Annotated in this window: 51 protein-coding genes (2 of these 51 cut by a window edge); 34 read left to right on the top strand and 17 right to left on the bottom strand. The window is 66.6% G+C overall.

Annotated features, from left to right (window positions below; genetic code table 11):
* Positions 1-278, top strand: the 3' portion of a protein-coding gene (gene murD / locus AAFM92_07335; GenBank protein ID MEL7300182.1) for a UDP-N-acetylmuramoyl-L-alanine--D-glutamate ligase. Its footprint begins 1,132 nt before the window's first position; only the last 278 of its 1,410 coding nucleotides appear in the window; its start codon lies off the left edge, out of view; the stop codon is at positions 276-278.
* A gap of 180 nt (positions 279-458) precedes the next feature.
* On the opposite strand, the gene AAFM92_07330 is transcribed toward murD, so the two are convergent.
* Entirely contained in the window at positions 459-1,640 is a 1,182-nt protein-coding gene (locus AAFM92_07330; GenBank protein ID MEL7300181.1) for an NAD(P)/FAD-dependent oxidoreductase, read from the bottom strand.
* Between the two features lie 119 nt (positions 1,641-1,759).
* Between AAFM92_07330 and ftsW the strand changes: the two genes are divergently transcribed.
* The 12 genes from ftsW to recN all read left to right on the top strand — a co-directional run bounded on the left by ftsW (position 1,760) and on the right by recN (position 15,419).
* A complete protein-coding gene (ftsW, locus tag AAFM92_07325; GenBank protein ID MEL7300180.1) occupies positions 1,760-2,926 on the top strand; it encodes a putative lipid II flippase FtsW in 1,167 nt (388 codons plus the stop codon).
* Positions 2,923-4,011: an undecaprenyldiphospho-muramoylpentapeptide beta-N-acetylglucosaminyltransferase gene (murG, locus tag AAFM92_07320; protein MEL7300179.1), complete on the top strand. Its 1,089-nt coding sequence runs from the start codon at positions 2,923-2,925 to the stop codon at positions 4,009-4,011. The genes ftsW and murG overlap by 4 nt, the downstream gene beginning before the upstream one ends.
* Complete coding sequence (murC, locus tag AAFM92_07315) at positions 4,008-5,405, top strand: UDP-N-acetylmuramate--L-alanine ligase (GenBank protein MEL7300178.1); 1,398 nt, start codon at positions 4,008-4,010, stop codon at positions 5,403-5,405. Before murG ends, murC begins: the two co-directional genes overlap by 4 nt.
* Before the next feature lie 118 nt (positions 5,406-5,523).
* Entirely contained in the window at positions 5,524-5,757 is a 234-nt protein-coding gene (locus AAFM92_07310; GenBank protein MEL7300177.1) for a DUF2484 family protein, read from the top strand.
* A gap of 61 nt (positions 5,758-5,818) precedes the next feature.
* Positions 5,819-6,751 carry a UDP-N-acetylmuramate dehydrogenase gene (gene murB / locus AAFM92_07305; GenBank protein MEL7300176.1) on the top strand — a complete coding sequence of 311 codons (933 nt, stop codon included), beginning with the start codon at positions 5,819-5,821 and terminating at the stop codon, positions 6,749-6,751.
* Positions 6,752-6,838: 87 nt separating this feature from the next.
* A complete protein-coding gene (locus AAFM92_07300) occupies positions 6,839-7,729 on the top strand; it encodes a D-alanine--D-alanine ligase (GenBank protein MEL7300175.1) in 891 nt (296 codons plus the stop codon).
* Entirely contained in the window at positions 7,717-8,586 is an 870-nt protein-coding gene (locus tag AAFM92_07295) for a cell division protein FtsQ/DivIB (GenBank protein ID MEL7300174.1), read from the top strand. Before AAFM92_07300 ends, AAFM92_07295 begins: the two co-directional genes overlap by 13 nt.
* On the top strand, positions 8,579-9,913 hold the full coding sequence (gene ftsA, locus AAFM92_07290) for a cell division protein FtsA (protein ID MEL7300173.1): 1,335 nt from the start codon (positions 8,579-8,581) through the stop codon (positions 9,911-9,913). The genes AAFM92_07295 and ftsA overlap by 8 nt, the downstream gene beginning before the upstream one ends.
* Before the next feature lie 187 nt (positions 9,914-10,100).
* Positions 10,101-11,675 (top strand): cell division protein FtsZ, encoded by a 1,575-nt coding sequence (ftsZ, locus tag AAFM92_07285; GenBank protein MEL7300172.1) that lies wholly within the window; start codon positions 10,101-10,103, stop codon positions 11,673-11,675.
* Between the two features lie 206 nt (positions 11,676-11,881).
* Positions 11,882-12,805: a UDP-3-O-acyl-N-acetylglucosamine deacetylase gene (lpxC, locus tag AAFM92_07280; GenBank protein MEL7300171.1), complete on the top strand. Its 924-nt coding sequence runs from the start codon at positions 11,882-11,884 to the stop codon at positions 12,803-12,805.
* A 100-nt stretch (positions 12,806-12,905) separates the two neighbouring features.
* A complete protein-coding gene (locus AAFM92_07275) occupies positions 12,906-13,730 on the top strand; it encodes an outer membrane protein assembly factor BamD (GenBank protein ID MEL7300170.1) in 825 nt (274 codons plus the stop codon).
* A 36-nt stretch (positions 13,731-13,766) separates the two neighbouring features.
* On the top strand, positions 13,767-15,419 hold the full coding sequence (recN, locus tag AAFM92_07270; protein ID MEL7300169.1) for a DNA repair protein RecN: 1,653 nt from the start codon (positions 13,767-13,769) through the stop codon (positions 15,417-15,419).
* Between the two features lie 97 nt (positions 15,420-15,516).
* Here recN and AAFM92_07265 read toward each other — a convergent pair whose 3' ends face one another.
* Positions 15,517-16,890, bottom strand: a complete 1,374-nt coding sequence (locus AAFM92_07265; GenBank protein MEL7300168.1) for an FAD-linked oxidase C-terminal domain-containing protein — start codon at positions 16,888-16,890, stop codon at positions 15,517-15,519.
* Between the two features lie 89 nt (positions 16,891-16,979).
* Between AAFM92_07265 and AAFM92_07260 the strand changes: the two genes are divergently transcribed.
* Positions 16,980-18,638 carry a chloride channel protein gene (locus tag AAFM92_07260; GenBank protein MEL7300167.1) on the top strand — a complete coding sequence of 553 codons (1,659 nt, stop codon included), beginning with the start codon at positions 16,980-16,982 and terminating at the stop codon, positions 18,636-18,638.
* Here AAFM92_07260 and AAFM92_07255 read toward each other — a convergent pair.
* The 5 genes from AAFM92_07255 to cobS all read right to left on the bottom strand — a co-directional run bounded on the left by AAFM92_07255 (position 18,635) and on the right by cobS (position 24,149).
* Positions 18,635-18,976, bottom strand: a complete 342-nt coding sequence (locus tag AAFM92_07255) for a DUF427 domain-containing protein (protein ID MEL7300166.1) — start codon at positions 18,974-18,976, stop codon at positions 18,635-18,637. The genes AAFM92_07260 and AAFM92_07255 overlap by 4 nt on opposite strands.
* Before the next feature lie 55 nt (positions 18,977-19,031).
* A complete protein-coding gene (locus AAFM92_07250) occupies positions 19,032-20,804 on the bottom strand; it encodes an aminopeptidase P family protein (protein MEL7300165.1) in 1,773 nt (590 codons plus the stop codon).
* A gap of 87 nt (positions 20,805-20,891) precedes the next feature.
* A complete protein-coding gene (gene cobT, locus AAFM92_07245; protein ID MEL7300164.1) occupies positions 20,892-22,772 on the bottom strand; it encodes a cobaltochelatase subunit CobT in 1,881 nt (626 codons plus the stop codon).
* The gene (locus AAFM92_07240; protein MEL7300163.1) at positions 22,765-23,112 is read right to left on the bottom strand and encodes a hypothetical protein; all 348 of its coding nucleotides are present in this window, start codon (positions 23,110-23,112) and stop codon (positions 22,765-22,767) included. Before AAFM92_07240 ends, cobT begins: the two co-directional genes overlap by 8 nt.
* A gap of 53 nt (positions 23,113-23,165) precedes the next feature.
* The gene (gene cobS / locus AAFM92_07235; GenBank protein MEL7300162.1) at positions 23,166-24,149 is read right to left on the bottom strand and encodes a cobaltochelatase subunit CobS; all 984 of its coding nucleotides are present in this window, start codon (positions 24,147-24,149) and stop codon (positions 23,166-23,168) included.
* A 162-nt stretch (positions 24,150-24,311) separates the two neighbouring features.
* Here cobS and AAFM92_07230 point away from each other — a divergent pair, with 162 nt between their 5' ends.
* The 6 genes from AAFM92_07230 (at position 24,312) to AAFM92_07205 (ending at position 28,750) form a co-directional block, all read left to right on the top strand.
* Positions 24,312-25,697, top strand: a complete 1,386-nt coding sequence (locus AAFM92_07230) for a sulfatase (GenBank protein MEL7300161.1) — start codon at positions 24,312-24,314, stop codon at positions 25,695-25,697.
* A gap of 43 nt (positions 25,698-25,740) precedes the next feature.
* Positions 25,741-26,301: a sigma-70 family RNA polymerase sigma factor gene (locus AAFM92_07225; protein MEL7300160.1), complete on the top strand. Its 561-nt coding sequence runs from the start codon at positions 25,741-25,743 to the stop codon at positions 26,299-26,301.
* On the top strand, positions 26,298-26,990 hold the full coding sequence (locus AAFM92_07220) for an anti-sigma factor (protein MEL7300159.1): 693 nt from the start codon (positions 26,298-26,300) through the stop codon (positions 26,988-26,990). The genes AAFM92_07225 and AAFM92_07220 overlap by 4 nt, the downstream gene beginning before the upstream one ends.
* Before the next feature lie 104 nt (positions 26,991-27,094).
* A complete protein-coding gene (locus AAFM92_07215) occupies positions 27,095-27,664 on the top strand; it encodes a fasciclin domain-containing protein (protein ID MEL7300158.1) in 570 nt (189 codons plus the stop codon).
* 74 nt (positions 27,665-27,738) lie between these two features.
* Positions 27,739-28,197, top strand: coding sequence for a peptide-methionine (R)-S-oxide reductase MsrB (gene msrB / locus AAFM92_07210; protein ID MEL7300157.1), 459 nt, complete (start codon positions 27,739-27,741; stop codon positions 28,195-28,197).
* 115 nt (positions 28,198-28,312) lie between these two features.
* Entirely contained in the window at positions 28,313-28,750 is a 438-nt protein-coding gene (locus tag AAFM92_07205) for a hypothetical protein (protein ID MEL7300156.1), read from the top strand.
* On the opposite strand, the gene AAFM92_07200 is transcribed toward AAFM92_07205, so the two are convergent.
* Positions 28,743-29,369 (bottom strand): DnaJ domain-containing protein, encoded by a 627-nt coding sequence (locus AAFM92_07200; GenBank protein MEL7300155.1) that lies wholly within the window; start codon positions 29,367-29,369, stop codon positions 28,743-28,745. The genes AAFM92_07205 and AAFM92_07200 overlap by 8 nt on opposite strands.
* 74 nt (positions 29,370-29,443) lie before the next feature.
* Between AAFM92_07200 and AAFM92_07195 the strand changes: the two genes are divergently transcribed.
* Entirely contained in the window at positions 29,444-29,701 is a 258-nt protein-coding gene (locus AAFM92_07195) for a BolA family protein (protein MEL7300154.1), read from the top strand.
* Between the two features lie 75 nt (positions 29,702-29,776).
* Here the strand turns inward: AAFM92_07195 and gatB are convergent, their stop codons facing one another.
* A complete protein-coding gene (gene gatB / locus AAFM92_07190; protein ID MEL7300153.1) occupies positions 29,777-31,279 on the bottom strand; it encodes an Asp-tRNA(Asn)/Glu-tRNA(Gln) amidotransferase subunit GatB in 1,503 nt (500 codons plus the stop codon).
* A 221-nt stretch (positions 31,280-31,500) separates the two neighbouring features.
* On the opposite strand from gatB, the gene AAFM92_07185 reads away from it, so the two are divergent.
* Positions 31,501-32,967: a M20/M25/M40 family metallo-hydrolase gene (locus tag AAFM92_07185; protein ID MEL7300152.1), complete on the top strand. Its 1,467-nt coding sequence runs from the start codon at positions 31,501-31,503 to the stop codon at positions 32,965-32,967.
* 109 nt (positions 32,968-33,076) lie between these two features.
* On the opposite strand, the gene AAFM92_07180 is transcribed toward AAFM92_07185, so the two are convergent.
* Positions 33,077-33,907 carry a 1-acyl-sn-glycerol-3-phosphate acyltransferase gene (locus AAFM92_07180; protein ID MEL7300151.1) on the bottom strand — a complete coding sequence of 277 codons (831 nt, stop codon included), beginning with the start codon at positions 33,905-33,907 and terminating at the stop codon, positions 33,077-33,079.
* Between the two features lie 163 nt (positions 33,908-34,070).
* A complete protein-coding gene (gene pepN, locus AAFM92_07175; GenBank protein ID MEL7300150.1) occupies positions 34,071-36,668 on the bottom strand; it encodes an aminopeptidase N in 2,598 nt (865 codons plus the stop codon).
* Between the two features lie 120 nt (positions 36,669-36,788).
* On the opposite strand from pepN, the gene AAFM92_07170 reads away from it, so the two are divergent.
* From AAFM92_07170 to AAFM92_07145, 6 genes are all read left to right on the top strand, one after another.
* Complete coding sequence (locus AAFM92_07170; GenBank protein MEL7300149.1) at positions 36,789-37,157, top strand: VOC family protein; 369 nt, start codon at positions 36,789-36,791, stop codon at positions 37,155-37,157.
* Positions 37,158-37,877, top strand: coding sequence for a YafY family protein (locus AAFM92_07165; protein MEL7300148.1), 720 nt, complete (start codon positions 37,158-37,160; stop codon positions 37,875-37,877). It abuts the gene before it with no gap.
* A 29-nt stretch (positions 37,878-37,906) separates the two neighbouring features.
* Positions 37,907-39,424: an FAD-binding domain-containing protein gene (locus AAFM92_07160; GenBank protein ID MEL7300147.1), complete on the top strand. Its 1,518-nt coding sequence runs from the start codon at positions 37,907-37,909 to the stop codon at positions 39,422-39,424.
* 58 nt (positions 39,425-39,482) lie between these two features.
* Complete coding sequence (locus AAFM92_07155; protein MEL7300146.1) at positions 39,483-39,638, top strand: DUF2256 domain-containing protein; 156 nt, start codon at positions 39,483-39,485, stop codon at positions 39,636-39,638.
* Positions 39,639-39,739: 101 nt separating this feature from the next.
* On the top strand, positions 39,740-41,848 hold the full coding sequence (locus AAFM92_07150; GenBank protein MEL7300145.1) for a malate synthase G: 2,109 nt from the start codon (positions 39,740-39,742) through the stop codon (positions 41,846-41,848).
* 99 nt (positions 41,849-41,947) lie between these two features.
* A complete protein-coding gene (locus AAFM92_07145; protein MEL7300144.1) occupies positions 41,948-42,373 on the top strand; it encodes a heme-binding protein in 426 nt (141 codons plus the stop codon).
* A 4-nt stretch (positions 42,374-42,377) separates the two neighbouring features.
* Here the strand turns inward: AAFM92_07145 and AAFM92_07140 are convergent, their stop codons facing one another.
* Together AAFM92_07140 and AAFM92_07135 are read right to left on the bottom strand one after the other, a co-directional pair.
* Positions 42,378-43,304 carry an HNH endonuclease gene (locus AAFM92_07140; GenBank protein ID MEL7300143.1) on the bottom strand — a complete coding sequence of 309 codons (927 nt, stop codon included), beginning with the start codon at positions 43,302-43,304 and terminating at the stop codon, positions 42,378-42,380.
* A 120-nt stretch (positions 43,305-43,424) separates the two neighbouring features.
* A complete protein-coding gene (locus AAFM92_07135) occupies positions 43,425-43,958 on the bottom strand; it encodes a DinB family protein (protein ID MEL7300142.1) in 534 nt (177 codons plus the stop codon).
* 115 nt (positions 43,959-44,073) lie between these two features.
* Here AAFM92_07135 and AAFM92_07130 point away from each other — a divergent pair, with 115 nt between their 5' ends.
* Positions 44,074-44,853, top strand: coding sequence for a gamma-glutamyl-gamma-aminobutyrate hydrolase family protein (locus AAFM92_07130; GenBank protein MEL7300141.1), 780 nt, complete (start codon positions 44,074-44,076; stop codon positions 44,851-44,853).
* Here the strand turns inward: AAFM92_07130 and AAFM92_07125 are convergent.
* The gene (locus AAFM92_07125) at positions 44,829-46,937 is read right to left on the bottom strand and encodes a Hint domain-containing protein (protein ID MEL7300140.1); all 2,109 of its coding nucleotides are present in this window, start codon (positions 46,935-46,937) and stop codon (positions 44,829-44,831) included. The two genes, AAFM92_07130 and AAFM92_07125, sit on opposite strands and share 25 nt — an antisense overlap.
* Before the next feature lie 117 nt (positions 46,938-47,054).
* Entirely contained in the window at positions 47,055-47,870 is an 816-nt protein-coding gene (locus AAFM92_07120; GenBank protein ID MEL7300139.1) for an SDR family oxidoreductase, read from the bottom strand.
* Positions 47,871-47,987: 117 nt separating this feature from the next.
* On the opposite strand from AAFM92_07120, the gene AAFM92_07115 reads away from it, so the two are divergent.
* The 4 genes from AAFM92_07115 to AAFM92_07100 all read left to right on the top strand — a co-directional run bounded on the left by AAFM92_07115 (position 47,988) and on the right by AAFM92_07100 (position 53,461).
* On the top strand, positions 47,988-49,562 hold the full coding sequence (locus AAFM92_07115; GenBank protein MEL7300138.1) for a Re/Si-specific NAD(P)(+) transhydrogenase subunit alpha: 1,575 nt from the start codon (positions 47,988-47,990) through the stop codon (positions 49,560-49,562).
* Positions 49,563-49,575: 13 nt separating this feature from the next.
* Complete coding sequence (locus tag AAFM92_07110; GenBank protein ID MEL7300137.1) at positions 49,576-51,084, top strand: NAD(P)(+) transhydrogenase (Re/Si-specific) subunit beta; 1,509 nt, start codon at positions 49,576-49,578, stop codon at positions 51,082-51,084.
* Positions 51,085-51,210: 126 nt separating this feature from the next.
* A complete protein-coding gene (locus AAFM92_07105) occupies positions 51,211-52,026 on the top strand; it encodes an alpha/beta hydrolase (GenBank protein MEL7300136.1) in 816 nt (271 codons plus the stop codon).
* A 151-nt stretch (positions 52,027-52,177) separates the two neighbouring features.
* Positions 52,178-53,461 (top strand): DUF3422 domain-containing protein, encoded by a 1,284-nt coding sequence (locus AAFM92_07100; GenBank protein ID MEL7300135.1) that lies wholly within the window; start codon positions 52,178-52,180, stop codon positions 53,459-53,461.
* Positions 53,462-53,464: 3 nt separating this feature from the next.
* On the opposite strand, the gene AAFM92_07095 is transcribed toward AAFM92_07100, so the two are convergent.
* Positions 53,465-54,835, bottom strand: coding sequence for an MATE family efflux transporter (locus AAFM92_07095; protein MEL7300134.1), 1,371 nt, complete (start codon positions 54,833-54,835; stop codon positions 53,465-53,467).
* 99 nt (positions 54,836-54,934) lie between these two features.
* Positions 54,935-55,843: a dimethylarginine dimethylaminohydrolase family protein gene (locus AAFM92_07090; GenBank protein ID MEL7300133.1), complete on the bottom strand. Its 909-nt coding sequence runs from the start codon at positions 55,841-55,843 to the stop codon at positions 54,935-54,937.
* Positions 55,844-55,996: 153 nt separating this feature from the next.
* Here AAFM92_07090 and AAFM92_07085 point away from each other — a divergent pair, with 153 nt between their 5' ends.
* Positions 55,997-56,329, top strand: the 5' portion of a protein-coding gene (locus AAFM92_07085) for a L,D-transpeptidase (protein ID MEL7300132.1). Its footprint extends 363 nt past the window's final position; 333 of the gene's 696 nt are visible here — the first part of the coding sequence; it begins with the start codon at positions 55,997-55,999; its stop codon lies off the right edge, out of view.

Genomic DNA, 56,329 nt, shown 5'->3' with positions numbered 1-56,329 from the left:
GCCTCGACCGCCTCGAGCCGCTCTTTGGCAACGTGGTCCGCGCCTATGTCATCGGGCGGGACGCAAAGACATTTGCCCTCGGCCTCAAGGGCATCGACGCGGTCATTTGCACGACGATGGAAGAGGCTGTGGCCCGCGCCTCTGCCGACGCGACACCGGGCGATACCGTGCTTTTGGCCCCCGCGGCGGCGAGTTTTGACCAGTACGACAACTTCGAAGCGCGCGGGCAGGACTTCATCTATTGCGTGAAGGCGCAGCTTTCCGCTTCTGGTGGGTGACACGGGTTTCCGAAGAGCCTTCGCACCGTCTTCTCACGTGAGCCTCGCGTTAAGGGTGCGGCAGACGGCACGAGGCGCGCCGGTGTCCGATCAAGCGCACTTTGCTACCTGTCATGAAGACCCGACCGCGGGGCGACCGAAGTCTCTTCGACGAGCTTCCATGCCCTTCATCAGCAGTCCCTAGCTGGCGCTGATCGCTTCACCCGCTGCCCAGCCCGACGACCACGCCCACTGGAAATTGTAGCCGCCAAGCCAGCCGGTCACGTCCACGGCCTCGCCGATCGCGAAGAGCCCGGGGACGGCCGTCGCGGCCATCGTTTTCGAGGAAAGGGCATCAGTCGCGATCCCGCCCAGGGTAACCTCGGCCGTGCGGTACCCCTCGGTCCCTTGGGGCTTGAGCCGCCAATCGCTGAGCCGTGCCGCGATTTCATCGATGCGCGCGTCCGAGAGATCCCCCATGCGCGCCGTGAGCTCTTCCTTGAAGGGCCCGGCTGACAGATGATCGAGAAGCCGCGAGGGCAGGTGCGCGCCGAGCGCCGTGCGCACCTGCCGCTTGCCCTGCGCGCTGCGGGCCGCTTTGAGCTCTTCGGCGAGCGCGCGATCGGGAAAGAGGTCTATCCCGATATCCTCGCCTTCCTCCCAGTAAGACGAGAGTTGCAGCACGGCGGGCCCGGACAATCCCCGGTGGGTGAAGAGCATCCCTTCGCCGAAGCTCGCCCGATCCGTCCGGGCGGAGACGTGTGTCGACACGCCGGAGATGTCCGAGAAGCGCTTGTCGGGGAACGTGAAGGGCACGAGGGCCGGCCGCGTGTCGGTGACAGGCAGGCCAAACTGCGCCGCGATCTCGTAGGCGAGGCTCGTGGCCCCCATCTTGGGAATGGATTTGCCGCCGGTGGCGAGCACCAGCGCGTCCGACGTGATCTCACGGCGCACGCCTTCACGCTCGACCGAGATCAGGTATCGGCCATCGGCGTGGCTCACGCCCACGATCTGCGTTTGAAGCCAGAGCGCGGCATCGCGCATCTCCTGCCGAAGCATCTCGACGATCTGCGTGGACTTCCCGTCGCAGAAGAGCTGCCCCAGCGTCTTCTCGTGCCAGGCGATGCCGTGGCGATCGACCAGATCAATGAAATCCCACTGCGTGTAGCGTGCCAGCGCGGACTTGGCGAAATGGGGATTGGCCGAGATGAAACGCTCCGGCACGACGCCCAGATTGGTGAAATTGCAGCGCCCGCCGCCCGAGATGCGGATCTTCTCGCCCGGTGCTTTTGCGTGATCGATGACCAGCGCGTCCCGGCCCAGCCGCGCCGCGCACATCATGCCGGCCGCGCCAGCGCCAAGGATCACTGCTTTGACATGCATGGCCGCGATCTGCCGCAGATCGAGGGACGCGCCAAGCCCCTTTTTTCTAGCCGTCCAAAGGGTTTTTGCGTATGGTCGGGACAGATCGCGAAAAGCGGCAGACAGGCAGTAGGTCATCCATGACAGAAATGGTGCACGGCGCGGTCCCGGTCGCGTCTCTTGATCCAATTATTCCACGCTGGTGGCGGACGCTCGACAAGTGGTCGATGGCCTTCGTCTTCGGGCTCTTCGCCATCGGAATGCTTCTCGGCCTGGCCGCCTCGCCGCCCCTTGCGGCCAAGAACGGCTTTGCCGCGTTTCACTATGTCGAGCGGCAGGCGGTCTTCGGGGGCCTCGCGCTTCTGACGATGATCATCACCTCGATGATGTCGCCGAACATCGTGCGCCGTTTGGCCGTCCTCGGATTCTTTGCCTCCTTTGTGGCTCTCGCGCTGCTCCCGTTCTTCGGGACGGATTTCGGCAAGGGGGCGGTGCGTTGGTATTCGCTGGGCTTTGCCTCGTTGCAGCCTTCGGAGTTTCTCAAGCCCGGCTTCATCGTGACCGCGGCGTGGCTCCTCGCGGCGGGCCAGGAGATCAATGGCCCCTCGGGGCGGACATATTCCTTCGCGCTCGCGGTCCTCATCGCGCTCCTTTTGGCCATGCAGCCCGATTTCGGGCAGGCGGCGCTCATCCTCTTTGGCTGGGGCGTCATGTACTTCGTGGCCGGGGCGCCGATGCTGCTTCTGATCTCCATGGCCGGCTGCACGATCGCGGCGGGCGCGCTGGCCTATTCCCAGTCAGAGCATTTCGCCCGGCGCATCGACGGCTTCCTTTCCCCCGACATCGATCCCACGACGCAGCTGGGATACGCCACCAACGCGATCCGGGAAGGTGGTTTCTTTGGCGTCGGCGTGGGCGAGGGCGAGGTGAAGTGGTCATTGCCGGACGCGCATACGGATTTCATCATCGCCGTTGCGGCGGAGGAATACGGGATGGTGCTCGTCCTCGCGATCATCGCCCTCTACGCGGCGATCGTATGTCGCGCGTTCTTGCGGCTCGTGAAGGAGCGTGACCCGTTCATCCGCCTCGCGGGCACCGGGCTTGCTGCGATGTTTGGCGTGCAGGCAATGATCAACATGGGCGTGGCGGTGCGGCTTCTGCCCGCCAAGGGCATGACGCTCCCCTTCGTGAGCTACGGTGGCTCCTCCCTCATCGCGGGGGGCATCGCGCTCGGGATGCTGCTGGCCTTCACGCGCAGCAGGCCGCAGGGCGAGATCGGAGACATCCTCAAAGGCCGAGGCCGATGAAACGATTGGTCATGGCTGCCGGCGGAACGGGCGGCCACATGTTTCCGGCACAGGCACTTGCCGAAGAGATGCTGGAGCGGGGCTGGCACGTGACGCTTATCACCGATGCCCGCGGGGCTCGCTACGTTGGCAACTTCCCGGAAGCGGTGGAGATCGAGACCGTGAGTTCGGCGACCTTTGCGCGCGGCGGGATCGGCGCCAAGCTCGCAGCCCCCTTCAAGATCCTCGGCGGTGTCCTGGCGGCGGTGAGGAAATTTCGCGGTGTGCGACCCGACGCCGTGATCGGCTTCGGCGGCTATCCGACCATCCCCGCCATGGGCGCGGCCACGCTCCTGAAGCTGCCGCGCCTGATCCACGAGCAAAACGGCGTGCTGGGCCGTGTGAACCAGATCTTTGCGAGCCGCGTTGATGCCGTCGCCTGCGGCACATGGCCGACCGACCTTCCGGAGCAGGCGACGGGCCACGACATCGGCAATCCCGTGCGGGGCGCGATCCTTGCGAAGGGCGGCGCGCCCTACATCGCGCCGGGTGAATACCCCATGCAGGTCCTCGTTCTCGGCGGCAGCCAGGGCGCGCGCATCTTGTCGGACGTCGTCCCGCCGGCCATTGCCGCGCTTCCAAATGACATCCTCACTCACCTCCGGGTGAGCCATCAGGCCCGCGAGGAAGATCTGGAGAGGGTAGAGACCTACTACGCCGATCACGGCGTGACCGCGGATGTGCAGAGCTTCTTTACGGATGTGCCCGCGCGGCTGAGCGAGAGCCAGCTCCTGATTTCGCGCTCCGGTGCCTCCACGGTCGCCGATCTGAGCGTGATCGGCCGCCCGTCGATCCTGATCCCTTTCGCGGCGGCCACCGGGGATCACCAGACAGCCAATGCCCGCGCCCTCGGCGAGGCGGGCGCTGCCGTCGTCATCCAGGAGGCCGATCTCGAAGTGGCTCCCCTCACGGAAGAATTGACGGCAATCCTGAGCGCTCCTAAACGCGCGCTCGCCATGGCGCAGGCCGCTCTGAACCTCGGCAAGCCAGACGCCAGCAAGCGCCTCGCCGAACTCGTCGAAGACATCGCAGGACAGACATCATGAACGCAGCAACGAAGCTTCCCGGCGATGTGGGCCCGATTCATTTCGTGGGCATAGGCGGCATCGGGATGTCCGGCATCGCCGAGGTCCTGCTCAATCTCGGATACACCGTGCAGGGCTCTGACCTGAAAAGCTCGAAGATCACGGAGCGGCTCGCCGCCAAGGGCGCCCACATCTTCGAAGGGCAGACCGGCGAGAACCTCGATGAGGCGGAAGTCGTTGTCATTTCCTCCGCGATCAAGGCGGGAAATGCCGAACTCGATGAAGCGCGGCGCCGTGGTCTTCCCGTCGTGCGCCGGGCGGAGATGCTGGCAGAGCTCATGCGCATGAAATCGAACATCGCGGTCGCAGGCACCCACGGGAAGACGACCACGACCACGATGGTGGCCACGCTCCTCGACGCGGGCAATTTCGACCCAACCGTCGTCAACGGCGGCATCATCCATGCCTTTGGCTCGAACGCGCGGACGGGGCAGGGCGAATGGATGGTCGTGGAAGCCGATGAAAGCGACGGCACCTTCAACCGGCTGCCCGCGACGATCGCCATCGTGACGAATATCGACCCCGAGCACATGGAGCATTGGGGCGACTTCGACACGCTGCGTCAGGGGTTCCTCGACTTCGTGTCAAACATCCCGTTCTACGGCCTCGCCGTGTGCTGCATCGACCACCCGGAGGTGCAGGCGCTCGTGGGCAAGATCACCGACCGCCGCGTCCTGACCTACGGCTTCAATGCCCAGGCCGACGTGCGCGCCGTCAATCTGCGCTACGTGGCCGGCCAAGCGCATTACGATGTCGCGCTGCAGGCCGAAGAGCGGGTCATCGAAGGCCTCACGCTTCCCATGCCCGGCGATCACAACGTCTCAAACGCGCTTTCCGCCATCGCTGTCGCGCGTCACCTCGGCATGAAGCACGAGGAAATCCGCACGGCGCTGGAGAATTTCAAAGGCGTGAACCGCCGCTTCACCAAGGTTGGAGAGGTGGGTGGCGTCACCATCATCGATGATTACGGTCACCACCCCGTCGAGATCGCCGCCGTGCTCAAGGCGGCCCGGCAGGCCAGCGACGGTCGCATCATCGCGGTCCACCAGCCTCACCGCTACACCCGTTTGTCCTCGCTCTTCGAAGAGTTCTGCTCGTGTTTCAACGAGGCCGATGTCGTGGGCATCGCGGAGGTGTTCTCGGCGGGCGAGGATCCGATCCCGGGCGCATCACGCGAAGACCTCGTGAGCGGCCTCATCTCGCGCGGCCATCGCCATGCGCGCTCCATCGAGAGCGAGGCCGAGCTCGTCCGGCTCGTGAAGGAGCAGGCCAGGGAGGGCGACATGGTCGTCTGCCTCGGCGCTGGCACGATCAGCACTTGGGCCAACAATCTGCCGACGCACCTTGCCACATGAGACGACGAGCGTTGCTAGAATTCGTTTTCGCCCCCCGCAGGCGCTTTGCAGCCCATTGTGCCGGTCTTTGCGCGGGGCGCGCCTGTGTGGCCGCACTTGATGGCGGACTGGTGACCCCATGAGCCTTATTGCCGCCTGCCTCTGGCTCATCCTCGCCAATGTGCGCGCCATGTTCCCTAGCCAGGACCATCACTGGCGCTTTGCCTATGCCATGATCGCTGTCGGCATCCCGATACTCGGCTGGGTGACCTACGAGTTTGGGCCCCTCGTTGGGTTCTTGGTCATGGCGGCGGCGGCGAGCGTGCTGCGGTGGCCTGTCGTGTATCTCTGGCGTTGGGTGAAGGGGCGCTGACGTGCTCGACAATTCCCATGCAAAAGCTCAAGGAACAGGGGCAACGAAAGAGGACGCAGCCATGGAGTTCCCCTCGGTCAGAGGCCGCCTGACGCCCGGAAAATCCCTCGCCGAGCTGACGTGGCTCCGGGTTGGCGGGCCGTGTGACGCGCTCTTTCAGCCCGCTGACCTGGAGGACCTCGCGGAGTTCCTTGGCAAGTTGCCGTCTGACGTCGAGGTCTTCCCCATGGGGGTCGGATCGAACCTCATCGTGCGGGACGGCGGCATTCGCGCCGTCGTGGTCAAACTGGGGCGCGGCTTCAACGGCGTGGAGATCGACGGGACCACTGTCAGATGCGGTGCGGCCGCACTCGATGCCATGGTCGCGCGCAAGGCCGCGGATGCAGGCGTGGACCTCACGTTTCTCCGCACTATCCCGGGCTCCATCGGCGGTGCCGCGCGCATGAATGCCGGCTGTTATGGCACTTACACCGCGGACGTTTTCCAATCTGCGCAAGCGGTCACGCGGGCAGGGGAGATCGTGACGCTCTCGCCTGCTGACATGGGTTTTGCCTACCGTCAGACCGAGCTGCCGCCGGAGCTGATCCTCACGTCAGTGACACTCTCGGGCCCTGCGGGAGAGCCGGCTGACCTCCATGCGCGCATGGAGGGTCAATTGGCCAAACGGGATGCAACCCAACCCACGAAGGACCGGACCGCGGGGTCGACCTTCCGAAATCCGGCCGGGTTTTCCTCTACCGGCCGCGCGGACGATGTTCATGATCTCAAGGCCTGGAAGGTCATCGATGACGCGGGCATGCGCGGCGCCACCCGCGGCGGTGCCCAGATGAGCGAAAAGCACTCCAACTTTCTCGTCAACACCGGCCATGCGACCGCAGAAGACCTCGAAGGACTGGGCGAAGAGGTGCGAAAAAAGGTTTACGAAAACAGCGGTATAGAGCTAGACTGGGAAATCATGAGGGTGGGTGAACCCGCCCCGACCACAGGCGCGTAAATACGCAAAACCAAATGATAATTCCGCCGCTCGAACGGTGGAAACGAGAGGCAGTAGGTGGCGGTGTCGAGCAGGGCATCCCGAAAGGTGGCCGTCCTCATGGGCGGGCCGTCCGCAGAGCGCGAGGTTTCGCTCTCATCCGGCCGTGGCTGCGCCGAGGCGCTGCGCGGCGAGGGGTTTGACGTCATCGAGATCGACGCAAGTGATGCTGTCTTCGTTGATCTGGCGGAGGCTGCGCCGGACGCTGTCTTCAACGCGCTCCATGGCAGGTGGGGGGAAGACGGCGCCGTCCAGGGCATCCTCGAGTGGATGCGCATCCCCTACACTCATTCCGGCATTTTCGCCTCGGCCTTGGCCATGAACAAGGAAGAGACCAAGGCGGCCTACAGGCGCGCAGGCCTTCCCGTGGTCGAAAGCGTGATCGCGCTGGCAGACGACGTCCGGGCGCGGCACGTCTTAGCGCCGCCCTATGTCGTGAAGCCCAATAACGAAGGGTCATCGGTCGGTATCTACATCGTGCCCGAGGGGGCAAACGCGCCTCCGCAGCTTGCAGACACCATGCCGAAAGAGGTGATGGTCGAGGCCTATGCGCCGGGCCGTGAGCTGACGACGACAGTGCTCGGGGATCGTGCGCTGACGGTCACCGATATCATCACCGATGGCTGGTACGACTACGAGGCCAAGTATGCCGAGGGCGGCTCCCGCCACGTCGTTCCGGCCGATATTCCCGCCGAGATTTTTGAGGCTTGCCTCGACTATGCGCGCCGCGCCCACGACGTGCTGGGATGCCGCGGCATCAGTCGCACGGATTTCCGCTGGGACGAGGCGAGGGGGCTCGACGGTCTGGTCCTCCTCGAGACGAATACACAGCCCGGAATGACACCCACATCGCTGACCCCGGAGCAGGCCGAGGCCTGCGGGATCAGCTTCGGCGCGCTTTGTGCCGCGCTGGTGGAGGATGCCTCATGCGATCGTTGATGCCCGATCCCGCCTCCCGTTGGGGCTACAGGCTCCAGCGCATGTGGCTCACGCCCCTCTTTCGGGCGCTTTTGCGCACCGGGCTGCCCTGCATGATCATCGGTGGCGCCGTCTATGCCCATGTGTCTCAGCCCCACGTGCGCGTGGCGATCGGCGAGAGCCTCCTCGAGGCGCGGAGCTGGGTGCAGGAGCGGCCGGAATTCATGGTCCATCTCGTCGCCATCGAAGGCGTGAGCGAAGAGACGGCCGAGGTCGTGCGAAAGGCCATCCACGTGGATTTCCCGGTGTCGTCCTTCGATCTCGATCTCGAGGCGCTCCGGACAGACGTGGAGACGCTCTCACCGGTCAAGTCGGCCTCCCTCCGCGTCCGGCCGGGCGGTGTGCTCGAGGTGGGTGTGACCGAACGCGTGCCTGCGATGGTGTGGCGCTCCTGGGACGGGCTGAAGCTTATCGATGTCGACGGCGTGGTCCTGCGCCCGCTTTCTGAGCGGGGCGAGGCAGGTGTCTTGCCGCTCGCTGTGGGGGAAGGGGCCGAGCGCGCGGTGGGCGAGGCGCTCGATCTCGTTCGCGCGGCCGCGCCGATCAGGGACCGGTTGAGGGGGTTGCGTCGGATGGGAGAGCGCCGATGGGACGTGGTGCTCGACCGGGGGCAGGTGATCCAGCTCCCAGAAGAGGCGCCCGTGCGCGCGCTCGAGCGCGTCATCCTGCTGGACACCGCGCAGGACCTTCTCGCGCGTGACATCACGCACGTGGACTTGCGGAACCCGCGCCGTCCGACGTTGCGGCTGGCAGAGAGCGGCCTTGAAGAGCTGCGTGAAATCAGGGGCATAGAGCTGGGAGCTAACGTTAATGAGTGATCTTTATTCTGCACAAAGGGCCATGCGGAACATGCGAAAGGCGGCCATGCAGCGCGGGGTCATCGCGATCCTCGACGTGGGCTCGTCAAAAATCGCCTGCCTCGTTCTGCGCTTCGATGGCCCGGATCGCTTTCGCGAGCAGGATGGCATGGGCTCGCTCGCTGGGCAGAGCGCGTTTCGCGTCATCGGCGCGGCAACCACGCGGAGCCGGGGCGTGCGCTTCGGAGAGATCGACGCCATGGCCGAAACCGAGCGCGCCATTCGTACCGCCGTGCAGGCCGCGCAGAAAATGGCCAATGTCCGCGTGGATCACGTCATTGCCTGCTTCGCGGGGGCCGAGCCGCGCTCCTACGGGCTCAACGGGGAAACCGATCTCAACGAGGAGAAGGTCAGTGAGCAGGATGTGAGCCGCTGCCTCGCCGCCTGTGACGTGCCCGATTACGGCATGGGGCGCGATGTGCTCCACGCGCAGCCGGTCAATTTCGCGCTCGATCACCGCTCCGGCCTCGGCGATCCGCGCGGGCAGATGGGATCGAAGCTAACGGCGGACATGCACATGCTCACCGTCGACAGCGACGCCGTCCAGAACCTCGCCTATTGCGTGAAGCGCTGTGATCTCGAACTCGCGGGGCTCGCGTCTTCCTCCTACGTGTCCGGCATTTCGGCCCTCGTGGAGGACGAGCAGGAGCTCGGCGCGGCCTGCATCGATCTCGGCGGCGGTGCCACGGGCCTCTCCATCTTCATGAAGCGGCACATGATCTATGCCGACAGCGTTCGCATGGGCGGGGAGCATGTCACCTCTGACATCTCCATGGGGCTGCAGGTCCCCAAGCCCACGGCCGAGCGCATCAAGACATTTTACGGCGGGGTGGTCGCCACGGGCATGGACGATCGCGAGATGATCGACATCGGCGGCGACACCGGTGACTGGGAACATGACCGCCGGCAGGTCAGCCGCTCGGAGCTCATCGGGATCATGCGCCCGCGGGTGGAGGAAATCCTCGAGGAGGTGCGTGCGCGCCTCGACGTGGCGGGCTTCGATCAACTTCCCTCGCAGTCGATCGTCCTAACAGGCGGCGGCAGCCAGATCGCCGGGCTAGACGGCCTCGCGTCGCGCATTCTCGGCCATCACGTACGCCTGGGTCGGCCGCTTCGCGTGCAGGGCCTGCCGCAGGCCGCGACGGGCCCCGCATTCGCGAGTGCGGTGGGCCTCAGCCTCTTTGCGGCGCACCCGCAGGACGAATGGTGGGATTTCGAGCTGCCGACCGACACCTATCCGGCGCGTTCGCTGCGTCGCGCGGTTCGTTGGTTTCGGGAGAATTGGTGACGCTGGATGTGGTGCCGATGTGGATATGCTGTGAAATGTGGCGGAAATATGCCAATATTATGTGGCAAAATACCACTTTTCTCGTGACCATAGGCCCGCATCGGGGTACTTTCGCGATGCGAGACGACAAGAGCCCGGGACGCGTGCGCGCAGCAGAGGCCAACACAAACACAGGCGGAATGACGATATGACACTCAATCTCTCGATGCCCGGCCAGGAAGAGCTGAAGCCGCGGATCACTGTTTTCGGCGTGGGCGGCGCTGGCGGGAATGCCGTCGACAACATGATTGAAAAGGCGCTGGACGGCGTCGATTTTGTAATTGCCAACACCGATGCCCAGGCGCTGTCAGGCGCCCGGGCCCCGTCAAAGATCCAGATGGGCGTGAAGGTCACCGAGGGCCTCGGTGCCGGTGCACGTCCGTCCGTCGGCTCTGCCGCGGCAGAGGAGAGCATTGAGCAAATCGTCGATCATCTGGCCGGCGCGCATATGTGCTTCATCACCGCCGGGATGGGCGGCGGCACCGGAACAGGGGCGGCGCCGATCATCGCGCAGGCCGCGCGCGAGCTCGGCGTGCTCACGGTGGGCGTCGTGACGAAGCCGTTCCAGTTCGAGGGTGGCAAGCGCATGCGCCAGGCCGAGGAGGGCGTCGAAGCGCTCCAGAAGGTCGTGGATACCCTCATCATCATCCCGAACCAGAACCTCTTCCGTCTGGCCAATGAGCGCACGACCTTCACCGAGGCCTTCTCCATGGCGGACGATGTCCTTTATCAGGGCGTGAAGGGTGTCACGGATCTCATGGTCAAGCCCGGCCTCATCAACCTCGACTTCGCCGATGTGCGCTCCGTCATGGACGAGATGGGCAAGGCCATGATGGGCACCGGCGAGGCAGAGGGCGAGGATCGCGCGATCCAGGCCGCCGAAAAGGCCATCGCGAACCCGCTCCTCGACGAGATCAGCCTCAAGGGGGCCAACGGTGTCCTGATCAATATCACCGGCGGCTACGACCTCACGCTCTTCGAGCTCGACGAAGCGGCCAACCGTATTCGCGAGGAAGTGGACCCCGACGCCAACATCATCGTCGGCTCCACGCTCGACACGGCCATGGAAGGCATGATGCGGGTGAGCGTCGTGGCGACCGGCATCGATGCGGCCAACACCCACGGCGATATCCCGTTGCCGCGTCGCTCGCTCGCCGCACCGATCCAGGCGCCCGTGGCAGAGACCGAGACCCCGGCAGAGCCCGAGGTCGAAGTTGCCCCCGAGCTTGAGACGGCAGAGCTCGTCGAAGCCGCGGTGGAGGAAGCAGCCCAGCCCGAGGCCGAGGTCGCCGATCTCTTTGCGCCGCGCGACGACGCTGCGGACGATCTTCCGCCCCCCGCCTACCAGCCTGAGCCGCCTGCCTTCGAGCCGGCCATCGAGGAAGAAGAGGTGCCCGCGGCAGCTTTCGTCGCGCCGTCGCGCCCTGCGCCCGGCACGCCTTCTCCGGAGGCCCTTCAGCGCCTGCAATCCGCGATCTCCAAGCAGCCGCAGCCTGCGCCCGCCGCGGCCCCTGCTGGCGAGAAGCCCCGCTTCGGCATCAATTCCCTCATTGGTCGCATGACCGGCGGGCATGACGGCGAAGCTCAGGCGATGCGCAAGCAGCCTCCGGTGCAACACGCTGCTCCGCAGCCGCAAGCGCAGCCCTTCGAGGAGGAGCAAGAGGCGAATGCAGACCAGGAGCGCATCGAGATCCCGGCCTTCCTGCGACGTCAAGCGAACTGACAGACCTGTAACAGTGAGTAAGAAAGCCGCTCCGGGACATGCCCGGGGCGGCTTTTTTCGTTTCGGAACAATGCCTTGTGTCGGTGGCGGATTTTCGCCAAGGCAGAAGCGTTATTTCACACGGTTGCAAAGCGTGAGTTGAGGCCGAGGACCCCAATTTTTACTTCGGCGTTAAGAAAAGCAAACCGCACAGGCCTCACGATCTTATGCAAGCGACCCTGAAAGCTCCGGTGACATTTGACGGCGTCGGCCTGCACTCCGGCAACCCGGTGCGGCTGACTGTCCGCCCGGCCTCTGCGGAGCATGGGATTTGGTTCCGCCGCGTGGATCTGAGCTTTGGGGACGCGCTGGTGCCCGCACTCTGGAGCGCCGTGGAGCGCGCGCCGCTCTGCACGCGGATCAAGAACGCAAGTGGCGTCACCGTCTCGACCATCGAGCATCTCATGGCCGCGCTCGCAGGATGTGGCATCACCAACGCGCTGATCGATCTCGACGGTCCGGAAGTCCCGATCCTCGATGGCAGCGCGGCGCCTTTCGTCCGTGGGTTCCTGGCCCGGGGCATCTTCCGGCAGGATGCACCGATGCGCGCGATCAAGATCCTCAAGGCGGTCCAGGTCGAGCAGGGGGAGGCGGTCGCCCGCCTCGAACCGGCGGAGGGCTTCGCCATGGATTTCGACATCGATTTCGAAGACGCCGCCATCGGTCACCAGGCAAAAACGCTCGACCTCGCAAACGGTGCATTCGTGCACGAGCTGTCCGACAGCCGGACCTTCTGCAGCAATGCCGATGTGCGCGCCATGCACGCAAATGGCCTCGCCCTCGGTGGCACGCTCAAAAATGCCGTGGTCTTCGAAGGCGCCCAGATCCTCAGCCCCGGCGGGCTCCGCCACGGCGATGAGCCCGTGCGCCACAAGATGCTCGATGCCGTGGGCGACCTCGCTCTCGCGGGCGCCCCGATCATCGGCCGGTATGTCGGGCATCGGGCCGGGCATGCCCTGACCAATATCCTGCTCCACGCGGTCTTCGCGCGCCCCGAGTGCTTCCGCATGGTGGAGTGCGATGTCGACATGGTCGCGCGGCTTCCAGGCGCCGGGCTCACCCGCGCAGACGCTGTCGCGCTCCACGCCTGACGCCGAATGGGAATTTGCGTCCAAGCGCAAACATGCTAACCGGGACGGGCCGTTTCAAATGGCTGGCAAGGCGTGAAAATCGGGCGACGAGGATGCATCCATGATTGTGAGAGGGATCGTGCTGGCCATGGCGCTCGGGGCGCTTGCGAGCTGCGGTCTCGACGATCGCCCGCGCGTCCCGCTGGAGAATTTCAGCGCCAAGGAAATCTACGACCGCGGCGAATTCGAACTAAGCCGGTCGAGGCCCGACGATGCCGCTTTCTATTTCGGCGAGGTGGAGCGCCTCTATCCTTATTCCGAATGGGCCAAGCGCGCGCTCATCATGCAGGCCTTCGCCTACCATCGCGGCACGGACTATCCCAACAGCCGCGCCTCCGCGCAGCGCTACATCGATTTCTACCCGGCCGACAGCGATGCCGCCTATGCGCAATACCTGCTGGCGTTGAGCTACTACGACCAGATCGACGAGGTGGGGCGCGACCAGGGCCTGACCTTCCAGGCCTTGCAGGCCCTTCGCGTCGTGATCGAGCGCTATCCCGAAAGCGAATATGCAGAGACCTCGCTCCTGAAGTTCGATCTCGCCTTCGATCATCTCGCCGGCAAGGAGATGGAAATCGGGCGCTACTACCTGAAGCAAGGGCATTACGGCGCCGCCATCAATCGCTTCCGCGTGGTCGTCGAGGATTTCCAGACGACGACGCACACCGCCGAGGCGCTGCACCGTCTGGTGGAAGGGTACCTCGCGCTCGGGCTCGATGCAGAGGCGCAGACCGCCGGCGCGATCCTGGGCTTCAATTATCGGTCCACGGACTGGTACGAAGACAGCTTCGCGCTCCTGCGTGGGGCGGGGCTCGATGCGCGCTCCATCGGGGACAATTGGCTCAGCGCGATATACCGCCAAGTCATCCGAGGCGAATGGCTCTGACAGGGAGGGGTGGGGGCCACCACCACCCGGCAGAACATGCTGCGCGGACTTGATATCCGAGACATGCTGATCATCGATCGGTTGGAGCTTGAGTTCCAGCCCGGTCTCAACGTGCTCACGGGCGAGACCGGGGCGGGCAAATCCATATTGCTGGATGCTCTGGGCTTTGTTCTTGGCTGGCGCGGTCGGGCCGATCTCGTGCGCCAGGGGGCAGAGCAGGGCGAAGTCACGGCGTGGTTCGATCTGCCTCCCGATCACGGCGCCCATGCCGTCTTGGAAGATGCGGGATATGCCTCCGAGGACGGGGAGCTCGTGCTCCGGCGCATCAACCGCAGCGATGGCCGCAAGACCGCCTACGTCAACGATCGGCGCGCCTCCGGTGATCTCCTGCGGGCGCTGTCGGAGACGCTCGTGGAGCTCCATGGCCAGCATGACGATCGGGGCCTTCTCAATGTCAGGGGGCACCGCGCGCTCCTCGATGCCTTCGCCGGGGTGGATGCAGAGGTTGCGTCCGTCAGTGACGCGTGGCGCACCCGGCGACAGGCGGCGCAGGCGCTCACGGAGGCCAGGGAGCGTGCGGAGACTCTCGCGGCGGAAGAGGATTTCCTGCGCCACGCGGTCGACGAGTTCACGAAGATTGCGCCTGACATGGGTGAAGATGCCGCGCTCGATGCGCGGCGGCGGCTCATGCAGGCGGCCGAGCGCATCGGCGAAGACATTGCCAAGGCGGCGCAAGCGCTTGGCCCGGACGGCGCAGAAGGCCTCATCGGGGACGCGGCGCGCTGGCTCGAAGCCGCCGAAGACAAGGTGCCCGAAGAAGCCGCGGCGCCGCTCGCGGCCCTCGGGCGCGCCCTGGCCGAACTCGCGGAGGCCCAGAGCGGCGTGGAAAGCCTCCTCGACAGGCTCTCCTTCGATCCCCATGAACTCGAGGCCACCGAGGAGCGTCTCTTCGCCCTGCGTGCCCTGGCTCGAAAGCACCAGGTTCAGCCCGACGAGCTGCCCGAGCTCGGCACGACATTCGCCGCGCGCCTCGCGGCCTTCGAAGCGAGCGCCGGCGATGTCTCGGTCCTGGAAGCCGCGCTCGAAGAGGCTGACGCGGCCTATGAAAAAGCCGCCGCGGCCCTGAGCGACGCCCGCCTAAAGGCCGCCGCGCGGCTCGATGCGGCGATGGCCAGTGAACTCGCGCCTCTGAAAATGGAGCGCGCGGTCTTCCAGACGGAGATCTCGCCTGCCGAGCCCGGGCCGTCAGGCAGCGATCAGGTCGCCTTCACCGTGGCCACCAATCCCGGCGCGCCGCCGGGACCGCTCAACAAGATTGCCTCCGGTGGCGAGCTCAGCCGCTTCCTTCTCGCGCTCAAGGTCTGCCTGACCGGGGGTGATGGCGGGCAGACCATGATCTTCGACGAGATCGATCGCGGGGTGGGGGGTGCCACCGCCGACGCCGTCGGGCGCAGGCTTGCCCGGCTCTCGGAGACGAGCCAGGTCCTCGTCGTGACCCATTCTCCCCAGGTGGCGGCCCTTGGCGCCCATCATTGGCGCGTGGCCAAACGCGTGGAGAACGACATGACCTTCTCGCAGGTCGATCCTCTCGCCCCCGATGCCCGGGTGGACGAAATCGCCCGCATGCTGGCCGGTGATACGGTCACGGAAGCAGCGCGCGCTGCCGCCGCGGAGCTCCTGCGGGGTTAGCGCCGCGCGATGCGCTGGGTCTGGCGCGCGATCCCGGTTTCTTTGTGCGTCGTACCTCCGCCGGAGGCATCCCGTGGTTGCCCCGCGCGCGGGCCTCTCAATTCTGGCGCACGAGCTTCCCCGGGTTCATGATCCCCGCTGGATCGAGCGCGCGCTTGATCTCGCCCATGAGCCCCCAGGCCCCGCCATGCTCGGCCTCCATATAGCCGAGCTTCCCCATGCCCACGCCGTGCTCCCCCGTGGCCGTCCCGCCGAGGGCCTGCGCCCGCGCGACCATGCGGGTCTGCAGGTCGAGCGCCGCCTGCTTCTCTTCTGGCGCCTCGGGGTCGATGAGCAGGATCGCGTGATAGTTTCCATCGCCCACATGGCCGAGGATGGGCCCCGGGATGGGGCTCGCATCGATGTCGGCGGCTGTCGCGTCCACGGCCTCCGCGAGCTTCGAGATGGGCAGGCAGACATCCGTCACCACGGCACGGGCGCCGGGCCGGGAGGCGAGGATCGCGTAATAGGCGGCGTGGCGCGCGGCCCACAGGGCGGTGCGGTCCTCCTGCCGTTCGGACCAGCGAAACCCCGCCGCGCCGTGCGCGCCGGCAATCGCACCGAAGGCCTCGGCCTCTTCCGCTACCGCGGTGGGTGAGCCGTGAAACTCCACGAACAGGTGCGGCGTGACCGGGTCCTCCCGGTGGGAATGGGCGTTGACGGCAGCAATGGAGGCCGCGTCGAGAAGTTCGATCCGCGCCATGGGAATCCCGCTCTGGATGGTCTCGATGACGGTCGCGACCGCATCACCCACAGCAGGAAAGGCCGCCACGGCGGCCGCCGTCGTTTCTGGCTGCCCGTGCAGGCGGAGCGTGAGCTCCGTGATGAGGCCGAGCGTGCCTTCCGCGCCCACGAAGAGGGCGGTGAGATCGTAGCCCGCCGATGATTTCCGCGCTGACGTTCCGGTGCGGATGATGGCGCCTTCGGCGGTCACGACCTCGAGCGCGGCGACGTTGTCGCGCATCGTCCCGTAGCGGACGGCTGTCGTCCCAGAGGCGCGCGTGGAGGCCATCCCGCCGAGCGACGCGTTGGCACCGGGATCCACCGGGAAGAAGAGGCCCGAGGCCCGGAGGTCCTCGTTCAGGCTCTCGCGCGTCAATCCGGGCTGCACGACGGCGACCATGTCCTCGGGATCCACCCGCAGGAGGCGCGCCATGCGGCTGAAATCCACGCTGATCCCGCCCCGCGGCGCGCTGGTATGTCCCTCGAGCGCCGTCCCCGTTCCAAACCCGATGACGGGGCAGCCTTCGGCTGCGCAAATGCGTACGATTTCAGCGACTTCCGCCGTCGTCTCCGGATAGGCGACCGCGTCCGGTGGCATTTCCGCAAAATGCGACTCCGAGCGCCCGTGCAATGCCAAATCGGACTTGGAGCGCCTCAGGCGATCCCCTAACGTTCGGGACAGGGCAGCAAGGGCGGCGTCGATGGGCATGTCGTCTCCGTCAAGTCCGGAGCGCGAGCATAGGGGACGCCGCGCCGGGGCGAAAGGCACCACGCGCTGCCCAGAGGGGTAGAAGCGCCATGGACCGCGTCCTGTCCGAAATCACGGAGGCCACCCGGCGCAGCTGGGCGGTGCTGCGCGCGCAAGGGCCGAGCCAGATCCAGTTCTGGTTCATCGCGCTTATGATCGGCGTCGCAGCCGGGCTCGCCGCCGTGGGCTTCCGGCTCGCCATCATCAAGCTTCAGGGCTCCATCTACGGGACGTCCGACCTCGCCATGCTGCATTCCTGGGCGCGCGAATTGCCCTGGTACTGGGTGCTCGTGACACCGATCATCGGCGGCATGGCCGTGGGCCTGATCCTCGACCGTTTCACGAATGATGGGCGCGTGCGCTCGGTGGCCGATGTCATCGAAGGCGCCGCGCTGAAAGACGGGCGGGTGGAGGTGAAGGCTGGCCTCGCCTCCGCCGTGGCCTCCTGGATCACGCTCTCCTCCGGCGGCTCCACGGGGCGAGAGGGGCCCGTGGTGCACCTCGCCGGGGTCATTGCCACGAAGGTGTCGAACTTCATTCGCGCAGACGGGATCACTGGCCGTGATCTCCTCGGATGCGCCGTCGCGGCGGCGGTCAGCGCGTCATTCAACGCCCCCATCGCGGGGGCTCTCTTCGCCTTGGAGGTCATCCTTCGTCACTTCGCAGTCCATGCCTTTGCCCCCATCGTCATCGCGTCGGTGGCGGGGACGGTGGTCTCCAGGGCGCAATTCGGCGACATCACGGAGTTTTCTCTGCCCACGCAGAACATGCTGGCCTTTTACGTGGAGCTGCCCGCCTTCCTGATCCTCGGCCTCACCTGCGGGCTCGTAGCGGTCATTCTCATGCGCACGATCTTCTGGGTGGACGGGCTGGGAACACTTGCCCACGGGTGGACCCGGCTTCCCCGCTGGACGCGTCCGATGATGTCCGGCGCCCTCCTCGGGGCCATCGCGATCTTTTACCCGCACATCATCGGCGTGGGCTACGAGACGACGACCGCCGCGCTCTCGGGCAACCTGCTGCTCCACGAGGCCGTGGTCTTTTGCATCATCAAGATCGCGGCCGTCGCGATCACGATGGCCGGTCGCATGGGGGGCGGGGTCTTTTCCCCCTCGCTCATGGTGGGAGCTCTCACCGGGCTCGCCTTCGGGGTGATCGCCACGGGCATCTTTCCGGATGTCTCCGGCTCGGAGACGCTCTACGCGCTCGCCGGGATGGGGGCGGTGAGCGCGGCCGTGCTCGGCGCGCCGATCTCCACGACACTCATCGTTTTCGAGCTCACCGGAGACTGGCAGACCGGCCTCGCGGTCATGGTGGCGGTCTCGCTCTCCACCGCGATCTCAGCAAAGCTCGTAGACCGCTCTTTCTTCCTGAGCCAGATCGAGCGGCGCGGCGTGCACCTCGCGGCCGGACCGCAGGCCTACCTGCTCGCGACCTTCGGGGTCATGCAGATGATGCGGCGCCCCGATCATCCACGGGCCGCCTCCGAGGCGCGGTGCCTCGAGCTCATCGGGCAAAGCCTCTACGTGACAGAGACGGCCACGCTCGAGACTGCGATGCCCATCTTCGAGGCCACCAACGAGGTCTTCCTGCCCGTGGTGTCACTGAAGGACGGCAGGCCCAACCTGATCGGTGCCCTCTTCCAGGTGGACGCTCTCAAGGCCTATAACCGGGCGCTCGCGGCCACGGCCGCGGAAGAGCACTCCTAGATCTTCTCCACCGTCACGTCTTCGTGCCCGAAGGCGAGGTATCCGGCAATCTCGGCCACGCCCTCCTTCGGGCTTTCGTAGCTCCAGACCGCGTTTTCGAGCGTCGTGCTCTTCGTGACGATGTGGAAGTAGTTCGCATCGCCCTTGTGCGGGCAGTGCGTGGACTTGTCGGACGGATCGAGGAAGGCCATCGCGAAGTCGTCCCGCGGGAAATAGATCACCTCGGGATAGCTGCCTTCGGCCAGTTCGAGCGCGGCGCTCGACTCGCCCAGCACGGCGCCGCCCACGCGGACGGACCATGTTCCCGGTGCTTTGCGGATCTTGATGTGGTCGGCCATGGCTGCTCTCCCCCGGGTTGCCAGAACTGTGTCGCGCCTTTCTGACAGGTTTGTGTCAGACTGCCAATGTCGCGCCTGCGAGCCACGCCTCGGCCCGCTCCGACAGCTGGCCTGTCAACCGCTCCGCGCATTCGGCGTGATAGGCATTGAGCCAGTCCCGCTCCGCTTTCGTGAGCATCTCCTTGACGACGAGGCGGGTGTCGATGGGGACGTAGGTGAGCGTTTCGAAATCGAGCCAGGGACGCGGGTCCGCGCCTGCCAGGTCGCCCGCGTCCTGGACGACGATGAGGTTCTCGATCCGGATGCCGAAGGCGCCCTCCCGGTAATAGCCGGGCTCATTCGAGAGGATCATTCCGGGCTCGAGAGGCACCGTCGAGGCCCGGGAAATGCGTGCCGGCCCCTCGTGGACCGAGAGGTAGGAGCCCACGCCGTGCCCGGTCCCGTGGTCGAAATCCTGTCCCGCCATCCACAGCGCCGCGCGCGCCAAGGCATCGATATGGGCGCCGCCCACGCCACGCGGGAAGCGCAGCCGTGAGAGCGCGATCATGCCCTGCAACACGCGCGTGAAGGCGTCCCTTGCCTCCTTGTCGGGTGCGCCGATCGCCACGGTGCGGGTGATGTCGGTCGTCCCGTCCACGTACTGGCCGCCGCTATCGACGAGGTAGAGCTCACCCTCCGCCAGCGTCCGGTTGGTCTCGTCCGAGACGCGGTAATGGGGCAGGGCCGCGTTGGGACCCGCGCCGGAGATCGTCTCGAAACTGATGTCCTGGAGGGCATTCGTGGCCCGGCGAAATCCCTCGAGGGCTTCCACGGCGCCGATCTCGGTCACCTCCGAGGGGGGCTGCGCATCGAGCCAGGCGAGGAATTCGACCATGGCAACGGCGTCCCGCCGGTGGGCCGCCCGTGTGCCTTCGAGTTCCGCGGCGTTCTTGCGCGCCTTGGGAAGGAGGCAGGGATCGCGCCCTTCGTGCACTCTGGCCGTGACCGCCGCACGCACGGCTTCCGGGCAGCTGTCGGGATCGAGCCGGACCGTTCCCGTCAGGGCCGCGACGGCCGCCAGGAATGTGTCCGGCGCAAAGATCTCGGCGTCGATCTCCAGCCCAGCCACCTTGGAGGCCTCCACGAAGATCGACACCTGCCCATCGGCCCGGAGGATGGCGAAGCTTTGCAGGATCGGGATGCGCGGGATATCCGCGCCACGTATGTTGAGGAGCCAGCAGATCGCGTCGGGCATCGTGATGATGGCCGCGTCGTCGCCCGCTGCCGCGAGGTCCTGGCCCAGCCGCGCGCGTTTCGAGGCACTCGTTTCCCCCGCGAGTTCGAGGGGGTGGGAAAAGGCGCGCCCGTCGGGCCGGGTAGGGCGGTCCTCCCAGATCGCGTCGATGAGGTTCTCAATGGCCTGAAGCGAATGGCCCGCAGCCTCGAGGCGCGCCAGCTCATGGAGTTGCCTTGGCACGTGAAGCCAGGGATCGTAGGCGATCTTCGACCCCTCCGGCGCGTGCTCGAGGATCCACACGGCCAGCGTCGTCTCTGGCCAGTCCACAGTAGTGAAGTCCGGGGCGACCTGCGCGCGCGCCTGAACCCGGTACCGCCCGTCCACGAAGAGACCGGCCCTCTCTGCGAGCACGACACAGAAGCCAGCGGACCCGGTGAACCCGGTGAGCCAGGCGAGGCGCTCGTCGCAAGGCGCGACGTACTCGCCTTGCCACGCATCCGCCCGTGACACGATGAAGCCGTCCACGCCCATCTCCGCCATCTTCGCGCGCAAGGCCGCGAGCCGCGGCGGCCCCTGCTCCGGCGTCGTCGCGCTCTTGAATGTCTGAAACATGGCGGTGGTCCCCGTCTTCTTTGTGCCTTGTACCTCCCCCGGAGGGCCGCCGGAGGCACGAAATCCTTCGAGAGGTCGCCCGCGTGCTCAGCTCGCGCGCTTCATGCCCATCACGCGCGCCCGTGCCCGGGGATCGCTGTCAAAGAGCGAGGCGAGCTGCTCGGTCATCGCGCCTGCGAGCTGTTCGACATCCGTGATCGTCACCGCCCGGTCGTAGTAGCGGGTCACGTCATGGCCGATCCCGATGGCGATCAGTTCCACCATCTTCTTCTTCTCGACCATGGCGATCACGTCGCGCAGGTGCTTTTCGAGGTAATTGGCCGGGTTCACCGAAAGCGTGCTGTCGTCCACCGGCGCGCCATCGGAAATGACCATGAGGATCTTTCTCGCTTCCGCGCGGCCCACCATCCGCTTGTGCGCCCATTCGAGCGCTTCGCCGTCGATGTTCTCCTTGAGGAGCCCCTCTTTCATCATGAGCCCGAGGTTGGGGCGCGCGCGGCGCCAGGGCGCGTCGGCGCTCTTGTAGATGATGTGGCGCAGGTCGTTGAGGCGTCCGGGCTGCTGCGGGCGGCCTTCGGCGAGCCAGCCCTCGCGGCAAAGCCCGCCCTTCCAGGCGCGGGTGGTGAAGCCCAGGATCTCCACCTTCACCGAGCACCGTTCCAGCGTGCGCGCCAGCACGTCCGCGCAGATCGCCGCGATGGAGATCGGGCGGCCCCGCATGGAGCCCGAATTGTCGAGGAGCAGCGTCACCACCGTGTCGCGGAATTCCGTGTCCTTCTCGATCTTGAAGGAAAGCGGCGTCGTGGGGTTCGCCACGACGCGCGCGAGGCGGCCCGCATCGAGCATTCCCTCTTCACGGTCGAACTCCCAGCTCCGGTTCTGCTGGGCCTGCAGCCGCCGCTGGAGCTTGTTCGCGAGCCGGCTCACGGCACCTTTCAGCGGGTCGAGCTGCTGATCGAGGTAGGTCCGCAAGCGTTCGAGCTCGGCCGGTTCGGCGAGGTCTTCGGCGCGGATCTCCTCGTCGTTCTCGGTGTCATAGACGGTGTAATCCGGGTCCGCCTCGGAATGGGGCGGAGGGGAGGGGGGCTCGAGCGGCGCGTCGCCCTCGGGCATGTCGGCCTCTTCGGCCATCTCCGCCTCGGCCATGTCATCCATGGTGACGGAGGCCTGGGCTGCGTCCTGCTGCTGTTCCTGGCTTTGCTCGGGCGCGGCATCGACATCGTCTTCGCTGTCGCTGTCATCCTCGCCGGTGCTGTCAGGCTGGTCCTGATCCTCCGGTTCGCCCTCGGCTTCGTCTTCCTCGTTCTCGTCGAAATCGTCCGGATCGTCGCCGAGCTGGTCGCCATAGCCCAGATCGGAGATGATCTGCCGCGCGAATTTCGCGAACTGGGCCTGGTCGGCGAGCATGCCCTCGAGGCCTTCGAGCGTGCCGCCCGCCTGGCCTTCGATATAGCCGCGCCAGAGGTCCATGACGTTGGCGGCGTCCGAGGGGAGATCGCGCCCCGTGGCCAGGTGCCGGATGAGGTAGCCCGCGGCGACGGCAAGCGGCGCCTCGGCGGCCTCCTTGATGTCGCCGTAGCCCTTGCGCATGGCCTCGTTGGCGATCTTGTGGTCGATGTTGGAAGCCGTGCCCGGCATGGCCTGCGCGCCCACCGCCTCGCAGCGCGCCGTCTCCATCGCCTCGTAGAGATCGCGCGCCATGTTGCCGGGCGGCAGGTAGCGGTTGAACGTGCCCGCGTCGTGGTACTTGTGCCGGAGCGCCAGCGCGTCCGCCGTGCCGCGCGCGAGCAGCACCTCGTCCCGCGTCATTCGGCGCGAGACCTGCGGCAGGCGCAGCGTGTCGGTCGTGGCCCCCGGCGGGTCCACGGAATAGGAAACCGTCAGCTCCGCATCATCGGCGATGACCTTGGCGGCCTCGGCCACGGCCTTCTTGAACGGATCGGCGGGATTGTCGGATTGCTTACTCATCGGACCGTGAGAACCTCTCCAAACAATAGGCCTTGTCTCGTTGGTAGATGTCCAGATTGGGCACCAGAGATGAGGCCGTCACGGGCCCAAAATAGTCGAGATAGGCGGTGATGAGGCGGGCCTTTTCATCCTTGTTGGCGCCGACGCGGCTCAATTCCAGATCCTGGGCCCAGTCGAAGGCCGCGCGCTTGCTTTCATCTCGGCCATAGACCGGGTTTGCCGAAAAAATCTGAGCGTAGACCGTGACGGCGTCCTTGAGGGCGAGGCAGCGGGTTTCGGCGAACCCGGGCTCGTTCGCGCGCAGGTCGCGATCAATGGCGTCGAACGCGCCGCCGGCCATGGCCGTAGCAGCGACAAGTCCCAAAACGCCCGCGGTAAGGCCGACGTCCGTCCTCACGCCGTGATGTTGGCCGCGCTTTCGGGCAGCTCTTCGTCAAAGCATTTCTGGTAGAACTCGGCCACCGTCGCGCGCTCGAGCTCGTCGCACTTGTTGAGGAACGACAGGCGGAAGGCGTAGCCCACATTGCGGAAGATCTCCGCGTTCTGGGCCCAGGCGATGACGGTGCGCGGCGACATGACCGTGGAGAGGTCGCCGGCCATGAAGGCCGTGCGGGTCATGTCGGCCACGGTGACCATCCGCTCGATCGTCTTACGGCCCTTCTCGTTGTTGTAGTGCGGGTTCTTGGCCAGAACGATCGCGCTTTCGGCGCCGACGCTCAGGTAATTCAAAGTCGCCACCAGCGACCAGCGGTCCATCTGGCCTTGGTTGATCTGCTGCGTGCCGTGGTAGAGCCCCGTCGTGTCGCCTAGGCCCACCGTGTTCGCCGTTGCGAAAATGCGGAAATAGGGGTGGGGCGTGATCACCTTGTTCTGGTCGAGGAGCGTGAGCTTTCCGTCGGTTTCCAGCACCCGCTGGATGACGAACATCACGTCGGCGCGGCCCGCATCGTATTCGTCGAAGACGATGGCGCAGGGATTGCGCAGCGCCCAGGGCAGGATGCCCTCCTGGAAGTCGGTGACCTGCTTGCCGTCCTTCAGCTTGATCGCGTCCTTGCCGATGAGATCAATCCGGGAAATGTGGCTGTCCAGATTGACGCGCACGGCGGGCCAATTCAGCCGCGCGGCCACCTGCTCGATATGCGTGGATTTGCCCGTGCCGTGATAGCCCTGGATCATGACCCGGCGGTTGTTGTGAAAGCCCGCGAGGATCGCCAGCGTGGTATCTGGGTCGAATTTGTAGGTGGAATCCACCTCCGGCACGCGCTCGGACCCGTCCTCGAAGCCGCGCACGACCATGTCCGAGTCGATACCGAACACATCGCGCACCTGCACTTCGCGCGTGGGTGTCATGTCGAGATCGAGGGAGCCGTCGGCCATGGGGAAAATCCTTCGTGTCTTGGCGCAGTCGTGTCTGCCTGCCCCATTCCGAAACCGGGAGCAAGGGCCGCATGCCCGCTTCTGAGACGCGTCGCTTGTGTCACCGCGCCATTGGCCTTTTTATAGCTCATCATAGCAGACCGCCCAGAGAGGCCGCACCGCGTGCGCGAAATTCGCAATATTCTTCTCTTGTCGGTCGAGGACCTCAACGACTGGATAACGCCGCTGGGCGGGCACCCGGATGCCTCCACCCCGAACATGGCGCGCCTCGCCGCGCGCGGCACGTGTTTCGATCAGGCTTACGCGGCCTCGCCGGCCTGTTCCCCCTCGCGGACGGCCACGCTCTTCGGGCAGGGGCCCTGGCGCACGGGCGTCTATTCCAACGACGAAAGCTGGGCGATGGCCTTCCCGCCGGGGCAGCGGCTTTCCATCGCGGGCCGTGCGCGCGCGGCGGGCTGGCGGACGGCCATGGCGGGAAAGGTCTATCACACCGGCGCGTCGGGGCAGGACTGGGCCGACTGGGACGTGGCCCATCCCCGTCGTCCCGAGCGCTTTCCGGCCATGTCGCGCGCTGTGAAGGACGGCAATCTGAAGCCGCCCGATGATTTCGGCCCCTGCGCGCGGGCGAGGCTCGATGATGACCGGCTCGTCGATGCCATGATCGGAGAGATGACGCCCGGGGCGGACCGGCAGTTCTGGGCCCACGGCATCTACCGGCCGCACCTGCCGTTCATCGCGCCCAAACGCTTCTTCGACCGCATCCCGGAGGACCCGCGCGGTCCCCCCGGGCTCGGGAACCGAGCCTTCGACATCGAGGATGAGAGCGAGCTCGATCAACTGCCTCAGCACGCCAATGCCATGGCCCGGCGCTGGACCGGGCGCATGCTCTCCCGCACATCGGAGTACGGGGCTTTCGTGCGGGCCTACCTCGCCTGCGTGGCTTATGCGGACCATCTTGTGGGCCGGCTCCTCGATCATCTGGATGCCTCCGGGCTCAGCGAGACGACGCTGATCCTGCTCTGGTCCGACCACGGCTGGCAGTTCGGAGAGAAGCTCGCCTTCCGCAAGTTCTCGCTTTGGGAACGCGCGCTCCGCGTGCCGCTGATGATGGCCGGGCCGGGGGTGCCCGTGGGCCGGGTGACGGAGCCCGTCTCGCTCCTCGACATCTATCCCACGCTCCTTGAGCTGCTCGGAGGAGACGCGCCGCACCCGCTCGACGGCCAAAGCCTCTGGCCTCTGCTCGAGGGGGCCGAGGGCCGCGGCCACGCGCTTTCCTCGTTTCGGGTGCCGCTCAAGAAAGCCCCTGAGAAAGCGCGGGTTTCTCACTCCGTGCGCTCTGGCACGCATCGCCTGATCCGCTACTGCGACGGCACGGGAGAGCTCTATGATCACCGCGTGGATCCCCTCGAAAAGAGAACCCTCCTGAGGGGGGACGCCAAGCTCGAGGACCAGGCGCTGCCACCGGAGGCCGAGGCCCTGATTGCGCTTCTCCCCTCTGCCGCGGCACCGAGGACAGCGGCCGATCTGCCATCCTCCAGACGCGCCTAGGCTTGCGTTGCACGGGGGCGGACGCGCCGCTAGACACGGGCCCATGACCACGCGCGACGACATCGAAAGCTACCTCGCGCGCATGGCGCTCCGGGAGCGCGCGGCCTTCGACCTTCTATATAGCGCGACCTCGGCGAAACTTTTCGGCGTGTGCCTCCGTATCTTGAATGACCGCCAGCAGGCCGAGGAAGCCTTGCAGGACGCCTATCTCCGGATCTGGGAGCGGGCGGACCGCTACCGCGCCAACGGGTTGAGCCCCATGACCTGGCTCATCACCGTCACGCGCAACTTGGCCATCGACCGCCTGCGCGCGCGCAAGGCGGCGGCGGGCGGAGCGGGGGCGACCGTGGGCGAAGACGTGCTCGAGCGTATCGCCGATGGCGGCCCCACGCCGGAACAGGCGGCGCTCGCGTCGTCGGAGGGAGAGAAATTGCGGGCCTGCCTGGGAGAGCTGCCCGCCGATCGCGCCGAGGCCGTGGCGAGAGCCTACATGATAGGGGACACCTATCAGGAGCTTGCCACGCGCTTTGACGTGCCGTTGAACACCATGCGCACCTGGCTCAGGCGCGCGCTGATGAGCTTGAAGGAGTGCCTGACGCGATGAGCGACGGGACAGACCAGACACAAGGCGGAGAGCGCGACGACGATCGCGCCCTCGCGGCCGAGTACGCGCTGGGCCTCCTCGAGGCCGAGGAGGCGCGCGTGTTCGAGGAGCGCATGGCGCGCGACCCGGCGCTGCGCGCGTTCTATGCGGATTGGTGCGAGCAGTTCGTGGGCCTCGCTGAGGGCGAGGATGTGCCGCCGCCCGCGAACGTGAAGGCCGCGCTCGACGCAGAGCTCTTTGCGCAGTCCAGCACGACCACGTCGCTCATCCGCTGGGGCTTCGGCGCGCTGGTGGGTGCGGCGGCCGCGGCAGCCGTCGCGTTCGTTTCACTGAATTACGTGATCCCGGCGCTCGATCAGACGGTGCTCGAGGCCAGCCTCGAGGGCGAGGTGGGCGTGAGCGTGAGCGCGCGCTACGAGAGCGCCTCGGGGGAGCTCGTCGCGGCGCGCCTCTCTGGCAGTCCTGGCGCGGGACGTGACCACGAGCTTTGGTTGATCTTGCCCGATCAAGCGCCTGTATCGCTTGGGCTTTTCGGCGCGGATGGTCGCGCGATCGCTGATCTCAGCGGCGCGTCGCCAGACGTGCTCGTGGGCGCCGTGCTCGCCGTATCGGACGAGCCCACCGGCGGCTCCACCACCGGTGCGCCCACGGGTGACGTGCTCGCCATTGGGCCACTCACGCTCCTGTGATGCATCTGCTGACGCTTTCCTGAAACTCTTGTCTCTGCGCGCCGTGACTTCTGGCATCACGGCGTCCCGGAGCTCTTTCCATGGCGCCTCAACAGGAGACGACCATGACTTTCAGATCTTTTGCCCTCGGCGCTGCCCTTTCCCTCATCGCGGGCGGGGCCATTGCGGCTGCCCATGCCGATGCCGACGGGAACCCGATGGTGGGCGGCGCGGCGATGTTTGACACCCAAACCATCGTGGAGAACGCGGTGAACTCCGCCGATCACACCACCCTCGTCGCCGCCGTGCAGGCCGCGGGCCTTGTCGAGGCGCTGAGCGGACCCGGGCCGTTCACGGTATTCGCACCGGTGAACGAGGCGTTCGCCGCGCTTCCCGAAGGCACCGTCGAGTCGCTGCTGATGCCCGAGAACAAGGACATGCTCACCAAGGTGCTCACGGCCCATGTCGTGGCCGGGGATCTGTCGGCGGCGGAGATCGTGTCCCGCGCGCGGGCGTCCTCGGATGGTTTCTTCCACTTCAACACTTTGTCAGGTGATGCACTTTCCGCTCAGGTGAAGGGCTCGAATGTCTTTATCTTTGACGAAAGCGGTCAGGCTGGGCGCGTGACCATCGCCGACGTCAATCAATCCAATGGCGTCATTCACGTGGTGGATACGGTGCTGCTGCCGAAATAACGGTCAACGCACCGGGCGCGCGGCCCGGGCGGGAGAACCGGGCCGCGCGACTGAAAGGATGAACGATGTCGATCATGACCCGCCGCACCCTCATGGCCTCCGCCGCCGCATTCGCAGCCTTGCCTGTCCGCGCGGCCGACGGCCCCTTCGAGATCACCCGCACCGAGGCGGAATGGCGCGCGCGCCTGACGAATTTCGAATATCGCGTGCTGCGCGAGGAGGCCACGGAGCGTCCGTTCTCCTCCCCGCTCGACAAGAACTTTGCCCCCGGCACCTATCTCTGCAAGGGCTGCGAGCTCCCGATCTACGCCAGCGAGGCCAAGTACGACAGCGGCACGGGCTGGCCCAGCTTCTGGGAATCGCTGCCCAATGCAATAGGCACCAAGATCGACAGGAAGCTCTTCCGCGCCCGCACAGAGTGCCATTGTCGGCGCTGTGGAAGCCATCTCGGACACATCTTCAACGACGGCCCGGCACCCACCGGAAAACGCCATTGTCTCAATGGTGTGGCCTTACTGTTTCGGGCCGCTTAAGGCCTCAATTCGCCGAAGTTTTGACGCAAGCCGACAATAGCTCCGACGCCAACGAACGTCGGAGTATCTTTTTTCCATGCAAGTCACGCTGCCAAGCCCCGCTGAACGTCTGATTTTGGGGGCCCTCGTTGGGTGCGCCTGCGCCGGCGGCCTGCTCGGCTATGTGGCGCTGGGCGGGCTGCAGGGCATGGTGGAGATCGTCGGGCCCGAGATCGGCGGGATGATGTCGGTGGGCGCGTCGTTCTTCGGCGGGCTCGGAAGCGCGATTCTCGTGCGCGACCGCCTGGGCCGGGAGGGGACCCGCGGCGTGCTCAGCGCCATCGCGGGCGGCGTGCTTGCGACGGCGCTTCTCGGCATCATCGCGGGCACGATCGTGCTGCCGATCTTCGGGACGATGTTTGGCCCCTGGCTCGTCCTTATGACCGCGGCGACGAAGCCATGGTACGTCTTGCCATGGATCGCGTCGCTCTACGGCATGCACAAGGCGCGCCGGAGCTATCTCGCTGAACAAGAGACGCTTTTTCGCTACGTCCCCCGGATCGACGCTACTTGAAGTTCCGGCTGTCCTTGATCTGATCCCAGGCCCAGACCACCTCTGAAAGCTGCTCTTCCTGGCTGCGATCGCCGCCGTTCATGTCGGGATGGAGCACCTTGATGAGGGCCTTGTAGGCTTTGCGCACCTCGGCCTTCGTGGCGTTGTCCTTCACTTCGAGGATCTCCACCGCGCGCCGCTCGGTGGCAGGCAGGCGGCGGGAGCCGGTGGCGGATTTGCCGGGATTGCGCGTGGCGTTGGAGCCCAGCACCTGGTGGGCGTCGTCGATCCCGAGCCGGGCCCAGGCACGCTCCTCGGCGGATTGCTTGAAGGGTTTGGTCTCCCGCTCCCAGACGCGGTCCTTGTCGACCTGGTCCATGTAATCCTGCTCCGAGGAGCCGTCGAACGCGTTCCATTTCAGGTTGTACTCGCGCACGTGCTCCTTGCAGAACCACCAGTAATCATCTGGATTGTCAGGGCTTTTCGGCGCGCGGTAGAGGCCGCGCTCGTTGCAGCCGGGCTTGTCGCAGACCCGTGTGGACGTCTCGAACGCGCCCGACATCCCCCTGCGCCCGCGAGAGTTCTTCTTCTTCGCGGACGACACGGACATGTCGAAGCCAAAGGGATCGTCCTTGGACATGGGAGCTCCTTTCCGACTCGGCTTTGCGAGTTTAAGGTTTCGGCGCTGAGTTGAAAGGGCCGAGGGCGAAAAAGATGGGGATGATTGAGACGATGGACGCGAAGCTCCGCGCAGAGCTATCCCCTGAGGCCCTTGAAATCATTGATGAAAGCGAGGCGCATCGCGGGCATGCGGGATTTCAGGAAGGCGGCGAGAGCCATTTCAGATTGACGATTTCCGCCGCCGCGCTCGCGGGCAAGAGCCGCGTCCAGCAACACCGCGCCATCTACGCCGCGCTCGGCCCCGAGGTCATGGATCGCATCCACGCGCTGGCCATCGACATCCGCACCTAGGCGCGCCTTCCGAGCATCTGCTCACAGTGACTCCCGCCGTGTCTCCGCGCGAATGCCCTGTCCCGACGCGCCGACCTAGAGGCCGAGCTTGGCTTTCACGATCTGGTTCACAGCGGCCGGGTTGGCCTTGCCGCCCGTGGCCTTCATCACCTGGCCCACGAACCAGCCGGCGAGCTTCGGGTTCGACTTTGCCTTTTCCACCTGCGCGGGATTGGCGGCGATGATCTCGTCCACGGCCGTCTCAATGGCGCCGGTATCGGTGACCTGGCGCATGCCGCGCGCCTCCACGATCTCTGCGGGGTCGCCGCCCTCGGTGTAGACGATCTCGAATAGGTCCTTTGCGATCTTGCCGGAGATGTCGCCGCGCTTGATGAGGCCGATGATGCCTTTGAGCTGATCGGGGCTCACGGGGCTCTCGGAGAGGTCCTTGTCGTCCTTCTTGAGGCGACCGAAGAGATCGTTGATGACCCAGTTCGCGGCGAGTTTCCCGTCGATTTCGGCCACGTTCTCGAAGAAGGCCGCAGCGTCGGTCTCTGCCGTGAGGACGGCGGCGTCGTAATCGCTCAGCCCGAAATCGGCGATGAAGCGCGCCTTCTTGGCGTCGGGCAGCTCCGGCAGGTGGGCCGCGATATCATCGACCCAGCCCTGCTCGATCTCGAGGGGCAGGAGGTCGGGGCAGGGGAAGTAGCGGTAGTCATGGGCCTCCTCTTTCGAGCGCATGGACCGCGTCTCACCCTTCACCGTGTCGAAGAGGCGCGTCTCCTGCACCACTTCCTTGCCGTCCTCCACGAGCGCGATCTGCCGGCGCGCCTCGTACTCGATCGCCTGCTGGATGAAGCGCATGGAGTTCATGTTCTTAATCTCGCAGCGCGTGCCGAGGTGGCTGAAATCGCCGCTCTCGCGGTACTTCTCGTAGGCGCCGGGGCTGCAGATGGAGACGTTGACGTCCGCGCGCAGGTTCCCGTTTTGCATGTTGCCGTCGCAGGTGCCGAGATAGCGCATGATCTGGCGGAGCTTGGCCACGTAGGCCGCCGCTTCCTCCGGCCCGCGGATATCGGGGCGGGAGACGATCTCCATGAGCGCCACACCCGTGCGGTTGAGATCCACGTAGGACATGTGCGGGTCCATGTCGTGGATCGATTTGCCCGCGTCCTGCTCGAGATGGATGCGCTCGATCCGCACGAGGCGCGCGGTGCCGTCGCCCAGTTCCACGAGCACCTCGCCCTCGCCCACGATGGGCTCATAGAGCTGGGAGATCTGGTAGCCCTGCGGCAGGTCGGGATAGAAGTAATTCTTCCGGTCGAAGGCGCTTTTCAAATGGATGTCCGCCTTGAGCCCGAGCCCCGTGCGCACCGCCTGCGCCACGCATTCCTCGTTGATGACGGGCAGCATCCCGGGCATGCCCGCGTCGACGAAGGCCACGTTGGAATTGGGCTCCGCGCCGAATTGCGTCGAGGCGCCGGAGAAGAGCTTGGCATTCGTGGCGACCTGGGCGTGGACCTCCATCCCGATCACGAGCTCCCAGTCCTGCTTGGCGCCCTGGATGGTGCGCGGCTTGGGCGGTGTGATGTCGAGCATGGCGGTCTCCACGGCGGCTGTGACCCGCGCGGTGTAGCGCCAGCGCGGGGGACGCTCAAGCCGCCTTTGGACCCGGCCCTGGACGGGGCCATCGGCGGAACTCTTGGCGGGACCTTGGGCGGGGCAGGGCTGCACTCCTGGGCGCTGACGCAAGGTCAGCGCTTGGTCGCCAGGGCCCTGCCGCCTAACCTCCCGGGTAGCTCGAGGCGGGGAGGCATGTCATGCGGCGGATATTGATGGGATTGGGCGTGATCGGGGTGCTCATCGTGACGCTCGTCGTCGTGATGGGGGTCAACACGCTCCTCTACCGGCTCCCGCCCGCGCCGGAGGGGCTGCCCGAGGTGGCGGTGGCCGAGGTGGACGCAGATGCCATCGCCGGGCGGCTCAGCGAAGCGCTGCGCTTCCGAACGGTCTCCCGCCCCGATTATAGCGCCGTCGATTACGCGCCCTACGACGCCTTCCTCGCCTGGCTGCCGGAGGCCTATCCCGGCGTGCACGGCGCCATGGAGCTCGAATTCGTCAACCGGACGCCCATCTACCGCTGGCCGGGGGCAGACGCGTGCCTCCCGCCGGTGCTCTTCACCGGGCATTACGATGTTGTGCCCGTCCCGCCGGAGACACTGGCGAACTGGGACGTGGACCCGTGGGCCGGGGAGATCCGGGACGGCTTTGTCTGGGGCCGCGGCGCGCTCGACGACAAGCAATCTGTCATCGCGCTGCTCGAAGCCGCGGAGGCCATGATCGCGTCGGGCGCACGGCCTGCCCGCGACGTGTGGTTCATCTTCGGCGAGGACGAGGAGGTGGGCGGGCGCCTCGGCGCCGCGGCGGCGACGGAGATGCTGGCGGCGCGCGGCGTGCGCTTCGCGTGGATGCTCGACGAGGGCTCCTTCATCTTCGACGACGTCCTGCCCGGTCTGCCCGCGCCGGTGGCCTCGATCAACGTGGCCGAGAAGGGGGCCGTGACGCTCGATCTCGTGGCCACGGGCCAGAGCGGGCATTCCTCGCTGCCGCCGCCCGAGACGGCGGTGGGGATCCTCGCCCGGGCCGTGGCCGCGCTCGAGGCCGAGCCTGTGCCCGGCGGGCTCGAGGACGTCACGAAGGAGTTCTTCGATGGCTTCGCCCCGGCCTTCGGCGGCGTCAACCGGGTGCTATTCGCCAATCAGTGGCTCACGGCGGGCCTCCTCGAGGCCGAGCTTTCCAAAGCCGCCACGACGAACGCGCTCCTCCGGACGACGACAGCGCCCACGATGCTGCGCGCCTCGCCGCAGGAAAACGTGCTGGCCGGCGAGGCCGTGGCCACGGTCAATTTCCGGGTGCATCCGCGCGACACGGTGGAGAGCGTCATCGCCCACGTGGAGGCCGTGATCGATGATCCGCGGATCCGCGTCGAGCCGCGCGGCGCGGGCCGGGAAGCCTCCGCCGTCTCCTCGGCGGACACGGCCGGATACGCGGCGCTCCGGGCGGCGACGGAGGCAGTCTATGGCGAGGTGATCGTGGTTCCCGGGCTCACGATCGCGGCCACCGATGTGCGCCATTACGGGGCGATGGCCGAGGATGCCTACCGCTTCATCCCGATGCTCTTCGGCCCTTCGGATGTGCCGCGCCTCCATGGCGACAACGAGCGCGTGGGCGTGGCCGACATGGCGCGGTTGGTGCAGGCCTACCGCGCGATCATGGAAGCGCTCTAGGAGCCGAGGCCGGGCCGCGCGCTCTCGGCGCGGTCATCGGCAATGGCGGCAGGCATCTCTGCGTGGTCCGGGGCGAGGCGCGTCCTCGCGGAAACGACGAGGGCGGCGCTCAGAACAGGGCGGAGGCCGGGCGCATCTTGCGGGAGACGAGCGTGAGCCGCGGATCGCCCAGGCGCAGTGTCTCGCGCCGCAGCACATCGATCGCCTCGTCGGAGTTCTTGGGCAGCGCGGCCGCCGAGATCGGCTCCCCCACGGTGATGTGGTAGGGCTGCTGATCCTTGTTCATCATTTCGTAGAAGAGCGTGATGTCGCGGAGCGACGGATGCACGAGATCGAAGAAGTAGAAGAGCGCGGAGTTCCGCGAGCGGATGTTGACCGGGATCACCGGCAGGTCGAACTTCCGCGCGATCATCGCCGCCGAGGCCATCCATGGGCGCTCGTAGAGCCTGATGCCGCGGCGCTTGGCGAGGCGGCCCGACGGGAAGATGACCCCGAGGCGGCCCTCTTCCACGGCCTGCCGGGTGAAGGCCATGGTCTCGCGCATCTTGGCGTGGCTGCGCTTGTCCACGCGCCATTCCACGGGGGCGATCATCGTCTCGAACTGCGGCAGCACGCGCAGGATGTCGCGATTGGCGAAGTAGTAGGCATCCGCGCGGGTCTGCCCGATCAGGTGATTGAGCATGATGGCATCGGCGATGCCCGTGGGGTGATTGGCGACGATGAGCGCGGGGCCCGAGGCCGGGATATTGGCGAGCCCCTTGGCGGCGACGTTCTTGGCCAGCATCCTTTGAAGCTCGACCATCATGGCCTCGGCGCTGAGCGGGTCCATGGCCTTGCCCAATGCGATGGTCTGTTCATAGCGCAAGAGCCTGTAGAGCGCGGCCTTCGACAGGCGTGCCACGGGCCCCTCCTTGAAGAGCCACGCGGCGCGCTCTTTCATCAGCGGTTCTACTCGGTCTTCCATGCAGCGATATTCCACGAAGAAGGTCACAGCTTCGTGACCCCATGTAAGGCAGGCATCCCGCCTGGGAAAGAGGCTCCGCGTCGCCGCGGAGGATTGCGCATGAAACGGCCCAGCGGCGGGGCCGGTTCCGCAGGTGGGCTCAGCCGAGGAGGCGGGTGACCATTTCGCCCGTGTCACGGGAGAGCCCCGTGCTGCCCGCGATGCGCGTGAGCGCCTCGCGCATGAGCGCTTGACGGTCCGCATCGTAGCGGCGCCACGTGGAGAAGGCGGAGGTCATGCGCGCGGTTGTCTGAGGGTTCTTGGCGTCGAGCTTGATGAGCCAGTCCGCGAGGAGCGCGTAGCCCGCGCCGTCTGGCCGGTGGAAGCCGGCGGTGTTGGAGGCAAAGCCCCCGAGGAGCGCGCGGAAGCGGTTGGGATTGGACATCTCGAAATCCGGGTGGTCGGTGAGCGCCGCCGTGATCTCGGCGGCGTCCTTGGCGGGCGCGAGGCTTGCTTGAAGGCCAAACCACTTGTTGATGACGAGCCGCTCGTGCCGCCAGCGCGCGTAGAAAGCCGCGAGCGCTTCCTCTCCCGCGCCGGCCTTCACCAGCGCGGCGAGGGCTGCGAGGCTCTGGGTCATGTTTTCGGCGTTGTCGAATTGCCGCTGGGCAAGATCGCCGCCATCCACGCGTGTCAGCAGCCGAAGGAGCGCATTGCCGAGGTCACGCTTGCCGGCGGGCTCCGCCTCGGGGCTGTAGGGGCCGTCGATCTGCATCTGGGGATAGAGCGCGCGGGCGGTCTCTTCCAGATAGCTTGCGCGCGCGCCCATGAATGCCTCGAAGGTGGCGTGGATCTCCGTCGGGTCCGGTGTCTGGCCATCCTCGAAGAGCGTTTGCGCGATCTCGTCCTCGGAGGGGGGCAAGAGCGCCATGGCGCGGAAAGCCGGGTCGAGCCGCGCGTCCTCGAGCGTGGCGCGGAGGCCCGCAAGGTAGCTTTCGGAGGGCGGCGTGCCGTCGGCGAGCATCTGGAGCACGGCTTCCTTGGTGAGCGCGCGGCCCGCCTCCCAGCGCACGAAGGGGTCCGTGTCATGGGCCAGAAGCGTGGCGCGCTCGGCGGCGGGCGTGGGGAAATCGACGACGACAGGCGCAGAGAAGCCACGCAGGAGCGACGGGATGGGCTTCGGGGCTGGGCCCTGCGCGGCGCCGTCGCGCTGCCAACGCATGCCGTCATGGACAAAGCTCACGCGGCCCTCGTCCCCGGTGAGCTCGAAGACGAAGCTCGCGACATCCTCGTTGCCGTCCTGATCGAGGAGGCCGAGGCGGAGAGGGATGTGCTGGGGGGACTTGGTGTCCTGTCCCGGTGTGGGCGGCGTGCGCTGCCGGAAGATGAGCGTGTAGGTCCCGCCGTCATGGATCTCTTCCACCGTGATCCTTGGCGTGCCCGCCTGGCTGTACCAGCGCTTGAACTGCGTGAGGTCGCGGCTCGTGGCGTCCTCGAAGACCTGTAGCCAATCCTCGATGGTGGCCGCGTCGCCGTCATGGCGCTCGAAATAAAGGTCGAGCGCGGCCTTGTAGCCCTCGACCCCCACGAGCGTGTGCAGCATCCCGATGAGCTCCGCGCCCTTCTCGTAGACCGTGGCGGTGTAGAAGTTGTTGATCTCCACGAAGCTCTCGGGCCGCACCGGATGGGCGAGGGGGCCCGCATCCTCGCGGAACTGCGCGGCACGGAGCCCGATCACGTTCTCGATCCGGCAGACGGCCTCCGAGCGCATGTCCGCCGAGAATTGCTGGTCGCGGTAGACGGTGAGCCCCTCCTTCAGGCAGAGCTGAAACCAGTCCCGGCAGGTGATGCGGTTGCCCGTCCAGTTGTGGAAGTATTCATGGGCTATGATCGCCTCGATCCGCTCGAAATTGCTGTCGGTGGCGGTCTCCGGCGAGGCGAGCACGGCGGAGGAATTGAAGATGTTGAGGCCCTTGTTCTCCATCGCGCCCATGTTGAAGTCGTCCACGGCCACGATGTTGAAAATGTCCAAGTCATAGGGCCGACCGTAGACATCCTCGTCCCATTTCATTGATTTTTGTAAAGCCTCGAGGGCGAAATCCGTCTTGTCCTGGTCGCCGTTGCGGACCCAGATGTTGAGCGTGACGTCGCGGCCCTCCATCGTCGTGAAGCGCCCGGTGGTGGCGTGAAGCTCGCCCGCGACAAGCGCGAAGAGATAGGCCGGTTTCTTCCACGGATCGTGCCATTCCGCGAAGCCCTTGCCTGATCGGCCCGGGTTCCCGTTCGACAGAAGCACCGGCAGGTCGCTCTCGACGCGCACGTCGAAGGGCGCCATGACATCGGGCCGGTCGGGGTAATAGGTGATCTTGCGAAAGCCCTGCGCCTCGCATTGCGTGCAGTACATGCCGTTGGACATGTAGAGGCCTTCGAGCGCGGTATTGGCCTCCGGATTGATCTCCACTTCCGCCTCCCATATGAACGGCGCGTCGGGCACCGGGCAGGTGAGACTTTCGGGCCCGATCTCGAGATTGGCGGGGGTCCCGTCGATGGTGGCGGAGATGAGGGTGAGCCCCTCGCCGTCGAGCATGAAGGGCCCCGGGGCGTCCGGATTGGGCCGGAAGGCGATGCGCGACAGGACCCGCGTCCGCGTGGGATGCAGCTTGAAGGTCAGCTCCACGCTGTCGACCCAATGTGCCGGCGCCCGGTAATCCTTGAGGTAGATCGTTTCCGGGGAGTGGGTCGGGGCCGCGTCGCGCATGGGAGGTCTCCTTTGCAAGAAGCGTAGCGGGCGGCGGGGCACGTGCAAGAGCATGCTGACAGGACGCTGTCAGGAGGGGTGTGCGAAACCTTGCCCATCAGCCAAGCACAGGAGACATCCATGGCCTACCAACCCGAACACGCCACCGTCTGGGGCGAAATCCGTGTCCGCGACCTCGACGCCGCCGCGTGCTTCTATGCCGCCGTCACCGGCCTCACCATGACGCGCTGCGAGGATCCGATGCCCATGGCCTTCTTCGAGGCCGCCGAGGGCGGCGTCGCCGGTCATCTGAGCCTGGGCGAGCCTGCCGCCGAAGGGGCAGGGCCCGTCGTCCACCTCGCCGCCGAAGGCACGCTCGACGCGATCTCGGCCCGCGTCGCCGCCGCCGGCGGCCGCGTCACCTCGGACCCTATCCCGGTGCCCGACGGTCGGTTTATCTATGTCGCCGACCCCGACGGAAACACCGTGGGCCTGTTTGAGAGGGCATAGATGCGCCGGGCCGATCGCCTCTTCGAGATCGTCCAGCTCATGCGCGGGGGCCGAAAGGTCACCGCGCGGAGCCTCGCGGAGCGGCTGGAGGTCTCCGAGCGCACCATTTACCGCGACATCGCCGATCTCATGGCCACGGGCGTCCCCATCGAGGGGGAGGCGGGCTTCGGCTACGTCCTCGATGACAGCTATGACCTCCCGCCGCTGATGTTCACCCGGTCGGAAATCGCGGCCCTCGTGGCAGGCGCTCGGCTTGTGCGGGCCTGGGGCGGGCTCGAGATGGCCCGCGGCGCCGAGGAGGCCATGGCCAAGATCGACGCCGTCATCGACGACGACCTCCGCGCACGGGCCCGGCGGCTCCAGGTCCACGCCTTCGGCGTGACCATGGCGCCCGAGATCCGCGCGGCGCTCGATACCATCGAGGCGGCGGTGGATGGCTCCGAGATCCTTTCCTTCGAGTACCGCGACGGCGCCGGGACCGAGACGCGCCGCGACGTGCGCCCGCTGGGCATGTGGTTCTGGGGCCGGGTCTGGACCTTCGTGGGCTGGTGCGAGCTACGGCAGGATTTCCGCATGTTCCGGGTGGATCGCATGGAGGGGCTCGCCCGCGGGCCGCGCTACCGCCCCCGGAAAGGGCAGACGCTGCGCGATTTCTACCAGCGCGAGGATCCGCGCCGCGAGGCCGATCCGGAGCTGGCTGCGACCTTGCGGCAGCTTTGATTTCCGCACGCCCTCGCTAGCTCTGGCACATGGCGACAATCCTGTGGTTCAAGAGAGACCTGCGCGTGGAAGACCACGCGGCGCTCGCGGCGGCGGCCGAGACGGGCCCTGTCATCGCGCTCTACGTCGTGGAGCCGGGCTACTGGGCGCTGCCCGACACCTCCGCCCGGCAATGGGACTTCATCGCCGAGTGCCTCGAGAGCCTGCGCGCCGCGCTCGATATCCCGCTTCTCGTCCGCGTGGGCGATGTGCGCGATGTGCTCGAGAGCCTGTCGCGGGAGGAGCCCATCACCGGCATCATCTCCCATGAGGAGACGGGCAACGCTTGGACCTATGCCCGCGACCTCGCCGTCAAGGATTGGTGCGCCGCGCGCGGTGTGCCGTGGCGGGAGCTTCCCCAATCGGGCGTGGTACGCCGCCTCGAGGGCCGTGACGGCTGGGCCGCCCGGCGCGAGCGCTACGTCCGCGAACCGATGATCGCGCGCCGCGCGCTCCACGGGCGCGCGCTGGAGCCCGGCGGCATCCCCACATCGGCCGGGCTCGGCCTCGCGCCAGACCCTTGCCCGGGCCGCCAGCCCGGCGGGCGCGAGGCGGCGCTCAGCCTCCTCGGCGGCTTTCTCACCGAACGCGGCCGCACCTATCGCAAGGCCATGTCCTCGCCCGTGGAGGGGGAGTGGGCCTGCTCGCGGCTGTCGCCCTATCTCGCGCTCGGCGTGCTCTCGGGCCGCGAGGCCGCGCAGGCCGCCGGCGCGCGGAAGGCCGAGGTGAAAGGCACGCGGGAGGGCTGGACAGGGTCGCTGCAAAGCTTCACATCTCGCCTCGCCTGGCGCGACCACTTCATGCAGAAGCTCGAGGACGAGCCCGGCATCGAGCATCGCGCGCTTCACCCCGCCTATCGCGGCATCCGCGAGGGCTCGGACGCCGAGCGCCTCGCCGCCTGGACCGAGGGCCGCACGGGCATCCCCTTCGTCGATGCCTGCATGCGCTACGTGACCCATACCGGCTGGCTCAATTTCCGCATGCGCTCCATGCTCATGGCCGTGGGAAGCTATCACCTCTGGCTCGACTGGCGCGAAACCGGCATGGTGCTCGCCCGCCGCTTCACCGATTACGAGCCCGGCATCCACTGGTCCCAGGCGCAGATGCAATCGGGCACGACCGGCATGAACACGGTGCGTATCTACAATCCCGTCAAGCAGGGGAAGGATCAGGACCCCACGGGCGTCTTCACACGCCGCTGGGTCCCGGAGATCGCCCATCTCGATGACGCGCTTCTGCAGGAGCCCTGGCGCGCGGGCGGCGTGGCGGGCTATCCTGCGCCCATCGTCGACGTCGCCGCGGCCGCGCGGGAGGCCCGGGAGAAGATCTTCGCCGTCCGCAAGGGCTCCGCCTTCCGCGCGGAGGCCGACGCCATCGTCAAGAAGCACGCCTCCCGCAAGAAAGACCGCGGCTTCCAGCGGGACCCGATGCCCGGCGACCGTGCGCGCAAGACCGGAAGAAAGGCTGGAAAGAAGGCCGACACGACCCAGATGTCGCTCGACCTATAGCCCCGCCTTCTTTGTGCTCCGTACCTCGGGGTCTGGGGCAGAGCCCCAGGATTGCCAGATGCCCAAGCAACGCAAAAAATCCGATCTTCCTACGAAAACCTGCGCCACCTGCGGGCTCCCGTTCACGTGGCGCAAGAAGTGGGAAAAGGTCTGGGACGACGTGAAATACTGTTCCGAGCGCTGCCGCCGCGAGAAGTCGGGCAAGAAAAACTGACGCGAGGCCCAGAATTTCCCCGCGCCAGGGCGGGGAAACCGTGTTGCCGATAGGAAACCCGGGCCCTAGCTTGCGCGGCAATCAAAGACTGGAGCCCGAAAATGACCGACCGCGTCGCCCGCCACGACCTGCAGATTGCGAAGCCCTTGTTCGATTTCATCGAGGACCGGGCGCTGCCGGGGACAGGCATCTCGGGAGACACGTTCTGGGCGGGCCTCTCGCGCCTCGTTCACGAGTTCGGACCCCGAAATCGCGCGCTGCTCGAGACCCGCGCCCGCATGCAGGCGGAGATTGACGATTGGCACAAAGCCCGGAAGGGCCAGCCGCACGACGCCGCGGCCTATGAGGCCTTCCTGAAGGAGATCGGCTACCTCGTGCCCGAGGGCCCGGACTTCGAGATCGAGACAGCCAATGTGGATCCCGAGATCGCCGCCACGCCTGGGCCCCAGCTCGTGGTGCCCATCATGAACGCGCGCTTCGCGCTCAACGCCGCCAATGCCCGCTGGGGCAACCTGTATGACGCATTCTACGGAACCGACGCGCTCGGAGACCTGCCCAGCGGCAAGGGCTACGATCCCGAGCGCGGCGCGCGGGTCATCGCGCGGGCCAAGGCATTTCTTGACGAGGCGCTGCCGCTCGACGGCACGAGCTGGGCGGAGGTGACGAACGTGGCCGCCGCGCCCCTGAAGGACAAGGGCCAATTCCTCGGCACGATGCAGGATGCGGCCTGGAGCGGATATCTCTTCGAGAACAATCGCTTGAAGATCGAAATTCTCGTCAATGCTGACCACGAGATCGGCAAGGACGACCCGGGCAATATCGCCGCCGTGAACCTCGAGGCCGCCGTTTCCACCATCATGGATTGCGAAGACAGCGTGGCGGCCGTGGACGCCGAGGACAAGGTGCTGGCCTACGCGAACTGGCTGGGGCTGATGAAGGGCGATCTCGAGGAGACCTTCGAGAAGGGCGGCCAGACCGTCACGCGCAAGCTCTACGGCGACGCCACCTACCAGGCGCCCGACGGCTCGGACTTCACCGTGAAGTGCCGCTCGCTCATGCTGGTGCGCAATGTGGGGCATCTGATGACAAATCCTGCCGTGCTCGACCGGGACGGAAACGAGATCGGCGAGGGGCTCCTCGACGCGCTCTCCACGGTGCTCATCGCCATGCATGATCTCGCGCGCGCGGGCGGCAATTCCCAGACCGGCTCCGTCTACATCGTGAAGCCCAAGATGCACGGGCCCGAGGAAGTGGCATTCTCGAACGAGATCTTCGGCGCGGTGGAGGAAATCCTCGGGCTCCCGGCCAACACCGTGAAGATGGGCATCATGGACGAGGAGCGGCGCACCTCCGCCAATCTCAAGGAATGCATCCGTGCCGCGAAGTCCCGCGTGGCCTTCATCAATACGGGCTTCCTCGACCGCACCGGCGATGAGATCCACACCTCCATGGAAGCCGGGCCCATGATCGCCAAGGGCGCCATGAAGGCCACGCCCTGGATTGCCGCCTACGAGGATCGCAACGTCGATATCGGGCTCGCCTGCGGCCTCAAGGGCCGCGCGCAGATCGGCAAGGGCATGTGGGCGATGCCCGACCGCATGGGCGACATGATCGACCAGAAGATCGGCCACCCGAAATCGGGCGCCACCTGCGCGTGGGTGCCGTCGCCCACGGCGGCCACGCTGCATGCAATGCACTATCACGCCGTGGACGTGATGGCCGTCCAGGACGCGCTCCGCACTGCTGGGCCGCGCGGCAAGCTCTCCGATTTGCTCACGATCCCGGTGGCCGACCGCCCGAACTGGTCGGATGAAGAGATCGCCTCGGAGATCGAGAACAACGCGCAGGGTATCCTCGGCTACGTGGTGCGCTGGGTGGATCAGGGGGTGGGGTGCTCGAAGGTGCCCGACATCCACGATGTGGGCCTCATGGAGGACCGCGCGACCTGCCGGATCTCCTCCCAGGCGCTGGCCAACTGGCTCCACCACGGCGTGGTGAGCGAGGCGCAGGTGATGGCAGCTATGAAGAAGATGGCCGAGGTCGTGGACCGGCAGAACGCGGACGACGCATCCTACGAGGCCATGGCGCCGGGCTATGACGGGGTGGCCTTCCGTGCGGCCTGCGATCTCGTCTTCGAGGGGCGCGTGCAGCCCGCGGGGTATACGGAGCCGGTGCTGCATCGCCGGAGGCTCGAGAAGAAGGCGGCCTGAGGCGCGCTTGAAGGCGGCGGAAGCGGGGGTCTTCGCGGCCCCCCAAGGTATTCTTGGACAGATGAAGGCGGGGGCCTCGGCCCCTGATGGGAGGATAGAATGACGATTTCACTCAGCCGGGCGCGGCGCATCGTGCGGGGCGTGCTGGCCCGCGGGCAGGAGATGGAGCTGAAGCCGCTTTCGGCCATCGTGCTCGATGCCGGCGGCAACGTCGTGGCCTTCGAGCGGGCGGACGGCTCCGCGCCGGGGCGTTTCGCCATCGCCCATGGCAAGGCCTACGGCGCGGTGATGCTCGGCATGCCGGGCTCCGCGCAGATGGCGCGGGCCGAGGGGCAGGCCTACTTCATGAATGCCGTGAACGGCGTCTTCGGCGGCGCCGTGGTGCCGGTCCCCGGCGGCGTCCTCCTGAAGGACGCGCGCGGCCGCGTCGTGGGGGCCGTGGGTGTGACGGGGGACACCTCCGACAACGACGCAGCATCCGCGGTCGCGGCCATCGAGGCCGCAGGGCTAACGGCGGAGGCCTAGGCCCTTACCACGGGGTGGCTTCGCTGTCGGGGTCGAACTGACCGAAGCGGTGCTCGCGGTGCCAGGCAAGGTAGGCGGGAGGAGGGTGATCCGTTCGCGCGGAAGGCAGTTGGATTTGTCCGCTTGGTGAGATGAGGCGGGCGGCTACATCCGTCGGAACCTTGTTGCGCGAGACAAGTATGCGTCCGTCGTCCGCAACCGAAACTAGCCCACGGTCGAACATCCAATGGAGTGTCCCTGATAGGGCCAGCCCGTTCGACACAGTGTCGTTGCCGCCGTCCTCTACTGGTACGATATGGGCTGCCTGTACTTCTGGGCGGCCGCCGCCATTACGCAGGCGTAAACCTGACAAGGCACAGCGGTAGTCATATGCCTCCCGCACGCGACGGCGAAACACCACGTCGCGATAGGGACGGCGGGTAAGGCGCTCTAAGATCGGGCGTTTGAAGCTTCCAACTGGCTCGGCGAGGCCGGGCGTCAAGTTATCTAGGGCGTTGTCATATCTGCGCGCTTCCTGTTCTTCGAGAGTGTCCGGTAAACCCAGCTCCAAGATGCGAGCGAATTCTGAGGCAGGCAGGCGGCGCACTGCGAGTTGTACAGCGCCTCCCTTCTTGAACCCGCCATCGGAGGCCATGAGCGCAGATTCAATTGGAGCGCCGTCAATGACACGCGGCACAGAAGCGTCGAAAGGAAGGTAGTCGGCCATCTGCGCGAAGTAGCGTCCTGCAAGTTCAGGATGGGGCGTGATGCCCGTGATGCGCGCGCACGCGAAATAGCCGCGAGGGCCAACCTTCGCTGGTTCCTGATAGACAATCCAGTCGCCAGCGCCTTCCTCCATGGCTTTGAGATACTGTTTGGGAAAATCGTAGCGCGTCTCTGGCCGGTCGTCGTAGATGGAGGAGGCCTTGTGGAGGAGCACGAGCTTCGTCATGGTGCCATGAGGCACGGGCACCACGGGCGGCGCAAGTGAAGATGGCCCAAGCGCATGAACATGCGCCCGCGGACAGTCGCTTCCTGGCGGCTGCGAGGGCGACAGAAGAGACTCAGTTCCCTAGTCCCCGCGCTCCATGGGGCGAGCGGGCCCGCCGGGCAGCACCATCAGGTCGGTCACCGGGGGGGCGACGCCCAGCTGGCCCAGCATCGCATGGACCTGGCCGCGGTGGTGGGTCTGGTGGTTGAAGAGATGCGCGACCATGAAGCCCGCTTGCGTGGTGAGGCGCTCGGTGCCGCGGAGCCAGGGGATCTCGGCGTCGAGGTCACCCGCGCCGAGCGCGTCCATGAAATCGGTGATCTCGCCGTCGACGGCCCGGCGCGCGCGGACGAATGTCTCCCAGTCGCGGGGCGCGTCGGCATAGGGAAAGCGCGCCACGAGCGCCGCGGCGCCCGCCTCGTCCCGGCGCAGCCGCGCGAGCCATGTCTGATCGTCTCCCAGGATGTGATTGAGCGTGCGCGCGATGGAGCCGAAGAACGCGCCGCGCTCTGTCCAGCGCTCCGCGTCGCTCAAGGCCGCGCAGGCTTCGAGATGCGCCGCGTTCTGCCAGGCGTTGTAGCGCGCCATCATCCGGGCATGGGCGAGCGTAATCATTGGGCATTTTCCTCGAAATCGGGTGCCTGTGGAGCATTGCACATCCCAAGCTGCGGGCGCGCGGCTTTTTTCTGCCGCGAGATCGGGCTATTTCACTCCCTCAAGGAGATTTCGCATGCGTCGCCCGCTCATTGGCATCATCGGCAACAGCTACCTCATCAACGATGAGTACCCCGCCGTTGCGGCGGGCACGATGAACGTGGAGGCGATCCACGAGGTGGCCGGATGTCAGCCCGCCATCGTGCCGACGGACCCGGCATTCGTGGGCGCCGACGAGCTCGCCGAGACCTATGACGGCTTCGTCTTCACCGGCGGGCGCGCCAACGTGCACCCCTCCGAGTACGGCGAGTCCGAGACCGAGGCCCACGGCACCTTCGACCGCGCGCGCGACCGGGTGACACTGCCGCTCATCCGCAGCCTCGTGGCCCGGGGCCAGCCCATGCTCGCCATCTGCCGGGGCTTCCAGGAGTTCAACGTCGCCATGGGCGGCTCGCTCTACCCGGAGATCCGGGAATTGCCCGGGCGCGACAATCACCGGATGCCGCCGGACGGCACGATCGAGGAGAAGTTCGCGCTGCGCCACGACGTGACGCTCACGCCCGGCGGGCCCTTCGCGCGGCTCTTTGGCAGCGAGGTGGTGCGCACGAACACGCTCCACGGGCAGGGGATCAAGGCGCTGGCGCCCACGCTCGTGATCGACGGCACCGCGCCCGATGGCACGCCCGAGGCGATCTACGTGGCCGGTGGCGCGGGCTTTGCGCTGGGCGTCCAGTGGCATCCCGAGTACCGCGCCGCCGAGGATCCCGTCTCGCGGCCGCTTTTCGAGGCCTTTGGCGCGGCCGCGCGGGACTGGGCGGCGGGCCTCCGCCCTCAGGAGAGCAGGGCGGCCTCGTAGCGCTTGAGCGCGCGGCGCGCGGTGGGCCGTGGCCCCGCGCTCCGCAATTCCGGAAAGACCGAGAAGAGCTCCTCGCGGGCCGCGCCTTCGAGGGCGTCCATGGCGCTGTCACCGGCGAAGAAGCTCTCGGTCGCCGCGCCATTGGCGAAGACGAGCTCGTGACGGTCGAACATGATGTGGATGTAGGTGACCTCCGCGCGTGGGCTCTGGCGCACGGCATGCCCGTCGAGGAGGTGTTTGGCGGCCACGAGCACCTCGCGCTCGCCGAAAAGGAGCTCTGACTTGAAGCCCGAGAAGAGCAGCCGGTGCTGCGGCGAGACGAGGAGCGGTGCCGTGGCCCCGGAGAGGACGCTGGGCGCGACCTCGATGGGGGCGAAATCCTCCATCGCCGGGACCGTGCGCTGCCCGACCCAGCGGATCGGCTGGATGCCGTTGTCGCGCGTGAGCACGAGATCGCCCGGGCGCAGGCTCTCCACCGGGCGCGCGCCGCGGGGCGTGGCGATGGTGGTGCCGGGGGTAAAGCAGATGATGTTCTCGATATTCGAGAAGGTGACGGTCGAGCCGTCGATGAGGGTGATCGTCCCGTTCTCTGAATTGCCGGGGTCGAAGCTGACGTCGGAGAGCGAGGCCTGCCCGTTGAGATCGATGGTGTCGCCCGCGCTCTCACCGCCCTCGCCGCCATCGATGAGGATCGAGGAGCTGCCCTCGCCGAAATCCCCGAGCAGGAAAAGGTCATCGCCTTCCTCGCCATAGGCTTCGTCGGCATCGGCCACGGCGAAGGTATCGGCGCCCGCGCCGCCGAACATCGTGTCTGCGCCGAGCCCGCCATCGAGCGTGTCATCGCCGGCGGGCAGGGGGATGGTGTCGAAGTTGACGTCGGTGAGCCAGATCCGCTGCCCGGAGGAGCCGTCATTGCCGTAGCTGATCTCCACCGAGGCAATCGGCCCGGCAATCTCCACCAGCACCGAGCCCGACTGCGAGTTCGCGCTGCCGTTGGCCACGCCCGAGGTGACCTCGTTGCCGCTGACGACGTTGCCCGTGTTTTCGGCCGTGATCGACACGGTGACGGCATTGCCGTCGGCGTCGAAGGCGTTGATCTCCAGTGTGTCGATCCAGCCGGCGCTGTCCACGTCGTTGACGCGGAAGAGGACATTCTCGACCTCGTCGCTCGTGTCGCCATCCCCGGTCGCCGCGAAATCGATCGTCGTGGTTGCGGTATCCGTGCCGCCGCCCCCGGCGAGCTCGAGCGAGGAGAAGTCGCTCAGGTTGTCGGGGCCCTCGGTATACTGGTCGGTGACCGTGTCGATCTGGGCGCTTGTGAGGTTGCCGTTGTTGGTGACGGAGACGGTGACGGCCATCTGGCCGGTGAATTGTGTGAAGCCTTCGCCGAGATCGAAGCCGTCGGAGCCCGCTTCGCTCCAGCGCAGGGTCTCGGTCGTGCTTTCGTTGGGATCCTCGTCGCCGTAGAGCACGTCCGCGCCCGCGCCGCCTTCAAGGCTGTCATTGCCGGAGCCGCCTACGAGGCTGTCGGCGCCCGATCCGCCTTCGAGCAGGTCGTCGCCCGTGCCGCCGCGTAGCGTATCGGCGCCGCCATCGCCAGCGATCGTGTCGTTGCCGTCGCCGCCGACAAGGCTGTCACTGCCGCCCTGGCCCGAGATGTCATCGCCGCCCTCGCCGCCAAAGACGGTATCGGCCCCGCCGCCCGCGTCGATCGTGTCAGCACCCTCTTCGCCGAAGAGGGTCTGCGCGTTGCCGTCGCCATCGAGATCGTCGTCCGCCGCCGTGCCGCGCACGTCGTTGACGGCGGCGCTGCCGTCATAGCCCTGGGTGCTGGTGACGCTCGCGGAGGTGATGTTGTCCACCGGGCCGAAGGCCGGCACGAAGTAGACATTGCCGTTGGTCGCGAGGAAGTATTCCCCGGGCTCTTCCTCGTTGGTGAAGGTGGAGCCGTTCCACGTACCGGACCACTGCCAGTTGCCGGTACCGAGGAGGCGGTTGGTGGTGAAGGACGTGAGCGGGCCGCCGATGCTGTCGCCAACACCGAGCTGTCCATCGCCTAATGTGACCAGATAACCCTCTGGCATGCCCGTTTGCCCCTCGTGCGGTGTTCCCCGCCTCGTACCGAGAGAGCTTTAAAGAAGGGCTAAGTCTGTTTTGGGCCGAGAATGTGACACCTGTGTGTCCAAAAATACCGCTCTGGTTTAGCGCGCGCCGCCTGAAATCTCGATGGTTGTGCCGGTGATCGAGCCCGAGAGCGGATCGCAGAGGTGGCAGACGCTGGCGGCGACTTCCTCGGCGGAGATCAGACGGCCGTGGGGGTTCTGGTCGGTCATGACCTTGAGCGCGGCTGCGTCATCGAGGCCGAGGCGCGCCTTCAGGTGATCGATGTTCTCGGTGACGATGGGGGTGTCCACGTAGCCCGGGCAGATGGCGTTGAAGGTCACTTCGGTGCCGGTGAAATCGGCGGCGAGGCCGCGGATGAGGCCCACGAGGCCGTGCTTCGAGGCGGTATAGGCGTGGGCGCCCTGGAGCCCGCGGAGCCCGGCGATGGAGGCAATGGCGATGACGCGGCCATAGCGCGTGGTGTCCATGCGCCTGAGGCCTTCGCGGATCGTCCAGTAGGCGCCGTCGAGATTGGTGGCCATGATCTCGCGCCAGAGGCTCGGCCCCTTGGAGAGAATGTTCTGGCCTTTGGCTATCCCGGCATTGGCAACAATGATGTCAATTTGGCCTGATTGTTCAAATGCTTCGATGACGGAGCTCTCGTCGCTCACATCCACCACACAAGGCGTGAAGCCTTCTGTCGCGGCCTCGTCGAGCACCGCCCTGCGACGCCCGGCGATGATGACCTTGGCACCGTGGGCCTTGAGCGCGCGCGCCGTGGCCAGACCGATGCCCGTGCCGCCGCCCGTGATGAATGCCGTCTTGCCCGCGAGGTCCATGGCGGCGGTGTAGGGGAAGTGGCGCGCGGGCAGAAGACCCGGTCTGCGCACAAAAATCAGGCGCGTGCTCAGCATCGCGGCGTTCGGGCCGCAACAATCCTGCGCGGCGCTGTTGGATTCCCCCCGAGATGCCGCTAGACGCCCAGCAAACCGGCGCCCATCGCGGCGCATGCACAGCAGAAGGTGGCACACGTGAAGATCGGAACGCCGAAGGAAATTTTCGAGGGCGAGGCGCGGGTCGCGATGACGCCCGAGAGCGCCACGCAGCTCCAGAAACTGGGCCATGAGTGCCTGATCGAGACCGGCGCGGGCGCGCTTGCGGGCTTCTCGGATGCCGCCTACGAGGCCGCTGGCGTGAAGGTCGTCAAGAAGGCCACCGACCTCTTCAAGGAGGCCGATATCGTCGCCAAGGTGCGGCCCCCGAGCGATACCGAGACGAAGCGTCTCCGCGAGGGGCAGACGCTCATTTCGTTCTTCTATCCCGGCGCGAATGAGAAGCTCATGGAGCTCGCCAACAAGCAGGGCGCCACCGTCATCGCCATGGACATGGTGCCGCGGATCTCCCGCGCGCAGAAGATGGACGCGCTCTCCTCGATGGCCAACATCGCCGGCTACCGCGCTGTTATCGAAGCAGGAAACAACTTTGGCCGCTTCTTCACCGGCCAGGTCACGGCGGCGGGCAAGGTGCCGCCGGCGAAGGTCCTGATCGTGGGCGCGGGCGTCGCTGGACTTGCGGCCATCGGCACGTCGACCTCCCTCGGTGCGATCACCTACGCCTTCGATGTGCGCCCGGAAGTGGCCGAGCAGATCGAGTCCATGGGCGCCGAGTTCGTCTTCCTCGAGTTCGACGAGGAGCAGACCGACGGCGCGACGACGGGCGGCTACGCGGCCCCCTCCAGCCCCGAATTCCGCGAGGCGCAGCTCGCCAAGTTCCGCGAGATGGCTCCCGACATCGACATCGTCATCAGCACCGCGCTCATCCCCAACCGGGACGCGCCGGTGCTCTGGACGAAAGACATGGTCGAGATGATGAAGTCCGGCTCCGTCATCGTGGATCTCGCCGCCGAGCGCGGCGGCAATTGCGAGCTGACGGTGAAGGACGAGAAGATCGTCACGGATAACGGTGTGACCATCGTGGGCTACACCGATTTCCCGTCCCGCATGGCCACGCAGAGCTCCACGCTCTACGCCACCAACATCCGCCACATGATGACGGACCTGACGCCCGAGAAGGACGGCGCCGTCAACCACGACATGGAAGACGACGTGATCCGGGGCGCCACGGCCACCCATCAGGGCGAGATCACCTTCCCGCCGCCGCCGCCCAAGGTGAACGCCATCGCGGTGCAAAAGCCCAAGGAAGCGGTGAAGGAGAAAACGCCGGAAGAGAAGCGCGCCGAAGAAGTGGCCGCCTTCAAGAAGCAGACGCAGACCCAAGTTGGCCTTCTGGCCCTTGGCGGTGCGCTCATCCTCCTCGTGGGGACGGTGGCGCCCGCGAGCTTCATGCAGCATTTCATCGTCTTCGTGCTCTCGGTCTTCATCGGCTTCCAGGTGATCTGGAACGTGTCGCATTCGCTTCACACGCCGCTCATGGCCGTGACCAACGCGATCTCCTCGATCATCATCCTGGGCGCTTTGATCCAGATCGGATCGACGGGCGCGCTCATCACCATCCTCGCCGGGCTCGGCGTGCTCATGGCTGCCGTCAACATCTTCGGCGGCTTCCTCGTGACACGGCGCATGCTCGCCATGTTCCAAAAGTCGTAAAGGGACAGGCACCATGGACTTCGGATTCACCATCGCGGCCTATGTCGTCGCAGCAGTTCTCTTCATCCTTTCGCTCGGCGGCCTGAGCGGCCAGGAGAGCGCCAAGCGCGCCGTCTGGTACGGAATCGCGGGCATGGCCATTGCCGTGTTGGCGACGCTCTTTGGACCGGGGCAGGGGCTCTGGCTCGCCTCACTCGTGCTCATCGCCATCGGGGCGGCCATCGGCTACCAGCTCGCCACGCGGGTGCAGATGACGCAGATGCCCGAGCTCGTGGCCATCATGCACTCCCTCGTGGGTCTCGCGGCGGTCTTCGTGGGCTTCAACGCCGACATGATGATCAACGCGCAGGCGGCCTCGTTCGCAGCGAATGATCTCGTGCTCGGCGCGCCCGGCGCCTATGACGCGATGCCCGCGGAGATCATCGGCGGCCTTTCCGCCTTCGGCGATCTTATCGCCAAGAAGATCTTCGTGGAGATCACGATCCTCCGCGTGGAGCTCGTGCTGGGCATCTGGATCGGCGCGGTCACGTTCACCGGCTCCGTCATCGCCTATGCCAAGCTCGCGGGCGGCTCCTCCATGCTGCCCTTCAAGGTCGACACGGGCGCCAAGCAGCTTCCGGGCGGGCACATGCTCAATGCCGCGGCGGCGGTGCTCTCGGTCATCCTGATGTTCATGTATCTCGGTGGCTCGGGCTCGTGGACGCTGGTGCTGCTCACGCTGCTCGCGCTCTTCATCGGCTACCACCTGATCATGGGCATCGGCGGCGCGGACATGCCCGTCGTCGTCTCCATGCTCAACAGCTATTCGGGCTGGGCCGCGGCCGCGATCGGCTTCAGCCTCGGCAATGACCTTCTCATCGTGGTGGGCGCGCTCGTTGGCTCCTCCGGCGCGATCCTCTCCTACATCATGTGCAAGGCCATGAACCGGAGCTTCGTCTCCGTCATCCTCGGCGGCTGGGGCGGTGCCTCGGCGGGCGAGCAGATGGCCGTGGAGGGCGAGCAAGTCGCCATCGAGGCCGATGGCGTGGCCGCTTCGCTCAACGATGCCGACAGCGTCGTGATCGTGCCGGGCTACGGCATGGCCGTGGCGCAGGCGCAGGGCGCGGTGTCCGAGCTCACGAAGAAACTGCGCGCCAAGGGCAAGGAGGTGCGCTTCGCCATCCACCCCGTGGCCGGCCGCCTGCCGGGGCACATGAACGTGCTCCTCGCGGAGGCCAAGGTGCCCTATGACATCGTGCTCGAGATGGACGAGATCAACGACGACTTCCCCGAGACGGACGTCGTGATCGTGATCGGATCCAATGACATCGTGAATCCGGCGGCCCAGGACGATCCGAACTCGCCCATCGCGGGCATGCCCGTTCTCGAAGTGTGGAAGGCCAAGCAGGTCTTCGTCTCCAAGCGGGGGCAGGGCACGGGCTATTCCGGGATCGAGAACCCGCTCTTCTTCAAGGAGAACACGCGGATGTTCTACGGCGACGCGAAGGCCTCGCTCGACAAGCTCGTGCCGATGATCGACTGAGCCACACCCGTTGGATTTTGGAATGAGGGCGCCTTTCGGGGCGCCCTTTTTCGTTTCGGAAGGGCGCTAGGCCTGCGCGGCGGATCGTGATATGTTAGGGACGCTAACTTCGAAAGGCACGCCGCCATGCCCAAGGACACCAGCCAGACCACGCACGAGATCGAGACGGAAGCGGGCCGACTCTTTGTCCGCGAAACAGGCGAGGGGCGGCCCTGCCTGCTGTGGCCCTCGATCTTCGCCGACGGGCATCTGTATGACGAAATCGCCTCGCATCTACCCGGGCTCCGGCTGATCCTTATCGACGGGCCGGGCCATGGCCGCTCAGGCCCGGCACGCGCGCTTTCGCTCGCCGCGCAGGCGCGGGGCCTGATGGAAGTGGCCGAGGCGCTGGCACTTGAGCGCGCCGTGATCGGCGGGACCTCCTGGGGCGGGATCGTCGCGGCCCACGCCGCGCGCGCGGCCCCCGAGCGCGTCAGCGCGGCGCTTCTGATCAACACGCCCCTCGAGCTCGGCACCGGGGCCTCCCTTCAGCAGCGTTTCATCGCGGCAGGGGCGCGGTGGATCCCGGGGATGCGCGTCTTCCGAGAGGGCGTCGCACGGAGCTTCTTCACGGATCCCACTCTCGCGGATTGTCCGGACTATGCCGAGGCCTTCCACGGGATGCTCAAGCGGGCCGAGGGCCGTGCCATGGGCCCGGTCGTCCGTTCGGTGCTCTTCGACGGGCCGCCGCTCCGCCCGCTCCTGCCAGAGATCACCGTGCCCACGCTCATGATCGCCGGTCGCGAAGACGGGATGTATCCCCTCGACGAGATGCGCGCGGCGGCGGCGACGCTCCCGAACGGGCGATTTGCCGAGGTGCCGGGGCGCCACATCTCGGTCGTCGATGCCCCGGGACAGACGGCGCACGCGATCCGTGACTTCCTCGAGTGTCACCCCGCCTGAGAGGTGCCCTCCGCACGGGCAAGCCGCCTGCGATCCCGGCTGCGCGTCGCAGTATGCCAAAGTATTCCGCTAACATTCAGTAAAGGCGCGTCTTTTTGTCTCGCATCCGGGGGAAAGATGGCTATCTCTCTCAAAACGACGAGAGGGTGCCATGCCGGCCATCGAAGATCATCCGCTGCGCTACAAGCTGGCGAACGAAATCCATGCGCGCCCGTTCCCCGCGATGTCGGCCCCCGCGACGGGGGCCTATCTCGCGATCAAGCAAGCCGAGAATGCCTCTTCCCGTGACCGCGAGGGTGACCGCCGGCACCTCCTCGATCTGCTCGACCGCTTCGGCGCGGACCACCCCTCGCCCGGCGCCACGCATTACTTCGGCAAGGTGGGGCGCTACGCGCTCAAATGGGAAAGCCACACCGAATTCGTGACCTACACGGTCATGTCCGAGGGGCTGGGGGAGCGGCCCTTCGACCCCGTGGATTTCGAGGCCTTCCCGGAAGACTGGCTCGCAAAGGCGCCCGGCGTGCGGCTCACCTCCGCGCTGATCCGCATCCAGGAAGAGCCGGAGCATGCCAAGCAGGCCGACCTCATCGAGGATTGGTTCGTCTCGGAATCCCTGGCGGTGAGCGACGTCGTGGACGGCTCCGCCACGGTGGCCTCAGATTTCCGCATCGATCCGGCCGGGCACATGCGCTTTGCGATTTTCACGAACCCCGAGACCGGCACTCGCCGGATCGGGCGCGTGGTGCAGCGGCTCTGCGAGATCGAGACCTATAAGGCCATGTCCATGCTCGGCCTCGCGCGGGTGCAGGCGATGTCGCCGCGCCTCGCCGAGATCGATAGCGGCCTGTTGCGCCTGTCCGACGAGATGTCGAATGGCCCGCGCGGCTCCGAGGCGACGCTGAAGAAGCTCATCGCGCTTTCCTCCGAGCTCGAGAACATGAACGCCAAGGCGTCCTATCGCTTCGCGGCGACCCGCGCCTACGAGGCGATCGTCAGTAACCGGATCGAGGTCCTCCGCGAAGAGCGCTTCAACGGGCGCCAGACCTTCAGCGAATTCATGATGCGCCGGTTCGACCCGGCCATGCGCACCGTGCGCGCCACCCAACAGAGGATGCGGGAGATGTCGGAGCGAGCGCTGCGCGTGGGGGATCTCCTGCGCACGAGCGTCGACGTGGAGCGGCAGGCGCAGAACCAGATGCTGCTGGAAAGCATGGACAAGCGCGCGGATCTGCAGCTGCGCCTGCAGAAGACGGTGGAGGGGCTGTCGGTGGTGGCGATCAGCTATTACGCGGTCAATCTCGTCGTCTACGCGCTGGGCCCCGCGGCGGAGCCCGCGGGCATCTCCAACGTGCTGCTCTTCGGCATCGCCACGCCCTTCACCGTACTCCTCGTCTGGTGGCTCGTGCAGCGCATCCGCCGCTCCGTCGATACCTGAGCGTCAGGCCGAAGCGGTGGTGATCCGGGGCAAGGGGCGCGCGCGAAGCCCGGTCTGGCCCACGGCCCACCACGCGAGCACCGCCCCGCCCACATTGGCGAGTATGGCGGCCGCGAGCACGCCCGTGTAGCCGCCAAGCGTCACCCCGATCCAGGCCAGCGGCAGGTAGAGCGCGAAGACACGGGCGAGCGAGATACCCATGGAATAGAGCGCCTTCGAGCGGGCATTCATGGCGGCATTCGCCGTCACCAGCATGCCGTAGCCGAAGAGCGTCCAGCCCACGAGGCGCAAGTAGAGCGCGGCGTTTTCGGTCCCGGCAGCGCCGCCGGTGACGAGCTCGGCGATGGGCCCGCCGAAGAGCGCGAGCACGAGCCCGAGAGCAAGCGCGTAAACCACGCAGAAGGCAAAGCTCTGCCCCATGGCCGTCCGCGCGCGGGTCTCGTCGCCCTTCCCCCAGTTCTGTCCCACCACGGGGCCAATACCAGACGAGAGCGCAAGGAGCGGCACGAGGACCAGCGATTGCACCCGCGTGGCCGCGCCGAAGCCCGCGACGGCGTCCGCGCCCACGGTCGCCACGGCCGCGGTGACGGCAGCCATGCCGGCGGGGTTGATGGCGTTGGAGAAGGCGGCGGGGGCGCCCACTGCGAAGATCTCGCGCATGCTCAGGGCGAGGTTTTTCAGCGGGGCGCTCCCGAGGGCGATGTAGCCTGCGCGGAGCGCGATGGTCAGCGCGAGGCCCACGGCCACGGCGCGCCCGATGAGCGTGGCGAGCGCCGCGCCCTCGATCCCGAGCTCGGGCAGGGGCCCCAGTCCGAAGATGAGGAGCGGGTTGGCGGCTACGTTGACGCCCGCGGCGGTGACCATGGCGGTGGCGGCGAGCCCGCCCTTGCCATGGGCGCGGAAGACGGAGCCGAGCTGCATCATCACCACGAGGAACGGGAAGGAGAGCGACCAGAGCGGCATGTAATCGAGCACCGCATCGAGGACCACGCCCGAGGCGCCCATGAGGCCGAAGAGTGCGGGCGAGGCAGCCCAGACGCCCAGCGCCACGAGCGTGGAGAGAAGCAGCCCGAGCCCCACGGCATGGAGGGCGCGGCGGCAGGTCTTGGCGCCTTCGTCGCCACGGCCGATGCCCTGGCTCAGGGCAGCGTTCGCACCCGCCGAAAGCCCGATGGAGAGCGAGGTGACGGCGGTCGTCACCGGGTAGATGAAGCCCACGGCGCTCAGCGCCGCATCGGAATAGCGTCCGAGGAACACCGCGTCGGCAATGCCCACGGACAGGACGGCGAAGATGCCGAGCGCCATGGGCGCGGACATCGCAGTGAGCGCGCGCCAAACGGGCCCCTCGGTGAGGTCACGGGTCTGATCAGCCATGGCGGGACAACGCGCGCCGCCGTGTCGTGTTCCCCTTGGACGCGCGCGCCGCACGCCCCGGGCCTGACCCGGGGCCTCTTGGTCAGGAGCGGCGCGCCTTCAAGCTGCGCGGCGCAGCGCTTGGGCCATGCAGTGAATGCCGCCGCCGGTTTTCGAGATCTCGTCGGTCTCGACGGCGGCGATCTCGAAGCCCTGCGCTTTGAGGGCGGCGATGAGATGGGTGGAGCTCGCCGGGGCGATGACGCGGTCGCGCCCGAGGCTCATGAGGTTGCAGCCGAGGTTCATGGTGTCGCGGAAGGGCACGTCGATGATCTCGTGCCCCTTGCCGCGCAGCCAGCTGACGATGGCGGGGTCGGTGCAATCGGTGCAGACCGCGGTGAGCTTTTCGGCGATGGGCACGAGCATGAGGTCGATATGGACGTAGTATTCGTCGATGAAGGCGAGGCGGACCTCCCAGCCCTCCGCCTCGAACCAGCCGGCCACCTGCCGCGCGCCTTCTTCCTGCGTGCGCGCGCCGCCACAGCCGATGAGCACGCAGCCTTCCTCGATGACGTTGAAATCCCCGCCCTCGAAGGTGCCTGCGGTCACCATGTCGTATACGGGGATACCCAGCGCCTCGTAGTGCCGGATGGCGGCGTAGTTCTCGCCGCGCCGCCACCACTGGCTCATGGCCGTGATGATCGCGCCGTAGGGCGTCATGACGGAGCTGTCGCGGGTATAGACCTGCATGGTGAGCTCGGGCTCCGGCGGGGGCATGTGGATCGCCACGCCGAAATGCGCGTAGGCGCTCACGAGCTCGGCGTGCTGGGCCTGCGCGCGCTGGATGTCGCAGGGCGCGTCGCGCAGGTGCTTGCGCGAGAGCGACGAGGTGGCGCGGTGATAGAGATGGGCCGGCGAGCCGAGAAGGACATCCGTGAGCGGGTCCGTCTCGTTGCGGCCGCCCCAATGGGAGAGGGGGCTGGTGCCGCCCTGCGCCGCGCGGCGTTGAAGCGTGAAGGGATCGGTCATGGGGCAGAGTAAACAGCGGGGCGACGCGTTCACGCAACACTCATGGCCCGGCAAACCCGTTTGACGTGGATGTGAATCGCAACCATTGGCACTTCTCATGCATTTTACCCCTGCGCAGGTCCGCATTGCCTGCACACTGAAAGGAAGACGCGTATGTTGACCCGCCGCCATTTCATCGCGACCACCACGGCGCTATTCTCGCCCGCCCTCCCGCTCCTCGCGCAGGAGGACGCCCTGGTCGACCAAATCGACGCGGTCGAGGAGCCCGCGCCGCGCCCGCCGGTGTCGAACCGCGCGATGTGGGACACGTGGGATGCCCGTGTGACCCCCGCCAATTTCGATCCCACCACGTCGAACCCCTGGGGCTTTCACCCGCGCTTCCTGCCCACGGTGGTGGAGGCCAATGACGGGCTGACTTCGGGCGACATCCATGTCGATGCCACGGCGCGCTATCTCTACCACGTGCGGGGCGATGGATTGGCGATG

It is taken from the genome of Pseudomonadota bacterium (assembly GCA_038533575.1).
In the GTDB taxonomy this organism is placed as follows: domain Bacteria; phylum Pseudomonadota; class Alphaproteobacteria; order Rhodobacterales; family Rhodobacteraceae; genus Shimia_B.
The sequence above is the reverse complement of the archived record's forward strand: the minus strand, read 5'-3'. Positions and strand labels throughout refer to the sequence as shown.

What these genes read in the sequence shown, in the direction of transcription:
- cobT (MEL7300164.1), bottom strand. Translation starts at nt 22,772, where the DNA reads ATGAGTAAGCAATCCGACAATCCCGCCGATCCGTTCAAGAAGGCCGTG.
- AAFM92_07275 (MEL7300170.1), top strand. Translation starts at nt 12,906, where the DNA reads ATGATTGTGAGAGGGATCGTGCTGGCCATGGCGCTCGGGGCGCTTGCG.
- murC (MEL7300178.1), top strand. Translation starts at nt 4,008, where the DNA reads ATGAACGCAGCAACGAAGCTTCCCGGCGATGTGGGCCCGATTCATTTC.
- AAFM92_07100 (MEL7300135.1), top strand. Translation starts at nt 52,178, where the DNA reads ATGCCGGCCATCGAAGATCATCCGCTGCGCTACAAGCTGGCGAACGAA.
- AAFM92_07330 (MEL7300181.1), bottom strand. Translation starts at nt 1,640, where the DNA reads ATGCATGTCAAAGCAGTGATCCTTGGCGCTGGCGCGGCCGGCATGATG.
- AAFM92_07160 (MEL7300147.1), top strand. Translation starts at nt 37,907, where the DNA reads ATGGCGACAATCCTGTGGTTCAAGAGAGACCTGCGCGTGGAAGACCAC.
- murB (MEL7300176.1), top strand. Translation starts at nt 5,819, where the DNA reads ATGGAGTTCCCCTCGGTCAGAGGCCGCCTGACGCCCGGAAAATCCCTC.
- AAFM92_07200 (MEL7300155.1), bottom strand. Translation starts at nt 29,369, where the DNA reads ATGTCCAAGGACGATCCCTTTGGCTTCGACATGTCCGTGTCGTCCGCG.
- ftsW (MEL7300180.1), top strand. Translation starts at nt 1,760, where the DNA reads ATGACAGAAATGGTGCACGGCGCGGTCCCGGTCGCGTCTCTTGATCCA.
- AAFM92_07180 (MEL7300151.1), bottom strand. Translation starts at nt 33,907, where the DNA reads ATGAAAGAGCGCGCCGCGTGGCTCTTCAAGGAGGGGCCCGTGGCACGC.
- AAFM92_07250 (MEL7300165.1), bottom strand. Translation starts at nt 20,804, where the DNA reads ATGTTTCAGACATTCAAGAGCGCGACGACGCCGGAGCAGGGGCCGCCG.
- pepN (MEL7300150.1), bottom strand. Translation starts at nt 36,668, where the DNA reads ATGCGCGACGCGGCCCCGACCCACTCCCCGGAAACGATCTACCTCAAG.
- AAFM92_07165 (MEL7300148.1), top strand. Translation starts at nt 37,158, where the DNA reads ATGCGCCGGGCCGATCGCCTCTTCGAGATCGTCCAGCTCATGCGCGGG.
- AAFM92_07120 (MEL7300139.1), bottom strand. Translation starts at nt 47,870, where the DNA reads ATGCTGAGCACGCGCCTGATTTTTGTGCGCAGACCGGGTCTTCTGCCC.
- AAFM92_07185 (MEL7300152.1), top strand. Translation starts at nt 31,501, where the DNA reads ATGCGGCGGATATTGATGGGATTGGGCGTGATCGGGGTGCTCATCGTG.
- msrB (MEL7300157.1), top strand. Translation starts at nt 27,739, where the DNA reads ATGACCCGCCGCACCCTCATGGCCTCCGCCGCCGCATTCGCAGCCTTG.
- AAFM92_07295 (MEL7300174.1), top strand. Translation starts at nt 7,717, where the DNA reads ATGCGATCGTTGATGCCCGATCCCGCCTCCCGTTGGGGCTACAGGCTC.
- AAFM92_07150 (MEL7300145.1), top strand. Translation starts at nt 39,740, where the DNA reads ATGACCGACCGCGTCGCCCGCCACGACCTGCAGATTGCGAAGCCCTTG.
- cobS (MEL7300162.1), bottom strand. Translation starts at nt 24,149, where the DNA reads ATGGCCGACGGCTCCCTCGATCTCGACATGACACCCACGCGCGAAGTG.
- murG (MEL7300179.1), top strand. Translation starts at nt 2,923, where the DNA reads ATGAAACGATTGGTCATGGCTGCCGGCGGAACGGGCGGCCACATGTTT.
- AAFM92_07130 (MEL7300141.1), top strand. Translation starts at nt 44,074, where the DNA reads ATGCGTCGCCCGCTCATTGGCATCATCGGCAACAGCTACCTCATCAAC.
- AAFM92_07260 (MEL7300167.1), top strand. Translation starts at nt 16,980, where the DNA reads ATGGACCGCGTCCTGTCCGAAATCACGGAGGCCACCCGGCGCAGCTGG.
- AAFM92_07215 (MEL7300158.1), top strand. Translation starts at nt 27,095, where the DNA reads ATGACTTTCAGATCTTTTGCCCTCGGCGCTGCCCTTTCCCTCATCGCG.
- lpxC (MEL7300171.1), top strand. Translation starts at nt 11,882, where the DNA reads ATGCAAGCGACCCTGAAAGCTCCGGTGACATTTGACGGCGTCGGCCTG.
- AAFM92_07105 (MEL7300136.1), top strand. Translation starts at nt 51,211, where the DNA reads ATGCCCAAGGACACCAGCCAGACCACGCACGAGATCGAGACGGAAGCG.
- AAFM92_07110 (MEL7300137.1), top strand. Translation starts at nt 49,576, where the DNA reads ATGGACTTCGGATTCACCATCGCGGCCTATGTCGTCGCAGCAGTTCTC.
- AAFM92_07195 (MEL7300154.1), top strand. Translation starts at nt 29,444, where the DNA reads ATGGGGATGATTGAGACGATGGACGCGAAGCTCCGCGCAGAGCTATCC.
- gatB (MEL7300153.1), bottom strand. Translation starts at nt 31,279, where the DNA reads ATGCTCGACATCACACCGCCCAAGCCGCGCACCATCCAGGGCGCCAAG.
- AAFM92_07155 (MEL7300146.1), top strand. Translation starts at nt 39,483, where the DNA reads ATGCCCAAGCAACGCAAAAAATCCGATCTTCCTACGAAAACCTGCGCC.
- AAFM92_07220 (MEL7300159.1), top strand. Translation starts at nt 26,298, where the DNA reads ATGAGCGACGGGACAGACCAGACACAAGGCGGAGAGCGCGACGACGAT.
- AAFM92_07225 (MEL7300160.1), top strand. Translation starts at nt 25,741, where the DNA reads ATGACCACGCGCGACGACATCGAAAGCTACCTCGCGCGCATGGCGCTC.
- AAFM92_07095 (MEL7300134.1), bottom strand. Translation starts at nt 54,835, where the DNA reads ATGGCTGATCAGACCCGTGACCTCACCGAGGGGCCCGTTTGGCGCGCG.
- recN (MEL7300169.1), top strand. Translation starts at nt 13,767, where the DNA reads ATGCTGCGCGGACTTGATATCCGAGACATGCTGATCATCGATCGGTTG.
- AAFM92_07240 (MEL7300163.1), bottom strand. Translation starts at nt 23,112, where the DNA reads ATGGCCGGCGGCGCGTTCGACGCCATTGATCGCGACCTGCGCGCGAAC.
- AAFM92_07170 (MEL7300149.1), top strand. Translation starts at nt 36,789, where the DNA reads ATGGCCTACCAACCCGAACACGCCACCGTCTGGGGCGAAATCCGTGTC.
- ftsZ (MEL7300172.1), top strand. Translation starts at nt 10,101, where the DNA reads ATGACACTCAATCTCTCGATGCCCGGCCAGGAAGAGCTGAAGCCGCGG.
- AAFM92_07090 (MEL7300133.1), bottom strand. Translation starts at nt 55,843, where the DNA reads ATGACCGATCCCTTCACGCTTCAACGCCGCGCGGCGCAGGGCGGCACC.
- ftsA (MEL7300173.1), top strand. Translation starts at nt 8,579, where the DNA reads ATGAGTGATCTTTATTCTGCACAAAGGGCCATGCGGAACATGCGAAAG.
- AAFM92_07265 (MEL7300168.1), bottom strand. Translation starts at nt 16,890, where the DNA reads ATGCCCATCGACGCCGCCCTTGCTGCCCTGTCCCGAACGTTAGGGGAT.
- AAFM92_07135 (MEL7300142.1), bottom strand. Translation starts at nt 43,958, where the DNA reads ATGATTACGCTCGCCCATGCCCGGATGATGGCGCGCTACAACGCCTGG.
- AAFM92_07140 (MEL7300143.1), bottom strand. Translation starts at nt 43,304, where the DNA reads ATGACGAAGCTCGTGCTCCTCCACAAGGCCTCCTCCATCTACGACGAC.
- AAFM92_07145 (MEL7300144.1), top strand. Translation starts at nt 41,948, where the DNA reads ATGACGATTTCACTCAGCCGGGCGCGGCGCATCGTGCGGGGCGTGCTG.
- AAFM92_07125 (MEL7300140.1), bottom strand. Translation starts at nt 46,937, where the DNA reads ATGCCAGAGGGTTATCTGGTCACATTAGGCGATGGACAGCTCGGTGTT.
- AAFM92_07255 (MEL7300166.1), bottom strand. Translation starts at nt 18,976, where the DNA reads ATGGCCGACCACATCAAGATCCGCAAAGCACCGGGAACATGGTCCGTC.
- AAFM92_07310 (MEL7300177.1), top strand. Translation starts at nt 5,524, where the DNA reads ATGAGCCTTATTGCCGCCTGCCTCTGGCTCATCCTCGCCAATGTGCGC.